Source organism: Mycobacterium sp. E787 (genome assembly GCF_001668725.1).
Lineage (GTDB): Bacteria > Actinomycetota > Actinomycetes > Mycobacteriales > Mycobacteriaceae > Mycobacterium.
This window is the reverse complement of the sequence record NZ_LZKL01000024.1, coordinates 1-47,576: the sequence shown is the minus strand read 5'-3', so window position 1 is coordinate 47,576 and position 47,576 is coordinate 1. Positions and strand designations below refer to the sequence as shown.

The 47,576-nt window shown below is 70.1% G+C and carries 45 protein-coding genes and 1 pseudogene; 27 read left to right on the top strand and 19 right to left on the bottom strand.

The genetic code is table 11. The annotated features are described in order from the left end of the window. Together A5705_RS04110 and A5705_RS04105 are read left to right on the top strand one after the other, a co-directional pair. Positions 1-400, top strand: a 400-nt coding sequence (locus tag A5705_RS04110) for a TIGR03089 family protein (RefSeq protein WP_255400184.1), incomplete at its 5' end; no start/stop codon positions are given. 139 nt (positions 401-539) lie between these two features. Further along, positions 540-2,177 carry a PPE family protein gene (locus A5705_RS04105; protein WP_068275603.1) on the top strand — a complete coding sequence of 546 codons (1,638 nt, stop codon included), beginning with the start codon at positions 540-542 and terminating at the stop codon, positions 2,175-2,177. Between the two features lie 8 nt (positions 2,178-2,185). Here A5705_RS04105 and A5705_RS04100 read toward each other — a convergent pair whose 3' ends face one another. Then, positions 2,186-3,622, bottom strand: a complete 1,437-nt coding sequence (locus tag A5705_RS04100) for a wax ester/triacylglycerol synthase family O-acyltransferase (RefSeq protein WP_067872438.1) — start codon at positions 3,620-3,622, stop codon at positions 2,186-2,188. A gap of 251 nt (positions 3,623-3,873) precedes the next feature. On the opposite strand from A5705_RS04100, the gene A5705_RS04095 reads away from it, so the two are divergent. After that, entirely contained in the window at positions 3,874-4,155 is a 282-nt protein-coding gene (locus tag A5705_RS04095; protein ID WP_067872435.1) for a DUF1490 family protein, read from the top strand. Positions 4,156-4,200: 45 nt separating this feature from the next. After that, on the top strand, positions 4,201-6,327 hold the full coding sequence (gene ctpC, locus A5705_RS04090; protein ID WP_156763026.1) for a manganese-exporting P-type ATPase CtpC: 2,127 nt from the start codon (positions 4,201-4,203) through the stop codon (positions 6,325-6,327). Here the strand turns inward: ctpC and A5705_RS04085 are convergent. After that, a complete protein-coding gene (locus A5705_RS04085; RefSeq protein ID WP_067872420.1) occupies positions 6,305-7,909 on the bottom strand; it encodes an AMP-binding protein in 1,605 nt (534 codons plus the stop codon). The two genes, ctpC and A5705_RS04085, sit on opposite strands and share 23 nt — an antisense overlap. 111 nt (positions 7,910-8,020) lie before the next feature. Here A5705_RS04085 and A5705_RS04080 point away from each other — a divergent pair, with 111 nt between their 5' ends. Together A5705_RS04080 and A5705_RS04075 are read left to right on the top strand one after the other, a co-directional pair. Further along, positions 8,021-8,938 (top strand): class I SAM-dependent methyltransferase, encoded by a 918-nt coding sequence (locus A5705_RS04080; RefSeq protein ID WP_068275599.1) that lies wholly within the window; start codon positions 8,021-8,023, stop codon positions 8,936-8,938. A gap of 14 nt (positions 8,939-8,952) precedes the next feature. After that, the gene (locus tag A5705_RS04075) at positions 8,953-10,149 is read left to right on the top strand and encodes a CoA transferase (protein WP_068275596.1); all 1,197 of its coding nucleotides are present in this window, start codon (positions 8,953-8,955) and stop codon (positions 10,147-10,149) included. Positions 10,150-10,246: 97 nt separating this feature from the next. Here the strand turns inward: A5705_RS04075 and A5705_RS04070 are convergent, their stop codons facing one another. The 3 genes from A5705_RS04070 to A5705_RS04060 all read right to left on the bottom strand — a co-directional run bounded on the left by A5705_RS04070 (position 10,247) and on the right by A5705_RS04060 (position 13,490). Beyond that, complete coding sequence (locus tag A5705_RS04070) at positions 10,247-10,696, bottom strand: response regulator (protein ID WP_068275593.1); 450 nt, start codon at positions 10,694-10,696, stop codon at positions 10,247-10,249. Continuing rightward, positions 10,693-12,228 carry a CHASE3 domain-containing protein gene (locus A5705_RS04065; RefSeq protein ID WP_082956291.1) on the bottom strand — a complete coding sequence of 512 codons (1,536 nt, stop codon included), beginning with the start codon at positions 12,226-12,228 and terminating at the stop codon, positions 10,693-10,695. Before A5705_RS04065 ends, A5705_RS04070 begins: the two co-directional genes overlap by 4 nt. Positions 12,229-12,299: 71 nt before the next feature. After that, positions 12,300-13,490, bottom strand: coding sequence for a PP2C family protein-serine/threonine phosphatase (locus tag A5705_RS04060; RefSeq protein ID WP_067872407.1), 1,191 nt, complete (start codon positions 13,488-13,490; stop codon positions 12,300-12,302). Between the two features lie 355 nt (positions 13,491-13,845). Here A5705_RS04060 and A5705_RS04055 point away from each other — a divergent pair, with 355 nt between their 5' ends. Continuing rightward, entirely contained in the window at positions 13,846-14,274 is a 429-nt protein-coding gene (locus A5705_RS04055) for a hypothetical protein (RefSeq protein ID WP_067872404.1), read from the top strand. Positions 14,275-14,297: 23 nt separating this feature from the next. Here the strand turns inward: A5705_RS04055 and A5705_RS04050 are convergent, their stop codons facing one another. Both A5705_RS04050 and A5705_RS29125 read right to left on the bottom strand, forming a co-directional pair. Then, positions 14,298-14,642: a hypothetical protein gene (locus A5705_RS04050; RefSeq protein ID WP_156738213.1), complete on the bottom strand. Its 345-nt coding sequence runs from the start codon at positions 14,640-14,642 to the stop codon at positions 14,298-14,300. Between the two features lie 30 nt (positions 14,643-14,672). Next, complete coding sequence (locus A5705_RS29125) at positions 14,673-15,536, bottom strand: Hsp20/alpha crystallin family protein (protein ID WP_369829591.1); 864 nt, start codon at positions 15,534-15,536, stop codon at positions 14,673-14,675. A 298-nt stretch (positions 15,537-15,834) separates the two neighbouring features. Here A5705_RS29125 and A5705_RS04040 point away from each other — a divergent pair, with 298 nt between their 5' ends. Continuing rightward, on the top strand, positions 15,835-16,470 hold the full coding sequence (locus A5705_RS04040; protein ID WP_067872451.1) for an HdeD family acid-resistance protein: 636 nt from the start codon (positions 15,835-15,837) through the stop codon (positions 16,468-16,470). Here the strand turns inward: A5705_RS04040 and A5705_RS04035 are convergent. From A5705_RS04035 to A5705_RS04025, 3 genes and pseudogenes are all read right to left on the bottom strand, one after another. Continuing rightward, positions 16,434-17,603, bottom strand: coding sequence for an acyl-CoA dehydrogenase (locus tag A5705_RS04035; protein ID WP_068275583.1), 1,170 nt, complete (start codon positions 17,601-17,603; stop codon positions 16,434-16,436). The genes A5705_RS04040 and A5705_RS04035 overlap by 37 nt on opposite strands. A 25-nt stretch (positions 17,604-17,628) precedes the next feature. Continuing rightward, positions 17,629-18,144: a 5-(carboxyamino)imidazole ribonucleotide mutase gene (gene purE, locus A5705_RS04030; RefSeq protein WP_067872396.1), complete on the bottom strand. Its 516-nt coding sequence runs from the start codon at positions 18,142-18,144 to the stop codon at positions 17,629-17,631. A 63-nt stretch (positions 18,145-18,207) separates the two neighbouring features. Next, a pseudogene (locus A5705_RS04025) lies at positions 18,208-19,482 on the bottom strand (5-(carboxyamino)imidazole ribonucleotide synthase); the annotation flags it as partial. Between the two features lie 98 nt (positions 19,483-19,580). Between A5705_RS04025 and A5705_RS04020 the strand changes: the two are divergent. Further along, positions 19,581-20,273, top strand: a complete 693-nt coding sequence (locus A5705_RS04020; protein ID WP_068275578.1) for a GtrA family protein — start codon at positions 19,581-19,583, stop codon at positions 20,271-20,273. Here the strand turns inward: A5705_RS04020 and A5705_RS04015 are convergent. Together A5705_RS04015 and A5705_RS04010 are read right to left on the bottom strand one after the other, a co-directional pair. Further along, positions 20,219-20,746, bottom strand: coding sequence for a PH domain-containing protein (locus A5705_RS04015; protein WP_068275576.1), 528 nt, complete (start codon positions 20,744-20,746; stop codon positions 20,219-20,221). The two genes, A5705_RS04020 and A5705_RS04015, sit on opposite strands and share 55 nt — an antisense overlap. A 16-nt stretch (positions 20,747-20,762) precedes the next feature. Beyond that, the gene (locus A5705_RS04010) at positions 20,763-21,593 is read right to left on the bottom strand and encodes a biotin--[acetyl-CoA-carboxylase] ligase (protein WP_068275573.1); all 831 of its coding nucleotides are present in this window, start codon (positions 21,591-21,593) and stop codon (positions 20,763-20,765) included. A 51-nt stretch (positions 21,594-21,644) separates the two neighbouring features. Between A5705_RS04010 and A5705_RS04005 the strand changes: the two genes are divergently transcribed. The 7 genes from A5705_RS04005 (at position 21,645) to A5705_RS03975 (ending at position 28,175) form a co-directional block, all read left to right on the top strand. Then, on the top strand, positions 21,645-23,294 hold the full coding sequence (locus A5705_RS04005; RefSeq protein ID WP_067872381.1) for an acyl-CoA carboxylase subunit beta: 1,650 nt from the start codon (positions 21,645-21,647) through the stop codon (positions 23,292-23,294). A gap of 56 nt (positions 23,295-23,350) precedes the next feature. Beyond that, positions 23,351-23,584 carry an acyl-CoA carboxylase subunit epsilon gene (locus tag A5705_RS04000; RefSeq protein WP_231964192.1) on the top strand — a complete coding sequence of 78 codons (234 nt, stop codon included), beginning with the start codon at positions 23,351-23,353 and terminating at the stop codon, positions 23,582-23,584. Then, on the top strand, positions 23,581-24,225 hold the full coding sequence (locus A5705_RS03995; protein WP_067872375.1) for a nucleoside triphosphate pyrophosphatase: 645 nt from the start codon (positions 23,581-23,583) through the stop codon (positions 24,223-24,225). Before A5705_RS04000 ends, A5705_RS03995 begins: the two co-directional genes overlap by 4 nt. A gap of 101 nt (positions 24,226-24,326) precedes the next feature. Next, a complete protein-coding gene (locus tag A5705_RS03990) occupies positions 24,327-25,220 on the top strand; it encodes a sulfurtransferase (protein ID WP_067872448.1) in 894 nt (297 codons plus the stop codon). After that, positions 25,217-25,636 carry a SufE family protein gene (locus A5705_RS03985; RefSeq protein ID WP_067872373.1) on the top strand — a complete coding sequence of 140 codons (420 nt, stop codon included), beginning with the start codon at positions 25,217-25,219 and terminating at the stop codon, positions 25,634-25,636. Before A5705_RS03990 ends, A5705_RS03985 begins: the two co-directional genes overlap by 4 nt. 120 nt (positions 25,637-25,756) lie before the next feature. Beyond that, complete coding sequence (locus A5705_RS03980) at positions 25,757-27,550, top strand: acetyl/propionyl/methylcrotonyl-CoA carboxylase subunit alpha (protein WP_067872370.1); 1,794 nt, start codon at positions 25,757-25,759, stop codon at positions 27,548-27,550. Between the two features lie 193 nt (positions 27,551-27,743). After that, the gene (locus tag A5705_RS03975) at positions 27,744-28,175 is read left to right on the top strand and encodes an STAS domain-containing protein (RefSeq protein ID WP_067872445.1); all 432 of its coding nucleotides are present in this window, start codon (positions 27,744-27,746) and stop codon (positions 28,173-28,175) included. Here A5705_RS03975 and A5705_RS03970 read toward each other — a convergent pair. Both A5705_RS03970 and A5705_RS03965 read right to left on the bottom strand, forming a co-directional pair. Continuing rightward, positions 28,146-28,934: an RNA polymerase sigma factor SigF gene (locus A5705_RS03970; protein ID WP_067872367.1), complete on the bottom strand. Its 789-nt coding sequence runs from the start codon at positions 28,932-28,934 to the stop codon at positions 28,146-28,148. The genes A5705_RS03975 and A5705_RS03970 overlap by 30 nt on opposite strands. Continuing rightward, a complete protein-coding gene (locus tag A5705_RS03965) occupies positions 28,931-29,368 on the bottom strand; it encodes an ATP-binding protein (RefSeq protein WP_067872364.1) in 438 nt (145 codons plus the stop codon). The genes A5705_RS03970 and A5705_RS03965 overlap by 4 nt, the downstream gene beginning before the upstream one ends. A 317-nt stretch (positions 29,369-29,685) precedes the next feature. Between A5705_RS03965 and A5705_RS03960 the strand changes: the two genes are divergently transcribed. Next, on the top strand, positions 29,686-30,066 hold the full coding sequence (locus tag A5705_RS03960) for a hypothetical protein (RefSeq protein WP_067872361.1): 381 nt from the start codon (positions 29,686-29,688) through the stop codon (positions 30,064-30,066). Positions 30,067-30,096: 30 nt separating this feature from the next. Then, complete coding sequence (gene usfY / locus A5705_RS03955; protein WP_067872358.1) at positions 30,097-30,426, top strand: protein UsfY; 330 nt, start codon at positions 30,097-30,099, stop codon at positions 30,424-30,426. Between the two features lies 1 nt (position 30,427). Here usfY and A5705_RS03950 read toward each other — a convergent pair whose 3' ends face one another. Next, complete coding sequence (locus A5705_RS03950; protein WP_067872356.1) at positions 30,428-30,811, bottom strand: hypothetical protein; 384 nt, start codon at positions 30,809-30,811, stop codon at positions 30,428-30,430. A 280-nt stretch (positions 30,812-31,091) separates the two neighbouring features. Here A5705_RS03950 and A5705_RS03945 point away from each other — a divergent pair, with 280 nt between their 5' ends. From A5705_RS03945 to A5705_RS03930, 4 genes are all read left to right on the top strand, one after another. Further along, a complete protein-coding gene (locus A5705_RS03945; protein ID WP_067872353.1) occupies positions 31,092-31,757 on the top strand; it encodes a TetR/AcrR family transcriptional regulator in 666 nt (221 codons plus the stop codon). A gap of 80 nt (positions 31,758-31,837) precedes the next feature. Beyond that, a complete protein-coding gene (locus A5705_RS03940; RefSeq protein ID WP_231982360.1) occupies positions 31,838-36,418 on the top strand; it encodes an ATP-dependent helicase in 4,581 nt (1,526 codons plus the stop codon). Positions 36,419-36,431: 13 nt separating this feature from the next. After that, positions 36,432-37,187, top strand: a complete 756-nt coding sequence (gene nei2, locus A5705_RS03935) for an endonuclease VIII Nei2 (RefSeq protein WP_067872346.1) — start codon at positions 36,432-36,434, stop codon at positions 37,185-37,187. A gap of 82 nt (positions 37,188-37,269) precedes the next feature. Continuing rightward, positions 37,270-37,590 (top strand): DUF732 domain-containing protein, encoded by a 321-nt coding sequence (locus A5705_RS03930; RefSeq protein WP_231964191.1) that lies wholly within the window; start codon positions 37,270-37,272, stop codon positions 37,588-37,590. On the opposite strand, the gene pstS is transcribed toward A5705_RS03930, so the two are convergent. Beyond that, on the bottom strand, positions 37,585-38,697 hold the full coding sequence (gene pstS, locus A5705_RS03925; protein WP_067872339.1) for a phosphate ABC transporter substrate-binding protein PstS: 1,113 nt from the start codon (positions 38,695-38,697) through the stop codon (positions 37,585-37,587). The two genes, A5705_RS03930 and pstS, sit on opposite strands and share 6 nt — an antisense overlap. Positions 38,698-38,756: 59 nt before the next feature. After that, the gene (locus tag A5705_RS03920; protein WP_068275569.1) at positions 38,757-39,683 is read right to left on the bottom strand and encodes a PHB depolymerase family esterase; all 927 of its coding nucleotides are present in this window, start codon (positions 39,681-39,683) and stop codon (positions 38,757-38,759) included. Between the two features lie 166 nt (positions 39,684-39,849). Between A5705_RS03920 and A5705_RS03915 the strand changes: the two genes are divergently transcribed. From A5705_RS03915 to A5705_RS27660, 3 genes are all read left to right on the top strand, one after another. Next, positions 39,850-40,203 (top strand): DUF732 domain-containing protein, encoded by a 354-nt coding sequence (locus A5705_RS03915; RefSeq protein WP_067872333.1) that lies wholly within the window; start codon positions 39,850-39,852, stop codon positions 40,201-40,203. Positions 40,204-40,324: 121 nt separating this feature from the next. Then, on the top strand, positions 40,325-40,633 hold the full coding sequence (locus tag A5705_RS03910) for a DUF732 domain-containing protein (protein WP_068275566.1): 309 nt from the start codon (positions 40,325-40,327) through the stop codon (positions 40,631-40,633). A gap of 81 nt (positions 40,634-40,714) precedes the next feature. Beyond that, positions 40,715-40,927 (top strand): hypothetical protein, encoded by a 213-nt coding sequence (locus A5705_RS27660; protein ID WP_068275563.1) that lies wholly within the window; start codon positions 40,715-40,717, stop codon positions 40,925-40,927. Between the two features lie 8 nt (positions 40,928-40,935). Here A5705_RS27660 and A5705_RS03900 read toward each other — a convergent pair whose 3' ends face one another. Next, the gene (locus A5705_RS03900; protein ID WP_068275560.1) at positions 40,936-43,839 is read right to left on the bottom strand and encodes an arylsulfatase; all 2,904 of its coding nucleotides are present in this window, start codon (positions 43,837-43,839) and stop codon (positions 40,936-40,938) included. Positions 43,840-43,960: 121 nt separating this feature from the next. Here A5705_RS03900 and A5705_RS03895 point away from each other — a divergent pair, with 121 nt between their 5' ends. Next, positions 43,961-45,709 (top strand): ABC transporter permease subunit, encoded by a 1,749-nt coding sequence (locus tag A5705_RS03895; protein ID WP_068275557.1) that lies wholly within the window; start codon positions 43,961-43,963, stop codon positions 45,707-45,709. A 26-nt stretch (positions 45,710-45,735) separates the two neighbouring features. Beyond that, a complete protein-coding gene (locus A5705_RS03890; RefSeq protein ID WP_068275554.1) occupies positions 45,736-47,028 on the top strand; it encodes a nitrate/sulfonate/bicarbonate ABC transporter ATP-binding protein in 1,293 nt (430 codons plus the stop codon). 47 nt (positions 47,029-47,075) lie between these two features. Here the strand turns inward: A5705_RS03890 and A5705_RS03885 are convergent. Next, positions 47,076-47,576, bottom strand: a 501-nt coding sequence (locus A5705_RS03885; RefSeq protein WP_197516870.1) for a cation transporting ATPase C-terminal domain-containing protein, incomplete at its 5' end; no start/stop codon positions are given.

Below are 47,576 nucleotides of genomic sequence, written 5' to 3'. Positions count from 1 at the left end.
GGACGAGGCGGACGGTACCGGCGCCGCCGAGGTGGCGGTGCTGTCGCTGGACCCGTTCGGCCGGCCGGCGCCGGACCTGCCGTTCGGCGTCACCGACTACGCCACCGCCGTGCGGGTCCACGGCGACCAGATCGTCGGCGAACGTCACCCGGGTCCGGCGCTGGCCGGGCGCTCGGTGGACGAGGTGCTGGCCGATTGCGAAAGATCAGCGGCCGCAAGGGGATTGACGGGCGCGGACCGGGTGCTGTCCAGCGCTTCCTGGACGCGACCCGACGATCTGGTGGACGGCCTGCTGGCCATCCTGGCCGCCGGGGCATCGCTGGTGCAGGTGGCCAATCCCGACCCGGCGGCGCGGCCGCGCAGGATCGAGACGGAAAAGGTCACCCGGGTGGATTCGTGACGGTGCGGCCCCCGTCGACAAGTTAGCTAAGCCGATGCTAACTTTGCGGGGTTAACCCAGCTCCTGGTGGGGGCGGAAGCTTGAGCAACGACGACGCCGGCCCGGTGCGGTCGCGGGCCTATCCCGGTGGCCGCCCCTCATGACGGCGCCCATCTGGATGTCGGCGCCCCCGGAGGTGCATTCCGCATTGCTCAGCAGCGGCCCGGGGCCGGCGCCGTTGCTGGCGGCGGCGGAGGCGTGGAACACGTTGAGCGCCGAATACGCGTCGGTGGCCGGGGAACTCACCGCGGTGTCGGCCGGCGTGCTGGCCGGGCCGTGGCAGGGACCGAGCGCGGAGTCGTATGTGGCCGCACATGTTCCGTATCTGGCGTGGTTGACGCAGGCCAGCGCCAACGGCATCGCGACCGCGGCCCAGCTCGAGACCGCGGCCGCGGCCTACACCGCCGCGCTGGCGGCCATGCCCACGCTGGCCGAGCTGGCCACCAACCACATCGTCCACGGCGTGTTGGTGGCGACCAATTTCTTCGGGCTCAACACCATCCCGATCGCGCTCAACGAGGCCGACTACGTGCGGATGTGGATCCAGGCCGCCACCACCATGAGCGTCTACCAGGCGATCTCCGGCACGGCCGTTGCGGCGGCGCCACAAACCACCCCGGCGCCGGCGATCGTCAATCCGCTGTCGACATGGGTCAACTCCGTGGGCAGCGCGATCGACACCGTCGAGCAGCTCGGCCACGACGCGTCCACGCTGAACCTCGTCGACCTGCAGTCGGCGTTGGTGAACTCGATTCAAAACTTCAGCGTCGCGGCCTTCATGGAGGATCCGGTCGGGTACTCGCAGCAGGTCGTCGAATCGTTCGTGGGGCAGTTTCCGCTGCTGTCGGACCTCTATTTCGGGTTCGGCGGCGACCACGTCTTCGAATTCCTGGCGAACCCGGTGGGGTACGTGGAGAACATCGTCAACAAGTTCCTGGCGGATCCGCTGCTGTATCTGAGTAATCCGTTCTTACTGGTCCTGAGCCCCGACGATTTCGCCTCCATCGGCTACAGCGTGATTTCCCCCTTCATCGCGCCCGCCGCGCTGGCGGTTGCCCCGGTCGGCGCGAGCGGGCTCGCGGGGCTGGCTCAGGCGATCGTGCCGGCCGGCCTGCCGGAACCCGCCGTTGCCCCGGCGCCGGCACCGGTGGCGGCAGCGCCCGCCGCGTTGCCCCTCGCCGCGATGGCGCCGATTTCGGTCGCGCCGGCCACGGCCCCGGCACCGCCCCCGGCGCCGACGGTGAGCACCGTCGCCGGCTCCGCGCCGCCGGCGCCGCCCGCGGCGGGGGCTTCTCCGGTGCTCCCGTACGCCGTGGGGCCGCCCGGCGTCGACGCCGGTTCGGGACACAGCGGCAGCGCCGGCTCCGGTGTGACCGTCAAAAGAGAGGCGCCGCAGCCGGATACGGCCGCCGCGCCGGCGGCCGCCCGGGATCAGGCGCGGTCACGGCGGCGACGGCGCGCGCAGCGGCGCGGGTATGGCGACGAGTTCGCAACGATGAATGTCGAGCTCGATCCGGAGTGGGCCGCGCCGCCGGACGACGGCCCGGTTGCCGACACGCTGGCCTCCGCCCGCGGCGCGGGGACCATGGGGTTCGCCGGGACGGCGGCGGACGGCATCGCCGAGGCGGCGGGCTTGACCACCATTTCCGGGGACGAGTTCGGCGGCGGACCGAGGATGCCGATGCTGCCGGCCACCTGGGATCCCGACGCGCCCGGGCCGGGCCGGGCAGACGGCTGAGCGCGGCGCTACACCGGGCGCCGTCGCGGGCCGCGGCGCCCACCGGGTCGCGCGCGCCGGATCCGGTGGAAGGCGTCGAGCAGATCCAGTTCGCGGCCCAGCGCGTCGGCGAGCGCGTCGATGCGGGGAACGGCACGGCGGCAACCCGTCAATCCGAACGAGACCTGGTGATTGATGCTCGTGCAGGTGATGTTGAGCGCCTGGCCGTCGGCCACCACCGACAGCGGGTACAGCGCATCGAAGCGGGCGCCGTTCCAGTACAGCGGGTCCTCGGGCCCGCGAACGTTGGAGATCATCACGTTCGGCGGGCGCAGCGGACCGGCCGCGCGGCCCAGCGCGACGGCGAGGGCGAGCGGGGCGGCGCCGAGCGCGCTCATCGCCAGCACCTGCACCCGGTTGCGGCCGGTTAACGCCGCCTTTCCCTCGCGCATGCTGGCCTGCACGGCCGCCAGGCGCTCGGCGGGGTCGGCCAGGTGCGTGCCCAGGCAGCAGGCCAGCGTGCCGATCTTGTTGCCCGGCACCGGGTCTGGCGGGCCGACGGGCTCGTCGCCGCGCAGCGACACGGGCACGGTCGCCATCAGCGAGGTGCCGGGCAGCGCGTGGCGGGCGAGAAGGTAGCGGCGCAGCGCCCCTCCGCACATGGCGAGCACGACGTCGTTGAGGGTCGCGTCGGTGTGCTTGGCCACCAGCCGCAGCCGATCGATCGGGAAGCTGCGTCCGGCGAAGCATCGCGCGCCCTCGATCGCCACGGTGAACGGGGTGCGCGGTGCGGCCACGGTCAGCGGACCGCCGCGCCGCCGCACCGCCCGCCACGCCGTGTCGGCGAGCGCCGGCGGGACGCTCGCGAGGTCACGAGCCGCGCCCAGTGCCCGCCGGGCGGCGGCCAGGGGCCCGATGCCGGCGCCCGGCGCGCCTCCGGTCACCTCCCACAGGGCGGGCATGCCGCGCCGATCCGGGTCGGGGCCCACGGTCTGCCGCAGCAGCCGCATCGTCGAGACGCCGTCGGCCAGCGCATGGTGGATCTTCAGATACAGCGCGTACTGCCCCTCGCCGAGGCCCTCGATCACGTGCATCTGCCACAGCGGGCGGGACCGGTCCAGCGGTTCGGCGTGCAACTCGGAAACCCTGTCCCACAGAAGGTTTCGGGCAGGGCTTCGGGCGCCCGGCCGCCGCAGCGCACCGACCTGCACGTGGTAATCCAGGTCGACCGCGGCATCGGTGTGCCAATACCACCGGCCGAGAGAGCCCGCCGAGCGGCGCGGCCTGCGCCGCCACAGCGGCGCCACCCGATCACGATCCAGCGCGGCGGCGAACTCGTCGCGCACAAAGCCGGGGCGGGCGCCGTCCGGCGGGCTCAGCAGCGCGAGCGCGCCCACGTGCATCGGCCGGTTGGGCGTCTCGGCGACCAGGAACACCGCGTCTGCGGGCGAGACGAGAACAGCCATGAGCGGCAACACCTTTCGGTAAACCGAAATGTCCCGCCGCGCAGTTGTTCCCTCCCACGGAACATGGGATATCGATTGCCGCCACCTGCTGGACAGCCCGACCCGCCGAGAACCGGCGAGCGCTCGTCAACCATATGCTCAATGGCCGGGGCGGGCAATGGTCGGCGAAGACGCATGTTGATATCGCAATATTTCGATGTTAGCGTCGTGCGAGCATGGGGTGACGCGGCGGCGACAGGAGGGTCGAGGCGATGGCGGTGTACGGGCTCTTGGCGAAGGCGGCGGGGACCGTGGTCACCGGCCTGGTCGGCGTGACGGCCTACGAGGTGGTGCGCAAGGCCCTGGCCAAGGCGCCGCTGCACGAGACCGCGGTGTCGGCGGCCGAGCTGGGGCTGCGCGGGACCCGCAAGGCGGAGGAGGCCGCGGAGTCGGCGCGCCTCAAGCTCGCCGACGTCATGGCCGAGGCCCGCGAACGCATCGGCGAGGAGGCGCCCACGCCTTCGGTCGCCGAGGCCCACGATCACGACCACTGACCCGAAGGCTCTGCCTTGCACGTGATTTCGGACGCGGCCGGGCGCATGCGGGTGTCCGTCGACTGGGTGCGCGGGGACGCCCGGCGCGCCGTGGCGGTCGAGGAGGCGGTCGCCAAACAGGCCGGGGTGCGCGTCGTGCACGCCTACCCGCGCACCGGCTCGGTGGTCGTCTGGTACTCGCCGCGGCGCTGCGACCGCCCCGCCGTGCTGGACGCGATCGGCGGCGCCGCGCGGGTCGCCGCCGAGCTGATCCCGGCGCGCGCGCCGCATTCGTCGGAGATCCGCAACGCCGATGTCCTGCGCATGGTGATCGGCGGCGCGGCGCTGGCCCTGCTCGGCGTGCGCCGCTACGTGTTCGCCCGGCCGCCGCTGCTTTCCCCGAGCGGCCGGGTGTTCGCCACCGGCGTCACCGTCTTCACCGGCTATCCCTTCCTGCGCGGCGCGCTGCGCTCGCTGCGCTCGGGCCGGGCCGGCACCGACGCGCTGGTGTCGGCGGCCACCGTGGCGAGCCTGGTGTTGCGGGAGAACGTCGTCGCCCTGACGGTGCTGTGGCTGCTCAACATCGGCGAGTACCTGCAGGACCTGACCCTGCGCCGGACCCGGCGGGCCATCTCCGAGCTGCTGCGCGGCAGCCAGGACACGGCGTGGGTCCGCCTGCCCGACGGCCAAGAGATCCAGGTGCCCATCGACAGCGTGCAGGTCGGCGACGAGGTGGTGGTCCACGACCACGTCGCGATACCGGTGGACGGCGAGGTCGTCGACGGCGAGGCGATCGTCGACCAGTCCGCGATCACCGGCGAGAACCTGCCGGTCAGCGTCGCGGTCGACTCGCGGGTGCACGCCGGCTCGGTCGTGGTGCGCGGGCGCCTCGTGGTGCGCGCCCGCGCCGTCGGCAACCAGACCACCATCGGCCGCATCATCGCCCGCGTCGAGGAGGCCCAGCACGACCGGGCGCCGATCCAGACGGTCGGCGAAAATTTCTCGCGCCGTTTCGTTCCCACCTCGTTCGTCGTGTCCGCCCTCACCCTGGCCGTCACCGGCGACGTCCGCCGGGCGATGACCATGCTGCTGATCGCGTGCCCGTGCGCGGTGGGCCTGGCCACCCCGACCGCGATCAGCGCCGCGATCGGCAACGGCGCGCGCCGCGGCATCCTGATCAAGGGCGGCTCACACCTCGAACAGGCCGGCCAGGTGAACGCGATCGTGTTCGACAAGACCGGCACCCTGACCGTTGGGCGCCCGGTGGTCACCAACATCATTGCGCTGCATAAGGATTGGCAGCCGGAGCAGGTGCTGGCCTACGCGGCCAGCTCGGAGATCCACTCGCGACACCCGCTGGCCGAGGCGGTGATCCGCTCCACCGAGGAACGCCACATCAGCATCCCGCCGCACGAGGAGTGCGAGGTGCTGGTGGGGCTGGGCATGCGGACCTGGGCCGACGGCCGGACCCTGCTGCTGGGCAGCCCGTCGCTGTTGCGCGCCGAGAAGGTGCGGGTGTCCAAGAAGGCCTCGCAGTGGGTGGACAGGCTGCGCCGCCAGGCCGAGACGCCGCTGCTGCTGGCCGTGGACGGCACGCTGGTGGGGCTGATCAGCCTGCGCGACGAGGTGCGCCCGGAGGCGGCCGACGTGCTAGGGCAGTTGCGGGCCAACGGGATTCGCCGGATCGTCATGCTGACCGGCGACCACCCCGACATCGCCGAGGTGGTCGCCGCCGAGCTCGGCATCGACGAGTGGCGCGCCGAGGTGATGCCGGAGGACAAGCTCGCCACGGTGCGCGAGCTGCAGGACGCGGGCTTCGTCGTCGGCATGGTCGGCGACGGCATCAACGACGCCCCGGCGCTGGCCGCCGCCGACATCGGGATCGCGATGGGCCTGGCCGGCACCGACGTGGCCGTCGAGACCGCCGACGTGGCGCTGGCCAACGACGACCTGCACCGCCTGCTCGACGTGCGCGACCTGGGCGCGCGGGCGGTGGACGTCATCCGCGAGAACTACGGCATGTCCATCGCGGTCAACGCGGCCGGTCTGATCATCGGCGCGGGCGGCGCCCTGTCCCCCGTGCTCGCCGCGGTCCTGCACAACGCGTCGTCGGTGGCGGTGGTGGCCAACAGCTCCCGGCTGATCCGGTATCGCCTGGACCGATCGGCCGTCACACACCCAGCAGGCGTTTGAGCACCTTCCCGCCGGCGTTGCGCGGCAGCGCGTCGACGAACTCCACATCGCGGGGAATCTTGAAGCGCGCCAACCGGTTCCGCACGTATTCCTTGACATCGTGCTCGGTCAGTGACGCGCCCGGTCGCGGCACGATGTAGGCGCGCAGCCGCTGCCCGAACTCCTCGTCGTCGACGCCGACGACCGCCGCGTCGAGGATGTCGGGATGGTGCGCGAGGGCCTCCTCGACCTCGCCAGGGTAGACGTTCTCGCCGCCGGAGACGATCATCTCGTCGTCGCGGCCGTCGATGAACAGCCTGCCCGCCGCGTCGAAATGGCCGACGTCGCCGGTGGACATCAGGCCCTGGATCGATTCCTTGGTGCCGCCGCCCGTGTAGCCCTCGAAGGCGAGCACGTTGCCGACGAAGATCCGCCCCGGCGTCCCGGGCGCAGCCTCCCGCCCCTCGCCGGTGAAGACCTTGACGACCGACCCGGGCACCACCGCGCCGACGCAGCCCGGCGCGACGGCCAGGTCGGCGGGCGTGGCGATGGTGGCGTAGGCGACCTCGGTCGAGCCGTACATGTTGTAGACCACGGGGCCGAGCGCTTCGAGCGCCCGGGTGGCGAGAGCGGCACCGAGCTGGGACCCGCCGACGAACACGATGCGCAGCGACGACAGGTCGTGCTCGGCGAGGGTCGACCAACCCAGGTCGAGGATGCGCCGCAGCATGACCGGCACGACGATCATCGCGGTGGCCCGGTGCGCGGCCACGCTCGCCACGGCCCGCTCGGCGTCGAAGTGGCGGCGCAGCACCAGCGTCGAGCCCAGCACCATCGCGTACATCGCGTGGCTGAAACCCATCGAATGAAACAGCGGCACACAGCATTCGGTGACCTCGCGCCCGCGGAACGGCACCTTGCCGAGCAGGCCGCCGACCGGGATCAGCGAGTAGGGTTCGGAGCGCTTGGCGCCCTTGGGGACCCCGGTCGTTCCGCTGGTCGAGATGACGATCTTGGGCCGGCCACCCGAGCGGGGCGGCGGGCCGGGATCGCCGCGCTCGATCAGCGCGTCCAACGTGTCGGCACCCGGCGTGTCCGCCCAGGCCCGGATCCGGCCGAGCCGCGGATGGGCATCCGCGACGGTGGCGGCGTAGTCGTCGTCGTACACCAGCAGGTCGGCGCCCTCGCGGGCCACCACCTCGGCGAGCTGCGTGGGGCCGAAGCCGGTGTTGAGCAGGAGTACACCGGCGCCGCACTTGGCGGCCGCGTAGACCGCCTCCAAGAAGCCCCGGTGGTTACCCGTCAGGATGGCCACGCTCGCGCCGGGGCCCAGCCCGCCCGCGCGCCACTCGTTGGCCAGCGCGTTGGTCCGCTCGTCCAGCTCGCCGAAGGTCAGCGGGCCGCGCTCGTCGATCAGCGCCAACCCGTCGCGGTCCCGGGCGGCAGCGATCACCGTCGCCGCGCCCAGCAGGCCGTAGGCCCCGAGCGCCCGCAGCACCGCCGCGAGCCGGTGGGGCGGGATCAGGCGCAGCCCCCCGGCCCGGGCGTACATCAGCAAGGACGAGGCTTCCAATCCGAGACGCCTGAGCATGTTCGCGGCCATTGCCCTGACCCTGCCGACCGATCGCGGCGTCGATAAGGGCGCAACGCCACCAACGGCGGGGTCTTTGGTCACCGTTATTGTGGCTAACGAGTGGACGGGAGAAGGGAAGACATGACACGCACCGACAACGACACCTGGGACCTCGCGACCAGCGTGGGGGCCACCGCGACGATGGTGGCCGCGGGCCGGGCCCGGGCGACCCGGGACGCGCTGATCGACGACCCGTTCGCGGAGCCGCTGGTGCGCGCCGTCGGCGTCGACTTCTTCACCCGCTGGGCCGCCGGCGAACTCGACTCCGCCGATGTCGATGTGCCCGGCGCCCCGTGGGGCATGCAGCGCATGACCGACATCCAGGCGGCGCGCACGCGCTACATCGACGCGTTCTTCGCCGCGGCTCAGCAAGACGGGGGCATCCGCCAGGTGGTCATCCTGGCCGCGGGGCTGGACGCGCGTGCCTACCGGCTGCCGTGGGCGTCGGGCACCACGGTGTTCGAGATCGACCAGCCGCAGGTCATCGAGTTCAAGGCCGCGACGATCGCCGACCTCGGCGCCACGCCCACGGCCGACGTGCGTGCCGTGCCGATCGACCTGCGCCAGGACTGGCCCGCCGCGTTGCGGCGGGCCGGGTTCGACACGCACCGCCCCGCCGCATGGGCCGCCGAGGGCCTGCTCGGTTTCCTGCCGGCCGACGCCCAGGATCGGCTGCTGGACAACGTCACCGAGCTCAGCGCCGACGGCAGCCGGCTGGTGGCCGAGGTGTTCCTCAACTCCGGGGCCAACCTGGAGGCGCTGAACGCCGCCACCCGGAAATGGCAGGAGAACGGCCTCGACGTCGAGTTGCAGAACCTGGGCTTCCCGGGCGACCGCAACGACGTCGCCGCCTACCTGGAGGGCCGCGGCTGGCGACCGGTTCGCACCTCGTTGAACCAGCTGTTGGGCGACAACGGGTTTCCGCTGCAATCCGCCGACGAGAACGACCCGTTCAACCGGAACTACTACTGCACCGCGGTGCTGCACAAGGCAGGCTGAAGGAAGGCCCCACGATGACCGACAGGCCGAACGCCAAGCCCGCCAAGCCACTTGACGGCTACCGCGTGCTCGACTTCACCCAGAACATCGCCGGCCCGCTGGCCGGGCAGGTGCTGGCCGACCTGGGCGCCGAGGTCATCAAGATCGAGGCGCCGGGCGGCGAGGCGGCCCGGCAGATCACCGTGGTGCTGCCCGGCCGCCCGCCGCTGCCCACGCTGTTCTGGCCCCACAACCGGGGCAAGAAGTCGGTGGCGGTCGATCTGACGTCCGAGGACAACAAGCAGCGGATACTGCGGCTGGCCGACACCGCCGACGTTGTCCTGGAAGGGTTTCGGCCCGGGGTCATGGAACGGATGGGCCTGGGCCCCGACGACCTGCGGGCGCGCAATCCGAGGCTGATCTACGCGCGCCTGTCGGCATACGGCGGCAACGGGCCGCACGGCAGCAGGCCGGGCGTCGACCTCATGGTGGCCGCCGAGTCGGGCATGACCACCGGGATGCCGACTCCCACCGGCAAACCGCAGATCATCCCGTTCCAGCTGGTCGACGCCGCCAGCGGTCACGTGCTGGCCCAGGCGGTGCTGGCCGCGCTGCTCAACCGCGAGCGCCACGGGGTGGCCGACGTCGTCCGCGTCGCGATGTACGACGTCGCCGTCGGGCTGCAGGCCAGCCAGCTCACCATCCACCTGAACAAGCCCGAGCCGAAACCGGAAGCCGAACCAAGACCCAAGAAGCGCAAGGGGGTTGGCTTCGCCACCCAGCCGTCGGACGCCTTCAGGGCCGCCGACGGCTACCTGGTGATCAGCGCGTACGTGCCCAAGCACTGGGCGAAGCTGTGCCGGATCATCGGCCGGCCGGACCTGCTGGAGGACGAGCGGTTCATCGACCAGCGTTCGCGCGCAATGAATTACCCCGAATTGACCGAGGAACTCGAGGCGGCGCTGGCCGCCAGGACCGCGGCCGAATGGGTGGAGCTGCTGCAGGAGGGCGGCCTGATGGCGTGCCTGGCCCACACCTGGAAGCAGGTGGTCGACACCCCGCTGTTCGCCGAGAACGAGCTGGCGCTGCGGGTCGGCGGCGACTCCGACCCCATCACGGTGGTGCGCATGCCGGCGCGCTACTCGAGCTTCGACGCCGCGGCGACCGATCCCCCGCCCGCCCCGGGGCAGCACAACGCGGAATTCCTCACCGCGCCGGAGCCCGCGTCCTAGGACCAGGCTCCGTCACGACACGTAAACCTCTGCGACGACACGCCGAAAAGGCTTGCAATGGTTTATATCTCGCGGGTCCGAGCCGCCGTGCCGCGGGCTACAGGCCCGGAAGCCGCACCACCTGGATGAAGAACTCGTCGATCTGCCGAACCGCGTTGATGAACTGGTCGAGGTCGACCGGCTTGGTGACGTAGGCGTTGGCATGCAGCTCGTAGCTGCGCAGGATGTCCTCCTCCGCCGACGAGGTGGTGAGCACGACGACCGGGACGCGGGACAGGTCGGGGTCCGACTTGACCTTCTCCAGCAGCTGGCGGCCGTCGTATTTCGGCAGGTTCAGGTCGAGCAGGATGAGGTCGGGCCGCGGCGCGCCCTCGTACGGGCCCCGCTGGTACAGGAAGTCCAGGCCCTCCTCGCCGTCGTGCGCGACGTGCAGGTTGTTCTTGAGTTTGTTGTGCTCGAACGCTTCCCGGGTGATGAGCTCGTCGCCCGGGTCATCCTCGACGAGCAGGATCTCGATTGCTCTGCCGGCGGAGGTCGCTGATGTCATTCGTGTGCTCCTTGTGACGTGGCCGGACTTGTCGGGCCCGCACCCACCTGCGCGGGAACGGGCAGGGTGAACCGTAAGCGGGTCCCGTCGGTGTAGGACGTGTCGACCCAGATGGTGCCGCCGTGGTGCTCGACGATCTTCTTGCACAGCGCGAGGCCGACGCCGGTTCCCGAGTACACCTCGCGGCCGTGCAGGCGCTGGAAGATGACGAACACCTTCTCGGTGAACTCTTCGGCGATGCCAATGCCGTTGTCCGACACGGACAACAGCCATTCATCGCCGTGCTCGCCGGTGCGCCGTTCGCAGTCGACGACCACTCGCGGCCGGCGATCCTGGTGCCGGAACTTGATCGCGTTCCCGATCAGGTTCTGCCACAACATCGTGAGCAGCGTCGGATCCCCGATGATCTGCGGGAGGGGCCCGGGCGGCCGCACGATCTCCGCGTCGGCCTCCTCGACGGCGGCGGCGAGGTTGGCCAGGCCGGCCTCCAGCGCCACATCGAGCTCGACCTCGGTCTGCATGGTGCCCAGCCGGCCGACGCGGGAGAAGGTGAGCAGGTCGTTGATCAGCACCTGCATGCGCTTGGCCCCGTCGACGGCGAATCCGATGTATTCGATTCCGCGGCCGTCGAGCTGGTCGCCGTATCGCTTTTCCAGCAACTGGCAGAACGAGGCGACCTTGCGCAGCGGTTCCTGCAGGTCGTGCGACGCGACGTAGGCGAACTGCTCGAGTTCGGCGTTCGAGCGCCGCAACTCCGCCGCCTGCTCGTCCAGCAGCGCTCGGGCCGAGCGTGACACCTCGAGTTCCTCGACGAGCCGTTCCCGCATGTTCTCCACATCGACGGCCATGTTGCGGATGTCTCGGGGCCGCCTCGGCCGGGAAATGGTCTCGCCGAAGTTGCCCTCGGTGATCCGCCGGCACGCGGCGGTCAGCGCCGCGATCGGGCGGGTGACGGCGTTACGCATCAAGATGCCGAGCGCCGCGGCCGTGCCGAAGAACAGCAATACCATCGCGCCCAGCACCCGGTCCCGCCAGACTTCGGTGTACTGGAAGTCGTCGATTGCGCTGGTGCGCGCGGCCGCGAGGTTCGCGTTCTGCGTGTCGAAAAGGGTTCGCAGATGGTCGAATTCGGCCTTGCCGCGCTCAGCCGCCGGCCGGTTCGTGACGTTCCGGCCGTTCGGGGCCACGCTCTCGATCGACGGCTCGGCATAGGTCGCCCGCCACTTGGCGGCCGCCTTCTCGATCGCGTCGAGATCGGCCGTCAGGTCGGGGCGCCGGTCCAGCCGGTGCCGCATCTCCGCGGCGGCCGCCTGTTCCTCGTGTTGCCCGTCGTAATACGGGGTGAGGAACTGGCGATCGTCGGTGATCACATAACCGCGAATTCCCGTTTCCTGGTCCCGCAGCGCCGCCTGCAGCTGGCCGGCGGCCACCCGCGCCGGCCCGATGCCGTCGATCACCGCGCGGGACATCTGGTCGGTGCGGTGCAGCAACGCCCACCCGACGAGCGCGCCGGCGAGCACCATCACGCCCATCGTGAACAGCACCAGGAACTGCCAGCCGCGCACGGTGAGCCGCTCCAGGCGCAGCGGGTGCACGACGGGGCTCACGCCGTCATCCGCCCGACGCGCAGCACGGCGATGTCGTCGGTGAGCCCGCCGCGCGGCTCGGCGAGTTGCTGGGCGCCGTCGATGAGCGCGTCGACGAACGCCGGGCCGGGCAGGTGCGCGTGCCTGCGCGCCAGCGCGAGCAGGCCGTCCTCCCCCAGACGTTGGTTGCCCTGCCCCGAATATCCCTCGAAGAGCCCGTCGGTCAGCAGCAGCAGCCCCTGGCCCGCCGGCAGTGCCAGCTCGTGCCGCGGCCAGTCGCCGGCGCGCAGGCCCAGCGCGGGCCCGGCCGGCGGCTCGATCCATTCGACCCCGGCGCCGTTCTGCAGCAACATCCCGGGATGACCGGCGCGCACCGCGGTGACGCGCGGGCTGTCGGGCTGGATCTCGAGGCTGAGCACCGTCGCGAAGATGCCCGTCCCGGTCCGTTCGGAGTGCAGCACCCGTTCGAGTTGGCGCATCAGTTCGACTCCGCGCACACCCGCGAAGGTGAGCGCGCGAAACGCGATGCGCAACGCCGCGCCCAGCGCCGCCTCGTGCGGTCCGTGGCCGGCGACGTCGCCGATCAGGACGTGCACCACCCGGTCGGGCGTCTGCACGACGTCGTAGAAGTCCCCGCACAACAACGCGTCCTCGCGGCTCGGCCGGTACCGGGCCACGATGTCGACGCCGGGCTCGTCGAGCAGCAGCGGCGAGGGCAGCAGGCCTCGTTCCAGCAGCGCGTTCTCGCGGGCCCGGAGCTGGCTGGCCCGCAGGTCGGCGGAGATGAGCTCGGCGCGTTTGCGCTCGATCGCGTAAAGCAGCGCCCGCCGCAGCATTTCGGGCTCGACGCGCCCCTTGACCAGGTAGTCCTGCGCCCCGGCCGCGACCGCGGAGGCGCCGAAGTATTCGTCGTTCAGCCCGGTGAGCACCACGATGGGAACGGTCGCGTCGCGCTTGGCGATGCGGTCCAGCGCGTCCATCCCGCTGGCGTCGGGCAGGTGCAGGTCCAGCAGCACGCAATCGGGGCGGGCCGATGCGAGCTCGCGTTCCGCGTGCGCCATCGACTGCGCCCAGATCACCCGGATGTCGGCGACCGCGTCCGCGATCAAATCTTCCACGAGCACCGCGTCGGCGCGGTCGTCCTCGACCAGCAACAACGACAGTGACTGCCAATGCGTCGCCGGGATGACCGGAGCTCCTACCGGCATCAATTCCCGATCATCCGCGAATGCACCGGGGAAGCCACGTTTCTCAATACACCTCCAGGCGGCAAGACCCTTTGCTCTTTGTCGACCTTCCGGCTCGCCGGCCGGCGCACCGACATCGACTTTACGTAGCGGCCTTACCACCCCGAATGGTTTGCCGCGGCGAATCCTATTCGGTGTAGCTGTGAGCGCCCAACCGGGTGTCCCTTCCGACCGCTTCGACCTGCGGGGACGTCGGCGCGCACGGTAAGGGCCGCCGCGCCGGCGACCTCGCGAGGACTTAGGACCCTACGCCGGCGCGCCGTCCGGCGCGACGATTACATGCGGACAAACCCTCCTGAGCACCAAGGAGCTTCTCATGGCCGACAACGGACTGAGCGAACAATTCCGGAAGATCTCCGCCGCCGCCCACGAGGCCGACGACAAGATCCGCGCCGCGGGCCAGCAGGCTCGCGATCAGGTCGAGGCGGACGCTTCCCGAGCGCAAGACCGGGCGAAGCAGGCCGCCGACCATCTCAAGGACCGCGCCGAGGCCGCCCACGACAAGGCCTCCGAGCACTGGCAGGACCTGGCGGACAAGTGGAACGACCACATCGCCAAGATCCGCAAGGACCTCAGGAAGAAGAAAGAGGAACACGACGCCAAAGAGATGCGGGCCTATGCCGAGATGGCGGAAGGCTACGCCTACGACGCGATCGACTTCGCGCAGGCCGCGATCTACGAGGCCGAATACGCCGTGCTCGACGCCATTTCGGCGCGCGCTGCCGCGACCGCGATGGCCAACTGACGGACGGCCCGGTCAGCCCGGCCTCAGCACTCGGCGCCCTCGAGGAGCGTGAGCTCCCAGTCCAGCCATGCCGTCGCATAACGGATTCGCTTTTTCACGTCGTCGACGTGCGGCTTGACGGCCAGCCCCTCGACGATCTCCTCGGCCACGTGGCGGGAATGGTCCGACACGCCTTCGGCGCCGCAGCTACACGGCGACGTTCCATCGGGGCCCGGATTGCCGGCACGGTGATCATCGATGATATGGCGGACCCGTTCCACCAGTCGTCGCTCGAAATGCTCCAACGGATCTGCCATGTGCCCTCCCGCCTGGTAGGTAGCCTCCATGCTGGCCCGCACCCGCACGCGGGTGATAGGGGCAAAAGCCATTTGAAGGGCCATTCGAAGACCCGTGCCGGATCACCCGCCCGAGCGGGCCTCCGTGCGCGCGTGCCCGGCCGCGGCCTGCGCGAGCCCCACCGAGACGGTCAGGATGCCGTCGCGGTAAGCGACCTTGATGTCGTCTTGGTTCGCGCCCGGCGGCAGGGTGACGGAACGAACGAACGAACCGTAGGAGAATTCCGATCGGCCGTTGGACTCGGCTCGTTGGCCACGCTGCGCCCTGATCGTCAGCACCCCGTCGCGCGTGGTGACATCGACGTCCTTGGCGGGATCGAGCCCGGGCAGTTCGGCCCTCACCTCGTAGCGGCCGTCGGCCATCCCGTCCTCGAGGCGGATCGGCTGCCCGCCGAACAGCGGCGGCAGCGTGGACCACGACGGGAATCCGCCCAGCCACTGCGATACGTCGGGCCAGTGCGGGCCCGATTGCGACGCAAGGTGATTCGGCGGGGCCTTCGCCTCCTTCGCGGCGCGTGCCGCCGGGCTCTCCCAGGTGGCGACCGCCCAGATGACGAAGATGTCCAGCGCGATCACCACGATCGCCCAGACCGGGTAGTGCGGAAGCCACAGGAACTGCGTCACGATCGACAACGAGGCGATGATGATGGCGGCCACGCGCGCCCACGTCGTGCTCCAGAACAGTCCGACGGCGACCACCCCGACGAGCACCCCCACGATGATGTGGATCCAGCCCCAGGTGTTGGCGCTCAACTCGTAGACGTATCCCGGTCTCACGACGATCACCCCGTCGGGGCCCAACGCGGAAATCCCCTCGAAAATCGTCACCACCGCGGCGACCACCAGCACGGCGGCCGCCCCATAGGTTCCGATGCCGGCCACCACTTCTCGCGCCGAATAGTCCTTGTTTCTCGACTGCTGTGCCACGACTGCCTCCTAAGCCTGCCGTGCTGTGATGGTCGCGCAGATCGCCCCGCGGTATTAGGGCAGAAAGTCATTGATTCAGGGGGTTGGCACTGACTTCAGATCCGTGCGCCACCAGGCCTCGGCTATGCCCGATGGCCGGCGCGACCTTGCGCGGCAAGCGATTTCGAACGCTGACGACTGGAGTCGCCGGGGGATTCCCGTGCCGCGGCCGGCCGGTGCCGTCGGGCCCACAGTTGTTCGGGACCTTCGGCCCTTGGTGCGATCGTCGGCCGTCTCGCAGTCTGGAGGGGTGACGGCGATGACCGTGCGTGCCAGACGCTCGGTGCGCGACCTGTGGAAGCTCATGCTCGGGTGGGGCGTGTTGATACTCGTTTTGGGCATCCTGATGCTGGTCCGGCCGCACGCGTCCATCGTTTTCGCGGCGACGCTCCTGGCGTCCTTCCTGGTGCTGTCGGGCATCGCCGAGATGGTGCTGGCGGCCGTCGTCGATGCCTCGGCGGCCGGCCGCGCCCCGTTGTTCTTCACCGGAGCGCTGTCAATGGCCTTGGGTGTGCTGGCATTTCGGCATTTCGGTTATGCCTCCGCGGTGCTGTTGCTGGCCCTTGCGATCGGGGCGGTCTTCGTCTTCGAGGGCATTTCCGACATCGCGTTGGCCCTCGAGGACCCGTCGCTCCCCGACCGGGGGTGGTACATCGTCCTGGGCATCATCGAGGTGACTGCGGGCATCGTGATGCTCGCCTGGCCGTTCAGGTCCCTGGCCGCGGCGACGGTCGTCGCCGGGGTCTGCCTGGTGGCCATCGGGCTGGACAGGATCTGCTGGGCCCTGCTGGCCCGTCGAGCGCTGAGCCGCGTGCAGACCCACGCCGGACGGCTGGCCGCCAGCTCAGCCCCGAGCGCTCAGCGCAGCAGCGCCCGCGACATCACCACGCGCTGAATCTGATTGGTGCCCTCGTAGATCTGGGTGATCTTCGCGTCGCGCATCATCCGCTCGACCGGGAAATCGGTCGTGTAGCCCGCGCCACCGAACAGCTGCACCGCGTCCGTGGTCACCTCCATCGCCACGTCGGAGGCGAAGCACTTCGAGGCCGCGGAGATGAAGCCGAGATTGGATTCGCCGCGCTCGGCGCGCGCGGCCGCCTGGTACACCATCATCCGCGCGGCCTCGACCTTCATCGCCATGTCGGCCAGCATGAACTGCACGGCCTGGAAGCTGCTGATCGACTCCCCGAACTGCTTGCGGTCCTTGGTGTAGGCGACCGCGGCGTCGACCGCGCCCTGGGCGATGCCGACGGCCTGGGCGCCGATGGTGGGACGGGTGTGGTCCAGCGTCGCCAGCGCGGTCTTGAAGCCGGTGCCCGGCTCGCCGATGATCCGGTCGCCGGGGATGCGGCAGTTCTCGAAATACAGCTCGGTGGTCGGCGAGCCCTTGATGCCGAGCTTCTTTTCCTTCGGGCCGACGGTGAACCCCTCGTCGTCGATGTGCACCATGAACGACGAGATGCCGTTGGCGCCCTTGTCCGGGTCGGTCACCGCCATCACGGTGTACCAGCTCGACTTGCCGCCGTTGGTGATCCAGGCCTTGGCGCCGTTGAGGATCCAGTCATCCCCGTCGGCCTTGGCCCGGGTCCGCATCGACGCCGCGTCGCTGCCGGCCTCGCGCTCGGACAGCGCGTAGGACGCCAGCGCGCTGCCGTCGGCGATCGAGGGCAGCACCTGCTTCTTGAGCTCCTCGGAGCCCCGCAGGATCAGGCCCATCGTGCCGAGCTTGTTCACCGCCGGGATCAACGACGCCGAGGCGTCCACGCGCGCGACCTCCTCGATCACGATGCAGGCCGCCACCGAATCCGCGCCCTGCCCGCCGTACTCCTCCGGCACGTGCACGGCGTTGAACCCCGAGGCGTTCAGCGCGTCGAGCGCCTCCTGCGGGAACCGGGAGTTCTCGTCGACGTCCGCGGCGTGCGGGGCGATCTCCTTCTCCGCCAGCGCCCGGATCGCCGCCCGCAGCTCCCGGTGCTCCTCGGGCAGTTGGAACAAATCGAACGACGGGTTTCCGGCCCATCCAGCCATCTCGGCCTCCTCGTACTCTTCCCGGTTACTGGCCGGTAACTTTACCCTGACGCTCTTGCAGCGCCGCATCCTTGGCGCGCACCGTCTCGGCCAGCCGCTCCTGGAACGCCACGATCCGCGCCCGCAGCGCCGCGTCCGACGCCGCCAGGATGCGGACGGCCAGCAGCCCCGCGTTGCGGGCGCCGCCGATGGAGACCGTGGCCACCGGAACGCCGGCCGGCATCTGCACGATCGACAGCAGCGAGTCCAGGCCGTCGAGGCGGGCCAGCGGTACCGGCACCCCGATCACCGGCAGCGGCGTCGCGGAAGCGACCATTCCGGGCAGGTGGGCGGCTCCGCCGGCGCCCGCGATGATCACCTGAAGTCCCCGTTCGGCCGCGCCGCGGGCGTAGTCGAACATCGCCTGGGGCGTGCGATGCGCCGAGACCACCCGGACCTCGGCCGGGATGTCGAACTCGGCGAGCGCCTCGGCCGCGTCGGACATCACCGACCAGTCGCTGTCGCTGCCCATGATCACCCCGACGCGAGGCGGCTCGGTCATATTGCGACGCTCCTCTCCCCCGCAAGCGGGTGGGGTCCCCGCAGGGCTGGGGAGTGCCCCCACATCGCTTCGTCCCCCTCGGCGCTCCGCGCCTGGGGGTGCCCCCACTGCATCGCGCCGGCGCTAGTCATGCGGATCCCATCCGTCCGTCCACTGCCCGTGTGACAACCAGTGTGCCGCCCGCGCGGCGCGTTCGCGCAGCTCGGCCACCTGGGTACCGGACCCGACGAAGTTGATGTGCCCCACCTTGCGCCCCGGCCTTTCGGCCTTGCCGTAGAGGTGCACCCTGGCGTCGGGCATCCGGGCGAACAGGTGGTGCAGCCGCTCGTCGATCGCCATCGCGGGCCGCTGCGGGGCGCCGAGCACGTTGGCCATCACCGTCAGCGGCGCGATGGCGTCGGTGTCGCCGAGCGGGTAGTCCAGCACCGCGCGCAGGTGCTGTTCGAACTGGCTGGTGCGCGCCCCGTCCATGGTCCAGTGGCCGGAGTTGTGCGGACGCATTGCCAGCTCGTTGACCAGCAGGGCGCCGTCGGTCGTCTCGAACAGCTCGACCGCCAGCACACCGACGACGCCGAGCTCGGCGGCCAGCCGCAACGCCAGCCGCTGGGCCGCCGCGGCCGTGTCGTCGCTCAGCTCGGGCGCCGGCGCGATCACCTGCACGCAGATCCCGTCCCGCTGCACGGTCTCCACCACCGGCCAGGCGGCGCCCTGCCCGAACGGCGAGCGGGCCACCAGCGCCGACAGTTCGCGCCGCAGGTCCACCTGCTCCTCGGCCATCACCGGCACGCGCGAGGCCAGGAAGTCGGTCGCGATCTCGCGGGCGTGCGAAGGGTCGCGGGCCATCCGCACGCCGCGCCCGTCGTAGCCCCCGCGGACCGCCTTCACGACCACGGGGCCGGCGATGCGCCGGGTGAAGTCGTCGAGTTCGTCGAGGCTGCGAATCTCCGCATAACGGGGCACCGCCGCACCGAGGGCCTCCAGCCGCCGGCGCATCACGAGCTTGTCCTGGGCGTGCACCAGGGCGTGCGGCGGCGGTGCGACGTTGATGCCCTCGGCGACCAGCTTCTCCAGCAGCTCGGTGGGGACGTGCTCGTGGTCGAACGTCAGCACCTCGGCCCCGGCCGCGACCCTGCGCAGGTCTTCCAGGTCGGTGTGCGAACCGATCACCACGTCGGGCGTGACCTGCGCGGCCGATTCGTCGGGCGCGGTGGCCAGCACCCGCAGCGTCTGCCCCAGCGCGATCGCGGCCTGGTGGGTCATGCGGGCGAGTTGTCCGCCGCCGACCATCGCGACTGTGGGGGTTCCTCGGGCCGTGCGTCTATTCGGCACGGCCATCATGGTGTCACGGCGCCCGGCCGCGTGGTGACCGGCCGAGACGCCCGATCGTTATGTAGCATTTTGCGTCGTTTTCGCGTCGATCCGTACACTGACGTGTTGTGTCCTTCGCCGATGCCGCAATCTCGCGCCTGCCCGAGGCGATTCAGCCGTATTTGCTGCGCCATCACGAGCTGATCAAATTCGCCATCGTCGGCGGCACCACGTTCATCATCGACTCGGCGATTTTCTACACCCTGAAGCTGACGATCCTCGAACCGAAGCCGGTCACCGCCAAGGTTATCTCGGGCATCGTCGCGGTGATCGCGTCCTACGTCTTGAACCGGGAGTGGAGCTTCCGCCATCGCGGCGGCCGCGAGCGCCACCACGAGGCGCTGCTGTTCTTCGCCTTCAGCGGCGTGGGGGTGCTGCTGTCCATGGCGCCGCTGTGGTTCTCCCACTACGTGCTGCAGCTGCGCGTGCCCATGGTCTCGCTGACCGTGGAGAACATCACCGACTTCATCTCGGCCTACATCATCGGCAACCTGCTGCAGATGGCGTTCCGCTTCTGGGCGTTCCGGCGCTGGGTGTTTCCCGACGAGTTCGCCCGCACCCCCGACAAGGCGCTCGAATCCGCGCTCACCGCAGGCGGTTTCGCCGAAGTGCTGGAGGACGCCATCGAGGGCGGCCTGGACGACGGCTCGCCGACCGGGAACGTCACCCTGCTGCGGTCCTGGCGCAGGAGGGCGAGCCGGTCCGGTCAGCTCGGCGACGCGTCGGGCCCGGCGGAACCCAGGGTGTCGAAAACCTCGTGATATAGCAGCGAGTGCACCTCGCGCAGGCGCGGGATGTCGTAGAACTCCAACGGATCCTGTGACGCCGATTCGATGATCAGCGTCCCGGTGCGAAACATTCGCTCGAAAAGCTTGTCGCGGAACTCCACGCTGTTGATCCGCGCCAGCGGGATGTCGATACCGCTGCGGGTCAGCACCCCGTGCCGGAACATCACCCGCCGGCTGGTGACGACGAAATGCGTTGTCAGCCAATCCAAGAACGGCCACAGCGTCAGCCAGCCGACGACCAACAGCCAGATCCCCCAGATCACCCCGTAGATGATGTTCTTGGCGAGCTGCTCCCAGTGCGTCGAGTTGAGGTAGCCGGAGCCGAACGCGGCCAGCGCGGTCGCGAGCAAGAGCGCGAGCACGGGCCCGATCAGGCGCTTCCAGTGCGGGTGACGGTGCAGCACCACCTGTTCGCCGGCGGCCAGCGCGTTGTCCGGGTAGCCCACGTGCCCGAAGCTACCGCTACTGGCGCAGATGCACCACGTCACCGGCCGAAACCACGACGGTCCGGCCCCCCGCCGCCCCTTCCGTTTCCAGGCACAGCCGGCCCTGGTCGTCGACGGCGGTCGCGGTGCCGACCACCTCCTTGCCGCCGGGCAGCTGCGCCCGCACGGCGCGGCCGATGGTCAGGCTGCGCGACCGGTAGTCGGCCGCGAGCGCCCAGTCGGCGCCGCGCGCCGCCCGCCAGCCCACGATCCGCCTGCCGAGCTCGGCCAGCACCGCGCAGACCAGCCGGTGGCGGTCCGGCGCCGCCACGCCGAGGTCGAACAGCGAGGTGGCGCCGGGGCCGTCGGTCTCCTCGGGGGCCTGAGTCACGTTGAGCCCCAGGCCGATCACCACGACCGGCCGCGACACCTCGGCGAGGATGCCGGCCAGTTTGCCCGGGGACTCCGGCGGGCCGGCCAGCACGTCGTTGGGCCACTTGAGGCCCGCCCGCACCCCGGTCTCCGCCCGGACGGCGTCGACCACCGCCACACCCGTGGCCAGCGGCAGCCAGCCCCACCCCTCGGTCGGCACGTCGACGACGCTGACGCCCACCGACATCGTGACCTGGGCTCGCGGCGCCGCCGACCACCCGCGGCCGTGCCGGCCCCGGCCGGCCGTCTGGTGCTCGGCGATCAGCACCGCCCCGGCGACGTCGGCCCCGGATGCCGCGCGGGCCAGCAGGTCGGCGTTGGTGGACCCGGTCCGCTCCACGACGTCGAGTTGGCGCCAGCCCAGTCCCGTCCCGATCAGCTCGGCGCGCAGCGCGGCCTGATCCAACGGTTGCCGAAGCGAATCGCGATCCGTCACTGGACCCAGCCTAAAACTCCGGCCCGCCGGCGGCCGATACCATCGGGTCCCATGACAAGCGTTACCGACCACTCTGCTCATACCGCAGAGCCCGCCGCCGAGCACACCATCGACATCCACACCACCGCGGGCAAGCTGGCCGAGCTGCACAAGCGGCGGGAAGAGTCGCTGCACCCGGTGGGCGAAGAGGCCGTCGAAAAGGTGCACGCCAAGGGCAAGCTGACCGCCCGCGAGCGCATCTACGCCCTGCTGGACGAGGACTCCTTCGTCGAGCTCGACGCGCTGGCCCGGCACCGCAGCAAGAACTTCGGCCTGGAGAACAACCGCCCGCTCGGTGACGGCGTGGTGACCGGCTACGGCACCATCGACGGCCGGGACGTGTGCATCTTCAGCCAGGACGCCACGGTGTTCGGGGGCAGCCTCGGCGAGGTGTACGGCGAGAAGATCGTCAAGGTCCAGGAGCTGGCCATCAAGACCGGCCGGCCGCTCATCGGCATCAACGACGGCGCCGGCGCGCGGATCCAGGAGGGCGTCGTCTCGCTGGGCCTGTACAGCAAGATCTTCCGCAACAACATCCTGGCCTCCGGCGTCATCCCGCAGATCTCGCTGATCATGGGCGCCGCCGCCGGCGGGCACGTCTACTCCCCCGCCCTGACCGACTTCGTCGTTATGGTCGACCAGACCAGCCAGATGTTCATCACCGGTCCCGACGTCATCAAGACCGTCACCGGCGAGGACGTCACCATGGAGGAGCTGGGCGGCGCCCACACCCACATGGCCAAGTCGGGCACCCTGCACTACGTCGCCTCCGGCGAGCAGGACGCCTTCGACTGGGTCCGCGACCTGCTCAGCTACCTGCCCCCGAACAACGCCACCGACGCGCCGCGCTACGCCGAGGCCGTCCCCGAGGGCGCGATCGAGGAGAACCTCACCGCCGAGGACCTCGAGCTGGACACGCTGATCCCCGACTCGCCCAACCAGCCCTACGACATGCACGAGGTGATCACCCGCATCCTCGACGACGACGAGTTCCTGGAGATCCAGGCCGGCTACGCGCAGAACATCGTCGTCGGGTTCGGCCGCATCGAGGGCAGGCCGGTCGGGATCGTGGCGAACCAGCCCACCCAGTTCGCCGGCTGCCTGGACATCAACGCCTCGGAGAAGGCGGCCCGGTTCGTGCGAACCTGCGACTGCTTCAACATCCCGATCATCATGCTGGTCGACGTCCCCGGGTTCCTGCCGGGCACCGGCCAGGAATACAACGGCATCATCCGGCGCGGCGCCAAGCTGCTGTACGCCTACGGCGAGGCCACCGTCCCCAAGATCACCGTGATCACCCGCAAGGCCTACGGCGGCGCGTACTGCGTCATGGGCTCCAAGGACATGGGCTGCGACGTCAACCTGGCCTGGCCGACCGCCCAGATCGCGGTGATGGGCGCGTCCGGCGCGGTGGGCTTCGTCTACCGCAAGCAGCTGAGCGAGGCGGCCAAGGCGGGCGAGGACGTCGACGCGCTGCGCCTGCAACTGCAGCAGGAGTACGAGGACACGCTGGTCAACCCCTACGTCGCGGCCGAGCGGGGATACGTCGACGCGGTGATCCCGCCGTCGTACACCCGCGGCTACATCGGCACGGCGCTGCGCCTGCTGGAACGCAAGATCTCCCACCTGCCGCCCAAGAAGCACGGGAACATTCCGCTGTGAGTCGAGCGAGCGGAGCGAACGCAGTGAGCGACGGGAGAGACGAACAATTGAACGCTGTGACAGACGAAACGCCCCACGCGCACGAGCCGCACATTCACGTGCTCAAAGGCAAACCGAGCGACGAGGAGCTGGCCGCGCTGATCGCCGTGCTGGGCGGCGTCGGCGGCGGCGCCCCCGAGCCCACCGAGCCCGAGCGCACCCGCTGGGGCCTCCCGGTCGACCGCCTGCGCTACTCGATGTCCAACTACCAGCGGCTCACCCTGCAGCAGATGACGCACATGAAGCAGTGACCCGGCTGGTGCTGGGGTCGGCCTCTTCGGGTCGCCTGAAGGTGCTGCGCCAGGCCGGCGTCGATCCGCTGGTCGTGGTGTCCGGGGTCGACGAGGATGCGATCACCGCGAGTCTGGGATCGGGCGCTTCGCCCGCCGAGGTGGTGTGCGCGCTGGCGGCCGCCAAGGGCGACCGGGTGGCCGGTGACCTCGATTCCGCCGTCGCGGCGGATTGCGTTGTGCTGGGCTGCGATTCGATGCTCTGCATCGACGGCACGCTGTGCGGCAAGCCCGGCTCGGCCGAAGCCGCCGCGAGCCAGTGGCGGCTGATGGGCGGCCGGTCCGGCCTGCTGCACACCGGGCACTGCCTGCTGCGGCTGAGCGGCGGGGCGATCACCCACCGCGAGGTCGAATCCGCTTGCACCACAGTGCGTTTCGCGCGACCGGCGGAAGCCGATCTGCGAGCGTACGTCGCGGCCGGCGAGCCGCTGGGCGTGGCCGGCGGATTCACGCTCGACGGCCTGGGCGGCTGGTTCGTCGACGGAGTCGACGGCGACCCGTCGAACGTGATCGGCGTGAGCCTGCCGCTGCTGCGGTCGCTGCTCGGGCGGGTGGGGCTGTCGGTGGCCACGCTGTGGGCCGGCAATTTCCCCGAAACATAATTTGTTGCGACCCGCCTCGGCGTGTCGTCGCAAACGTTTACGTGTCGCGGATGGGCTACGGCGGCCGCGGCGCTTTCGGTCCCGGCGGTAGGCTCGACTTCGTGTCATTACCCCCCGATCCAGACCCCTCCCTGACGGAATACGCCCACCCCGAACGACTGGTCACCGCCGACTGGCTGTCCGCCAACATGGGCGCCCCCGGACTGGTGATCGTCGAATCCGACGAGGACGTGTTGCTCTACGACGTCGGCCACATCCCCGGCGCGGTCAAGATCGATTGGCACACCGACCTCAACGACCCGAGGGTCCGCGACTACATCAACGGTCAGCAGTTCGCCGAGTTGATGGACCGCAAGGGCATCGCCCGCGACGACACCGTGGTGATCTACGGCGACAAGAGCAACTGGTGGGCGGCGTACGCGCTGTGGGTCTTCACGCTGTTCGGCCACCCCGACGTCCGCCTGCTCAACGGGGGGCGCGACCTCTGGCTGGCCGAGCGCCGCGAGACCACCCTGGACGTCCCGACCAGGACGACGACGGGATACCCCGTCGTGCAGCGCAACGACGAGCCCATCCGCGCGTACAAGGACGACGTGCTGGGCATCCTCGGCAGCCAGCCGCTGATCGACGTGCGTTCGCCCGACGAATACACCGGCAAGCGCACCCACATGCCCGAGTACCCCGAGGAGGGCGTGCTGCGCGGCGGGCACATCCCCACCGCCCGGTCGATCCCCTGGGCCAGGGCCGTCGACGAGAGCGGCCGCTTCCGCAGCCGCGCCGAGCTCGAAGAGATCTACGGCTTCCTGCGGCCGGACGACAAGACCGTCGTCTACTGCCGCATCGGCGAGCGTTCCAGCCACACCTGGTTCGTGCTCACCTATCTGCTGGGCAAGCCCGGGGTGCGCAACTACGACGGATCCTGGACCGAGTGGGGCAACACCGTGCGCGTGCCCATCGTCGGGGGCCCCGAACCGGGAGCCGTGCCGGTCCCATGAGCCTGCCCGCGCCGCTGGCCGAGGTGGTGTCCGACTTCGCCGAGGTCGAGGGCCAGGACAAGCTGGCGTTGCTGCTGGAGTTCGCCAACGACCTTCCGGCGCTGCCGCCCGAGCTGGAAGAGGCGGCGATGGAGCCGGTGCCCGAATGCCAGTCGCCGCTTTTCCTGCACGTCGACGCCAGCGACCCGGACCGGGTGCGGCTGCACTTCAGCGCGCCCGCCGAGGCGCCCACCACGCGGGGCTTCGCGTCGATCCTGGCCGCCGGGCTCGACGAACAACCCGCCGCCGACATCCTGGCGGTGCCGGAGGATTTCTACACCGATCTCGGGCTGGCCGCTCTGATCAGCCCACTGCGGCTGCGCGGCATGTCGGCGATGCTGGCCCGGATCAAGCGGCGGCTGCGCGAGACGGCCTGATCAGAAACGGATTTGGAGACCGGGTATCAGCGCGTTCGGCGCGGCGCATAAACTTCCCCGGACAAGACTTGTAAGAAATTCTCTTAGAGACGAATAGACGTCCAGCCGACAGGAGGCGCAGTGGCTAGTCACGCCAGCTCGAGGATCTCCAAGGTGCTCGTCGCCAACCGCGGTGAGATCGCTGTCCGGGTGATCCGCGCGGCCCGCGACGCGGGCCTGCCCAGCGTGGCGGTGTATGCCGAACCCGATGCCGACGCGCCGCACGTGCGGCTGGCCGACGAGGCGTTCGCCCTGGGCGGCCAAACCTCCGCGGAGTCCTACCTGGACTTCGGCAAGCTGCTGGACGCGGCGGAGAAATCCGGCGCCAACGCGGTCCACCCCGGCTACGGCTTCCTGTCGGAGAACGCCGACTTCGCCCAGGCGGTGATCGACGCCGGCCTGATCTGGATCGGCCCCAGCCCGCAGTCGATCCGCGACCTGGGTGACAAGGTCACCGCCCGGCACATCGCGGCCCGCGCGCAGGCCCCCCTGGTGCCCGGCACCCCGGACCCGGTGAAGGACGCCGCCGAGGTGGTGGCGTTCGCCGAGGAGTATGGCGTGCCGGTCGCGATCAAGGCCGCCTTCGGCGGCGGCGGCAAGGGCATGAAGGTGGCCCGCACCATCGAGGAGATCCCCGAGCTGTACGAGTCGGCCGTCCGCGAGGCGACGGCCGCGTTCGGCCGCGGCGAATGCTTCGTCGAGCGCTACCTCGACAAGCCGCGCCACGTCGAGGCGCAGGTGATCGCCGACCAGCACGGCAACGTCGTCGTCGCCGGCACCCGCGACTGCTCGCTGCAGCGCCGCTTCCAGAAGCTGGTGGAGGAGGCGCCCGCGCCGTTCCTGACGGACGCGCAGCGCAAGGAGATCCACGAGTCGGCCAAGCGGATCTGCAGGGAGGCCCACTACTACGGCGCCGGCACCGTCGAGTACCTGGTCGGGCAGGACGGCCTCATCTCCTTCCTGGAGGTCAACACCCGGCTGCAGGTCGAGCACCCGGTCACCGAGGAGACCGCGGGCATCGACCTGGTGCTGCAGCAGTTCAAGATCGCCAACGGCGAGAAGCTCGACATCACCGAGGACCCGACCCCGCGCGGGCACGCGATCGAGTTCCGGATCAACGGCGAGGACGCCGGCCGCGGCTTCCTGCCGGCGCCCGGCCCGGTCAGCAAGTTCCACCCGCCCGCCGGGCCCGGCGTGCGGCTGGACTCCGGCGTGGAGACCGGCTCGGTGATCGGCGGCCAGTTCGACTCGATGCTGGCCAAGCTGATCGTGTACGGCGCCAACCGGCAGGAGGCGCTGGCGCGCGCCCGGCGGGCCCTGGACGAGTTCGAGGTCGAGGGCCTGGCGACGGTGATCCCCTTCCACCGCGCCGTGGTGAGTGACCCGGCGTTCATCGGCGACGACAACGGCTTCTCGGTGCACACCCGCTGGATCGAGACCGAGTGGAACAACACCGTCGAACCGTTCACCGGCGGCGAACCGCTCGACGAAGAGGACACCCGGCCCCGCCAGAAGGTGGTCGTCGAGGTCGGCGGCCGCCGGCTCGAGGTGTCGCTGCCGGGCGACCTGGCGCTGGCCAACGGTTCGGCCGACCCGGCCGGCGTCATCCGGAAGAAGCCCAAGCCGCGCAAGCGCGGGTCGCACGCCGGCGCCGCGGCCTCGGGCGACGCCGTCACCGCGCCCATGCAGGGCACCGTGGTCAAGGTCGCCGTCGAGGAGGGACAGGAGGTCGCCGCCGGCGACCTGGTCGTGGTCCTCGAGGCGATGAAGATGGAAAACCCCGTCACGGCCCACAAGGACGGCACCATCACCGGGCTTGCGGTCGAGGCGGGCGCGGCCATCACCCAGGGCACGGTGCTCGCCGAGATCAAATGACTGCGGTCGCCTGACCTGGGTTCCTGGGAACCAGTTAGGTAAACGTTGTCGCCCCCCTGAACCGGGGGTAGGGTTCAGGTCAGGTTGAGTTCACAGCCGCCCGGATAACGTCGAGGGCACGGGGAATTGCGAACTCCCGGGTTTCGAACCATCACGCACCGCCTGACGTCATCCACAGCAGATCCTCCCGATGATGGAGACAAGCATGTCTGTGGCCCAATCTTGGCAACAGAGCCGCACGGCTCAATTCACCGCCCGCTCGAGCGCGCTGGGCACCCTGATCACCGTCGACGGTGAGCTCGATGCGGCCAACGCCGATCAGCTCGCGGCCTACGCGCAACGCAGCATCAGGCGATCCCGGCGAGTGATCCTCGACCTGCGCGGCCTGGAATTCATCGGCACAGCCGGCTTTTCGGCGCTGCACCGGATCAACGTCGCGTGCTCGGCCGCCCAGGTCCGCTGGGCCATGGTGCCCAGCGCGGTGGTGGAGCGCCTGTTGCGCATCTGCGACCCCGACGGCACGCTCCCGGTGACGACGCCGGGCGCGGAGCAGCTGCTGAGGCCTGCCGGGGCCGACCGCGGGCCGGCGCGGCCGCTACTGCAACTGGTCCCGCAGCCGCGCTAGCGACTTGGCCAACAGCCGGGACACGTGCATCTGCGAGATGCCGACCCGCTCGGCGATCTGTGTCTGCGTCATCGACTCGAAGAACCTGAGCACCAACACCATTCGTTCCCGCTCGGGTAGCGCCTCGAGCAGGGGCCGCAACGCCTCCCGATCCTCGATGCGGTCGAGGCCGACATCGACGTCACCCAGGGTGTCCGCGATGGCACGGGCGTCGTCGTCGTCGCTGCCACCACCGGTGTCGATGGACAGCGTGTTGTAGGAGCTGCCCGCCACCAGGCCCTCGACCACCTCGTCGCGCTCCATCCCCAATTCGGAGGCGAGTTCGGTCGCTGTCGGCGCCCGGCCGAGCCGTTGCGACAGGTCGGCGGTGGCGGTGCCCAGTCGCAGGTGCAGTTCCTTCAGCCGCCGCGGAACCTTGACCGACCAGCTGTTGTCGCGGAAGTGCCGACGGACCTCCCCCATGATCGTGGGCACCGCGAAGGAGACGAAGTCCGAGCCGGTTTCGACGTCGAAGCGGACGACCGCGTTGACCAGCCCCACCCGCGCCACCTGAACCAGGTCGTCGCGGGGTTCGCCCCGGCCCTCGAAGCGCCGGGCGATGTGATCGGCCAGCGGCAGGCACCGCTCCACGATCTTGTCGCGCTGGCGCTGGAATTCCATCGAGTCGGGGGCTACGCCGGCCAGTTCGCGGAACATGTCCGGAACGTCGGCATACTCGTTCGGCCGCGAGACCGAACCGCCTGCAGCTCGCGCTGTCACCTGCTAGAGGCCGCCCTTCGCGCGGTCAGCGTGATACCGAAGACACTGCCGGCTTCAGCGGGTTCCCGACCGTCGTGGAAGGTCTGCACCTCGTCGGCCAGCGACGTCAGGACATGCCAGCTGAAGCTGCCCGGCGCCACCACGTCGTGGGTGTCGCAGGCCGCGGACGCCTCCACCACCAGTTCGTCGTCGTGCGGGTCGACCACGACCACCAGCGTCGCGTCCGGCGTGGCCGAGCGGATCAGGCGGGTGCACACCTCGTCCACCGCGAGCCGCAGGTCGGCGACCGCATCGAAATCCAGGTCCTCGAAGGTGCCGATGGCACCCACGAGCGTGCGCAGCATCGCCAGGTTCTCCAGGCGTGCCGCCACGTGCAATTCGACGGCGCGATGGCCGCGCTGCCGCTTGTTCGCGCGCGATCCCGCATCGGTCATATGGTCTCCCGGCAATGTCGGCTCGACATTACTACTGCCGCGCAGCCCGCCGTCGACCGTAGGTTCCAACCGGTTGGTCATGCGGCACGACCGGGAACGCGCTGATCATGGCGATCGTCGGGGCAGTGAACGACGTTGGGGCAATAAACGAAGTTGTCGGTGTCTTCGCGATTCCGCCCCCGGCGGGGCGAGCACGCTGACGCAACGCTTCCGGCACTCATCATGGTGTAGAGCTGATACCCATTTACGGCTGCGAATAACCTGGCAGGCCGAGTCGGCTCCTTAACACCGGCAACCTGTCGACCTACACTTATCGCATGAAGCAGGCTCTGCTTCGCGCGGTTGTTCTTCTGGCATCGTGGTCGATCGGACTGCTGGTGGCGGCCCGGGTCGTGCCCGATGTCTCGGTGTCGGTGTCCGGGTTCGTCGTCGCCGTGCTGTTGTTCACCGTCGCGCAGGCGGCGCTGTCTTTGCCGATCGTGCGATTGCCCCGCGCGTATGCGTCGCTGCTGCTGGGGGGCACCGGCCTGGTACTGACCCTGGTCGCGCTGGCGCTGGCTTCGGCGTTGACGCACGGGCTGACCATTCGCGGCGTCGCCTCCTGGGCCGCCACCACCGTCGTCGTATGGCTGATCACGACGGTCGGGGCGATATCGCTGCCCGAGGTGCTCGCGCGCGATCGGGCCGTCCCGACCTGAGGCGAAAATCCGACAACGGAAGGGGAAGCGATGGGCGACAGGCATCGCGATCCGACGGATCATTTCCGGACCACTCAGCCGCATGCCGGTTTCACGATGAAGAACAACCTCTACTGGCCCGGCTTCATCCTGCTGGCCGTCGCGGTGGGCGGGATGATCAGCACCACGGCCGCCGCAGCCTACGGCCACTACGAGTGGCTGGCCACGACGAGCCTGGTCGCGGTGCTCGGAACGATCGCGGGGGCGTTGTGGTTCGTCGTGGAGCATCGGCGGGTGGCCCACATCGACGAGCAGTGGCAGCTGACCGCGGAGGCCGCGCCGCAGCGGCGCGCCGTCACCCAGGGACCCCCCGGGTCCTGAGCTACAGGGCCAGCACCGGGCCTGCGATGGGCGACACGGCCAGGCCGAGCGTCGCCACCATCAACGTCCACAAGAACCAGCCGGCGCCGTGCCAACCCCACCACGTGCCGTGCGCCCGCCAGACCCGATAGGTGCGCAGGAACGCCCAGAGCCCACCGGCCATCAGGATCAGCGGACCGCCGAACGCGAGCATCGTCCGCTGCGGCGCGCCACAGGCCACCGTGTCCACCCCGGTTCCCGGGCAGGTGCTGACCCACAGCGCCGCGAGCACGACGAAGCCGACGCCGGCGGTCGCGGCGAGCGCGGCAAAGCGGATGGCGGCGTGCACCTCGCCGTCCTCCTGCCCCAAGCGGTCGCCGGGTGACCGCTCCCCCGCTCGCTGCATCAATGCCCCTCACGCTCGCTGCACTTGAGTTCCATCGCTGGTGGTTCCATCGCTCGCCGCGTCGCATTTATTACCGCGCCACGAATGCTTTTTTGTGTTTTGCGCTTCGTGCGCGGAGTGTGCGATCCGCGCGGGCCGGTGCCCCTCGCGAGATGCCGCATGGGGACATATACCCGGCGGCGTCCCCGGGCAAACTCCGCCGGCCCGTCCGCGCGTTACCGCTGGCCAGCATCATCGCTGCGCGGGAGGCGTCTCATTTCATATGAGTACTATCTGACACATGGTGACAGCCAGGAGGAGGCTATCCCCTGAGGACCGGCGGGCTGAGCTGCTCGCTTTGGGGGCAGAAGTCTTTGGGAAGCGACCCTACGACGAGGTCCGCATCGACGAGATAGCCGAGCGCGCGGGGGTGTCGCGCGCGCTGATGTATCACTACTTCCCCGACAAGCGGGCGTTCTTCGCCGCGGTCGTCAAGGACGAGGCCGACCGGCTGTACGAGGCCACCAACAACCCGCCGCCCGCGGGCCTGACGATGTTCGAGGAGATCCGGACCGGCGTGCTGGCCTACATGGCCTACCACCAGCAGCATCCGGAAGCCGCGTGGGCCGCCTACGTGGGTCTCGGCCGGTCCGACCCGGTCCTGCTCGGCATCGACGACGAAGCCAAGAACCGCCAGATGGAACACATCATGTCCCGCATCGGTGAGGTCGTCAGCGGGATGCCGGACACCAGCGCGCTGCGACCGGAGGTCGAGCGCGACCTGCGGGTGATCATCCAGGGCTGGCTGGCGTTCACCTTCGAGATCTGTCGTCAGCGCATCATGGACCCCACCACCGACGCCGAGCGGCTGGCCGACGCCTGCGCGCACGCGCTGCTCGACGCCATCGCCCGGGTCCCGGAGATTCCGAAGGAACTGTCCGAGGCGATGGCGACCGCGCGGCTGTAGAAACCCGCCGGTCCGGTGTCGGTGGGTGTTGGCACCATGGTGAGGTGAGCACTCGCGCCGATTCCCCGCCGGGGCCCCCACTGGAGCCGCTGCGCCGGTTCAGCGCGACCACGCGCGAGTGGTTTGCCAGCACCTTCGCGGCGCCGACCACCGCGCAGGCGCAGGCCTGGGACGCCATCGCCGAGGGCGCCAACACCCTGGTGATCGCGCCGACCGGATCCGGCAAGACGCTCGCGGCGTTCCTGTGGGCGCTGGACAGTCTTGCCGGTGCCGCCGAACGCCCGCGCGGCACGCGCGTGCTGTACGTGTCCCCGCTCAAGGCGCTGGCGGTCGACGTCGAGCGCAACCTGCGCACCCCGCTGGCGGGGCTCACCCGGATCGCCGAGCGCCATGGGCGGCCCGCCCCCGACATCAGCGTCGGCGTCCGCTCCGGCGACACCCCGCCCGCCGCGCGCCGTCAACTCATCGCGCACCCCCCCGACGTGCTGATCACCACCCCGGAGTCGCTGTTCTTGATGCTGACCTCCGCGGCCCGCGAGACCCTGGCGGGGGTGGACACGGTGATCGTGGACGAGATCCACGCCATCGCGGGCGGCAAGCGCGGCGCGCACCTCGCGCTGTCGCTGGAGCGGCTGGACGACCTGCGGGCGGGGCGTCCGGCGCAGCGCATCGGGTTGTCGGCCACCGTGCGCCCGCCCGAGGAGCTGGCGCGGTTCCTGTCCGGCGGGGCCCCCACCACGATCGTGGCCCCGCCGTCGGCCAAGACGATCGAGCTCACCGTGCAGGTGCCGGTGCCCGACATGGCCAACCTGGCGAACAACACCATCTGGCCCGACGTCGAGGCGCGCCTGGTCGACCTGATCGAATCGCACGGCTCGACGATCGTGTTCGCCAACTCGCGGCGGCTGGCCGAGCGACTCACCGCCCGGCTCAACGAGATCCACGCCGAGCGCGCCGGCCTGAACGTCGGCGCGGCGCCGTCCGGGTCGAACCCCGGCGTGCCCGGCGGGGCGCCGGCCCACATCATGGGCAGCGGCCAGACCCTGGGCGCCGACGCGGTGCTCGCGCGCGCCCACCACGGCTCGGTCAGCAAGGAGCAGCGCGCCCTGGTCGAAGAGGACCTCAAGCGCGGGCTGCTCAAGGCGGTGGTGGCGACGTCGAGCCTGGAACTGGGCATCGACATGGGCGCCGTCGACCTGGTGATCCAGGTGGAGGCGCCGCCGTCGGTGGCCAGCGGCCTGCAGCGCATCGGGCGGGCCGGCCACCAGGTCGGCGAGGTGTCCCGGGGGGTCGTCTTCCCCAAGCACCGCACCGACCTGATCGGGTGCGCGGTGACCGTGCAGCGCATGCTCGCCGGCCAGATCGAGACGATGCGGGTCCCCGCCAACCCGCTGGACATCCTGGCGCAACAGACCGTGGCGGCCGCCGCGCTGGAGCCACTCGACGCCGACCGGTGGTTCGACACCGTGCGGCGGGCTGCCCCGTTCGCGACGCTGCCGCGCAGCGTTTACGAGGCCACCCTGGACCTGCTGAGCGGCAAGTACCCCTCCACCGAGTTCGCCGAGCTGCGGCCGCGCCTGGTCTACGACCGCGATGCGGGCACGCTGACCGCGCGGCCCGGCGCGCAGCGGCTCGCGGTGACGTCCGGCGGCGCCATCCCCGACCGGGGGCTGTTCACGGTCTATCTCGCCACCGACTCGGAAAAGCCGTCGCGGGTGGGCGAACTCGACGAGGAGATGGTCTACGAGTCGCGCCCCGGCGACGTCATCTCGCTGGGCGCCACCAGCTGGCGGATCACCGAGATCACCCATGACCGGGTGCTGGTGATTCCCGCGCCGGGACAGCCCGCCCGGTTGCCGTTCTGGCGCGGCGACGACGCCGGCCGCCCGGCCGAGCTCGGCGCCGCGCTCGGCGCGTTCACCGGGGAGCTGGCGGCACTGAAGCGGGCCGACTTCGACAAGCGTTGCGGCGCTTTGGGTTTCGACGCCTACGCGACCGACAACCTGTGGGGTCTGCTGAACGAGCAGCGCACCGCGGCCGGGGTGGTGCCCACCGACACCACCCTGCTGGTCGAGCGGTTCCGCGACGAGCTGGGCGACTGGCGGGTGATCCTGCACTCGCCGTACGGGCTGCGGGTGCACGGGCCGCTCGCCCTGGCGGTGGGCCGGCGGCTGCGCGAACGCTACGGCATCGACGAGAAGCCGACCGCCTCCGACGACGGCATCGTGGTGCGGCTGCCCGACACGGAGTTGTCCGGCGACGACGGTGCGCCGCCCGGCGCCGAACTGTTCGTCTTCGACCCCGACGAGATCGACCCGGTCGTCACCGCCGAGGTGGGCGGCTCGGCGCTGTTCGCGTCGCGGTTCCGGGAGTGCGCGGCCCGCGCGCTGCTGCTGCCCCGCCGGCACCCGGGCCGCCGCTCGCCGCTGTGGCACCAGCGCCAGCGCGCGGCCCAGCTGCTGGACGTGGCGCGCAAGTACCCCGACTTCCCGGTGGTGCTGGAGACCGTCCGCGAATGCCTGCAGGACGTCTACGACGTGCCCGCGCTGACCGGGCTGATGACCCGCATCGCCCAGCGCCGGGTGCGGGTGCTGGAAGCCGAGACGGCGCGGCCGTCCCCGTTCGCGGCGTCCCTGTTGTTCGGCTACGTGGGCGCGTTCATGTACGAGGGCGACACCCCGCTCGCCGAGCGCCGGGCCGCGGCGCTGTCGCTGGACAGCACGCTGCTGGCCGAGCTGCTCGGCCGGGTGGAGCTGCGCGAACTGCTCGATCCCGACGTCATCGCCGCGACCGGCCGGCAGCTGCAGCACCTGTCGGCCGACCGGGCCGCGCGCGACGCCGAAGGCGCCGCCGACCTGCTGCGGCTGCTGGGCCCGCTGACCGAGGAGGAGCTGTCCGCGCGGGCCGGCGGCGCCGACGTCGGCGGCTGGCTGGAGGGGTTGCGGGCCGCCAGGCGGGCGCTGACGGTGTCGTTCGCCGGCCGCAGCTGGTGGGTCGCCGTCGAGGACATCGGCCGGTTGCGCGACGGCGTCGGCGCCGCCGTTCCGCTGGGCGTGCCGACGGCCTTCACCGAGGCGGTGGCCGACCCGCTGGGCGAGCTGCTGGGCCGCTATGCGCGCACCCACACCCCGTTCACCACGGCCGAGGCCGCCGCCCGGTTCGGCCTGGGACTGCGGGTCACCGCCGACGTGCTGGGCCGGCTCGCCGACCCCTCCAGTTCCAAAGGCAAGCTGGTGCGCGGCGACTTCGTCGTCGCGCCCGACATCCCCGGGGTGCCCGGCGGCGGCGAGCAGTGGTGCGACGCCGACGTGCTGCGCATCCTGCGACGGCGCTCGCTGGCGGCGATGCACGCGCAGGTCGAGCCCGTGAGCACCGCCGCCTACGGGCGGTTCCTGCCGGCCTGGCACCACGTGTCGGCACCCCAGGCGGGCCTCGACGGGCTGGTCTCGGTGATCGACCAGCTGGCCGGGGTCCGGGTGCCGGCCTCGGCGCTCGAGCCGCTGATCCTGGCGCCGCGTGTCCGCGACTACTCCCCCGCGCTGCTCGACGAGCTGCTGGCCGGCGGCGAGGTCACCTGGTCGGGCGCCGGGTCGATCTCGGGCAGCGACGGCTGGGTCGCGCTGCACGCCGGCGAGTCCGCCCCGTTCACACTGGCCGGCCCCGCCCCGCTCGAGCTGACCGACGTCCATCGCGCGATCCTGGACACGCTGGCCGGGGGCGGCGCGTACTTCTTCCGCCAGCTCGCCGGCGGCGGGCCGCCCGGCGAGGGATCGGCGGCGCTCAAAGACGCGCTGTGGGAGCTCATCTGGGCCGGCTGGGTCACCGGCGACACGTTCGCGCCGGTCCGCGCCGTGCTGGGTGGCGCGGGGGCCCGGAAGCGCTCGCGACCGTCCCAGCCGGCGCACCGGGTGCAGCGGCCGCCGCGGCTGAGCCGCTACAGCGTCGCGCATGCCCAGCACCGCAGCACCGACCCGACCGTGGCCGGGCGGTGGTCGGTGCTGCCGGCCCCCGAGCCGGATTCCACGGTGCGGGCCCACTATCAGGCCGAGCTGCTGCTGAACCGGCACGGCGTGCTGACCCGGGGCGCGGTGGCCGCCGAGGGGGTGCCCGGCGGTTTCGCCACGGTCTACAAGGTGCTGAGCACGTTCGAGGAGGCCGGCAGGTGCCAGCGCGGTTACTTCGTCGAGTCGCTGGGCGGCGCCCAGTTCGCCGTCGCCTCCACCGTCGACCGGCTGCGCAGCTACACCGACGGGATCGACCCCGAGCGCCCGGAGTACCGGGCGGTCGCGCTGGCCGCCGCCGACCCGGCCAACCCGTACGGCGCCGCGCTGCCCTGGCCGGCCTCGGGCGCCGACGCTGCCGGCGGCCAGGGCACAGCGGCGCGGCCGGGCCGCAAGGCGGGGGCGCTGGTCGTGCTCGTCGACGGCGAGCTGGCCTGGTTCCTCGAGCGCGGCGGGCGGTCACTGCTGACGTTCACCGAGGATCCCGCGGCCGCCCATGCCGCGGCCGCGGCGCTGGCCGACCTGGTCGCGGCCCGGCGCGTCGCGTCGATCCTGGTCGAACGCATCGACGGGGCGCCGGCGTTGCAGGGCGGCCGGGTCGGCGAGGCGCTCTCGGACGCCGGATTCGCCCGGACCCCGCGCGGAATGCGGTTGCGATGACCCCCGGGAAATAATGCCCGAGGGCGACACCGTCTGGCACACCGCGGCCGCGCTGCGCGAGCACTTGGCCGGGCGCACCCTGACCCGTTGCGACGTCCGGGTTCCGCGGTTCGCCACCGTCGACCTGACCGGGCAGGTCGTCGACGAGGTGCTCAGCCGCGGCAAGCACCTGTTCATCCGCGTCGGACGGGCCAGCATCCACTCGCATCTGAAGATGGACGGCAGCTGGCGCGTCGGCACCCGGCCGGGCCGGATCGACCATCGGGCGCGAATCATCTTGGAAGCCAACGATGTTCGCGCCGTGGGCGTCGACCTTGGCGTGCTGGAGATCCTGGAGCGTGACCGCGACACCGACGCGGTCGCGCACCTGGGGCCCGACCTGTTGGGCCCGGACTGGGATCCGGAGCGCGCCGCCGCCAACCTGGCGGCGCGCCCGGACCGGCCGCTGGCCGAGGCGCTGCTGGACCAGCGGGTGCTGGCCGGGATCGGCAACGTCTATTGCAACGAACTGTGTTTCGTCAGCGGGCACCTGCCCACCGCGCGGGTGGGCGCGGTCGCCGACCCGCACCGGTTGGTGTCGCGGGCCCGGGACATGCTGTGGATCAACCGCTTCCGATGGAACCGCTGCACCACGGGCGACACCCGGGCCGGCCGGCAGCTGTGGGTGTACGGGCGGGCGGCACAACCCTGCCGCCGCTGCCGCACCCCCATCAGCTACGACGACGGCGGTGAGCGGGTGACGTACTGGTGCCCGTCCTGCCAGCGCTGAACTTCCGGTCGCGGCGTGCAATGATCTTGGGTGTCAGCGGCCCGGAGTGCCGGCAGCGATGGTCCACGGGGAGGTCTCAGCGGTGCCGACCAGCCGGATGTTGCGCGGCCTCGGCGCGCTGGTCACGCTGCTCGGCCTTGCGGCGCCGGCCGCCCCGGCCGCCCGCGCGGACGCGGTCGACAACGCGTTCGTGGCGGCGGTGAAGCTCAAGGGCATCCAGTTCGCGTCGCCGCAAGCCGCCATCGTCGCCGGCCACGAGGTCTGCGACGAACTGGATCTCGGTAAGCAGAAGTCCGACATCGCCTCCGAGGTGATGTCCAACAGCAACCTGGACGGCTACCGCGCCGGGTACTTCATCGGCGCCAGCGTGGCTGCGTACTGCCCGAGGTATCGCGGGTCATGAGATGGCGTCGATCGCGGTCGACAGCCGGGACTTGAACTCCTGCGGAATCGGGATGTACCCGTTGTCCGCCAGCCCGTCCTGCCCGGCGCCGATCGTGCTGCGCAGGAACGCCTTCACGGCGGTGCCGACCTGGGAGTCGGGATACTTCGAGCAGACGATCTCGTAGGTCGCCAGCACGATCGGGTAGGAGTCGGGCTGGTTGGGCCGGTAGAACGAGATCGTGTCGAGGGCCAGGTCGTTGCCCTGCTTGATGAACCAGGCGGCCGAGATCGTCTTGCCCACCGAGTCCGCGCCGATCGCCACCGGGTCCGGGCCGGCCGACGTGATGACCTTGGCCATGCCCAGGTGTTGCGCCTGGGCGAACGACCATTCGTTGTAGGTGATCGACCCCTCGGTGCCCTTGACGGCCGCGGCGGCGCCGTCGTTGCCCTTGGCGCCCTCGCCGACACCGCCGTTGAATGTCTTGCCGGCGCCCTTGCCCCACGCGCCGTTGGACGCGCTGTCGAGGTAGCGCTGGAAGTTGTCCGTGGTGCCGGACTGGTCGCTGCGGAACACCACATGGATCGGCTCGGCCGGCAGGGCGGCACCGGGGTTCAGCGCCTGGATCGCCGGATCGCTCCAGGTGGTGATGCCGCCGTTGAAGATTCGGGCCAGGGTGGGGCCGTCGAGGCTCAGCGCCGTCACGCCGTTGACGTTGAAGGCGATCGCGATGGGGCCGAACACCACGGGCAGGTTCCACGCGGGCGAGCCGCACCGCTGTTGCGCGCGGGTGTACTCGTCGGCGCTCAGCGGCGAGTCCGAGCCGGCGAAATCGGTCTGGTTGCCCAGGAATTCGCCGATCCCCGCGCCCGAACCGTTGGGTGTGTAGTTCAGCGACTGCCCGGGGCAGGCCTGCTCGAAGGCCTTGACGAAACGGGTCATCGCGTTCTGCTGGGCGGTCGAGCCGCTCGCCCGCAGCGTCGGCTTCCCGCCGCAGGACACCTTGGCCGGCGGCGCGCTCGTCGTCGCGGTGCCCCCGGCGGTGTGGTGTTCGCCGCCGCACGCCGACAACACCGTCGCGCCCGCGGCCAGGATGCTCAGGGCGGCGCCAAATCGTTTGAGCTTCAAGTGAATTCCTGCGGAGTGCCTAGAGGGGACGATCGCCGCCATGAGGCATAGTAACAGGGCTAATCGCGGGCGTGCGCGACGAAAAACCGGGCGATGACCTCCGACGCGTCCAGCGCCCGCGAGGTGCGCCCGATGACCGCCTGGGGCAGATATTGTTTGCCGCCCGGCCAGGTGTGCCCGCCGTTGTCGATCTGGTAGAAGACCACCTCGGTCGACGCCGCGCACGCCGTCGAGTCGAAGCGGTGCACGACGGTGCCGTCGCCGACGTTGGGCAGCACCTGCGTCGCCGGGTCGCCCCGGCAGCCGTCGACCGACCGCCACATGCCCACCATGGCGGTCGCGGCGACGGAGTGGCTGACCCCGCCGCGTCCCCGCACGTCCCCGCCGTTGAACGGCACCAGCGGGTCGGCGGTGCCGTGCGCCGCCAGGACGGCCACCGGCCGCGACGGATGGCAGGCCACGCCCGCGCCCAGCGTCCCCGCGACCGGCGCGATGGCGGCGAAGACGTCGGCGCGCTCGCAGGCCAGCTTGTTGGTCATGAAGCCCCCGTTGGACATGCCGGTGGCGAACACATGCCCGGGCGGGATGTGGTAATCGCTTTGCAGCTTGCCGGCCAGCGCGACCAGGAACCCGACGTCGTCGACGTGGTGGCGATCCGCCGGTGACGCCCCCCGCCCGTCGGCCCAGCTCTTGTCGAAGCCGTCGGGATAGGCCACCAGCAGGTCGGTGGCGTCGGCGACGGCGTCGAAGTCGGTCAGGCCCTGCTGCCCGGTTCCGCGGCCGCCGCCGCCGTGCAGGCTGAGCACCAGGCCGACCGGTTCGCGGGGCGGCACGTGCAGCGTGTACGTGCGGTCCATGCCGCCGGACCGCAGCGTGCCGGACACCTCCCTGGCGCTGGCCGTCGAGACCAGCCGCACGCCGCAGCCCGCCGCGCTCACCGCGCATGCCGCCACGACGGCGAGCGTCAGCCAGCGCGCGTACGGCATGCCGTCAAGCTACCGATCGCGCTCGGACGACATAACCAATGTTGCGATGTTCGCAATATCCACGATGATTGAACGATGCCAAGCTGTAACCTGCCTGCAACGTTCTAGGTCGAACCTTCAGTCGTCGAACTCGGATCTTTTTGGAAGACCCTTGGGGGTATTAGAAATGACGAGCACCCGCAGCCGCAAGCCCCGCCTGCTGCTCCCGCTGTTGGCGGCCGGGTTCATCCCGGCCGTCGCGCTGCTGGGCCCGCTGTTGCCCGCGCCGAATGCCCAGGCCGACGGCAACGACGACGCGTTCATCGCGGCCCTGCACGCCCACGGCATCGAGCACGACAACGCCAAATCGGCGATCGCGGCCGGTCACCTGGTCTGCCACCAGCTCGACATGGGCAAGACGCAGGAGCAGATCGCGACCGACGTGATGAACAGCAGCAAGCTCGACGGCGACAACGCCGGCTACTTCGTCGCGATCGCCGAGCGCGCGTACTGCCCGCAGTACGCCGACATCCCGTCGTAGCGGCAACACGACGGCACCTCGCGCAACGCCGTTACTTTCCCTCGCCGTGATCGCAAATTTGCGGTCGGTACCGTGTGCGAAGCTGTAACGTCCAGCATTCGCGGCTGAGGAAGGATGGGTGATGTCACGGGTCTGGGCCCCCGTCCTGGCCGTGCTGGCCGCGCTCGGACCCCTCGCGGCCGCCCCGATCGCCCGCGGCGACGCGAACGACGACGCCTTCCTGGCGGCGCTGACCGCCAAGGGCATCCGCTTCGGATCACCCGACAAAGCCATCATCGCCGGTCACGAGGTCTGCGACGAGCTCGACAACGGCAAGACGCCCGCCCAGGTCGCGTCCACGGTGCAGGCCAACAGCGGCCTGGACGGCTACCACGCCGGTTTCTTCGTCGGCGCGAGCATCCGCGCTTACTGCCCGACGCATTCGTCTTAACGCAATCGAAACGCCGCGCTAGCAGATCAGCGATTTTCGGCGCCTACCATTTCGCATACCAACTAGTGCGGAGAACAACGAGTGGTATCGAAAATCCTTGCCGGCGCTGCCCTTGCCGTCGGTGCAGCGGTGGCGATGGCGGTGCCCGCCGGCGCCGACCCCAGCGTATTCAGCGAACTCAGCTGCAGCTGCCCGGAGACCGTCTCCAACGGCGGGTCGCCCGTCGCCGACCAGATCGACCGCGGCATCCAGTCCGGCCTCGCCGGGGCGAACGTCGTCCTGGCCCAGCAGTAGTCAGCGCCTCAGCCCGCGGCGCCCCGGCCGACGGCCTGCACCGCCGCGTGCTCGTGCAGCGCCTTCTCCGCTTCGGGCGCAACGGGTTTGAGGTCGAAGACGACCTCCTTGACGGTGCCGGTGAACGCGTAGGGCGCCTTGTCCTCGTAGTCGCGGTCCACCACCAGGCCGTTGTCGCGGCCGATGTCCATCCCGGCGTACGAGGTGAACGCCAGCGGCACCGTCTTGGCCATCTCGCCCGCGCCGATCTGCCGATCGCCCGCCCACAGCGTCACCCGGCCGCCCGAGCCGGGGACCGGCTGCTCGGACTCGAACAGCATCCGGACCGTGACGTCGCCGGGGGGAATCGGCTCGTCCGAGACCTGCTTGTAGGTATCGACACCCAGATACGAGTACGTGTGGCGCAGGCGCCGCCCCTCGTCGACCCATAACGCGAACCCGCCGATGAAGTCGGCGTCGGCGACGATCACGCCCTGCGCGCCGTCCTCGGGGACCGTCAGGCGGGCCTCGATCGCATAGGAGCGGCCGAAGATGCGGGGCACCATGCCGCGCTGGATGTTCTGCACGCCGCCCTTGAAGGTGAACCGCGTGGTGGTGGGCAGCGGCGGCAGGCTGCCGAACATCACCGCGAGCCCGCCCAGCAACGGCAGCACCCGGTTGCGTTCGGCCTCGGCCCACCACAGCTGTGTGAGTTCGGCGAGCTTGTCGGGATGTTCGGCCGCCAGGTTGCGCGCCTGGGAGAAGTCGTCGGGCAGGTGATACAGCTCCCAGACGTCCTCGTCGGGATCGTAGCTTCCGGGCGCGAACCGTTGCAGCGTCTCCGGCGAGAAGTCCCACGGCGCCTTGTCCAGCCGGGCGCACGCCCACCACCCGTCTTTGTAGATAGCGCGGCTGGCGAACATCTCGAAGTACTGGACGGTGTGGCGTTCCTCGGCCGCCGCGTCGTCGAAGGTGTGCACGAAACTGGTGCCGTCCAAGGGCTCCTGATCGATGCCGTCGACGCTGACCGGCTGCGGTAAACCGATGGCCTCCAATACCGTTGGGGCGATGTCGATGCAGTGGGTGAACTGGTCACGAACCACCGCGTCGGGCCGGATCCGGGCCGGCCAGGCGACCGCCATCGGGTCGCGCGCCCCGCCCAGGTGGCTGGCCATCTGCTTGCCCCACTGGAACGGGGTGTTGTTGGCGTGGGCCCACGCGCTGGCGAAATGCGGTGCGGTGAACTCGTTGCCGAGCGCCTCGATCCCGCCGTACTGCTCGATGAGCTCCAGCTGATGGTCGGCGTCGAGCAGTACCCCGTTCAGAAACGTCATCTCGTTGAACGAGCCGGTGACCGTGCCCTCCATGCTGGCGCCGTTGTCGCCCCAGATGTAGAAGACCAGCGTGTTGTCCGACTCGCCGAGATCATCGATCGCGTCCAGGAGCCGGCCGACGTTCCAGTCGGCGTTTTCCGAGAAGCCGGCGAACACCTCCATCTGGCGGGCGAACAGCTTCTTCTGGTTGTCCGACAGGCCGTCCCACGCCGGGAACAGGTCGGGCCGCTCGGTGAGCTCGGCGTCCGGCGGAATGACGCCGAGCTGCTTTTGCCGTTCGAATGTCTTGCGCCGGTAGACGTCCCAGCCCTCGTCGAACTGGCCGCGGTACCTGTCGGCCCACTCTTTGAACACGTGGTGCGGCGCGTGGGTGGCGCCGGTCGAGTAGTACATCATCCACGGCTTCTCGGCGTCCTGGGCCCGCACGGCGTGCAGCCATTCGACGGCCTTGTCGGTGAGGTCGTCGGGGAAGTAATAGGGCTTGCCGTCCTTGCCCTGCGGCACGCCGATCACGGCGTTGTCCTGGGTGATGATCGGGTCGTACTGGCCGGCGGCGCCGGACAGGAATCCCCAGAAGTGGTCGAATCCCCAACCCAGCGGCCAGTTGTCAAACGGCCCCGCCGCCCCCTGGACGTTGTCCGGGGTCAGATGCCACTTGCCGAAACCGCCTGTCACATAGCCGTTGTCGCGCAGGATGCGGGGCAGCGCGGCGCAGCTTTGCGGCTTCACCGACGAATAGCCCGGGAAGGGGCCGGGAAACTCGGTGACCGATCCGAAGCCCACCCGGTGGTGGTTGCGCCCGGTCAGCAGCGCCGCGCGGGTGGGTGAGCAGACCGCGGTGACGTGAAAGCGGTTGTAGGTCAACCCGTTTTGCGCCACCCGGGTCAGCGTGGGCGTCCGGATGCCGCCGCCGAAGGTGTCCGGACCGCCGAACCCGGCGTCGTCGATGAGCACGATCAACACGTTGGGCGCGCCGTCGGGCGCCTTCGGCCCGGGCACGATGGTCCAGTCACCGACCGAGTCCGCCATGGTGCGGCCGATGGTGCCGCCGAACGCGCGTTGCGGCAACGGCAGCCGGGTGCGGTCCGGATTGAACTTGCCCATCGCCTCTTCCAGCGCCGCGCTAAGGCTCCTCAGCGTCGAATGGCTGAGCTCCGCAACCGATTTCATCGGCGAGCCGCCCAGCGCCTGCTCGACGGCGAGCCGGCCGCCCGCCGGCGTCACCGCGATGACCAGGCCGCTGCCCGCGGCCAGCGCCTGCCCGATCTTGTCGGCCAGTCCGCTTTTGATCCGGTGGTCGGCGAAGGTGCCCGCCAACGCGCCCGCGGCCGCGCCGACCACCGCGGTGGCCAGCAGCGCCGGCGAGAACAGGCCGACGGCCAGGCCCGCCCCGGCGCCCCACGCGGCGCCGCGGCGGCCGAGCCGGTTGCCCGTGTCCACCAGCACGGGGGTGCCGTCGGCGTCCTTGCCGACCAGCACCGCGCCCCGCAGCGGCACGTCCTTGGCCTTCGTCCGCTCGGCCAGGGATTCGAAGTCGCGGCGGGCCGACTCGAGGTCCTGGTACCCGGCGACGATGACCAACGCGTGCTCTTCGCTCATGACGCGGAAATATAGCCCGCAATGGGCTTGGCGGGCGGCTGTTTACCACCGATTCACTCAGCGGACGGCCGGATCGGCTCACGGGTGGTGCAATGGTGTCGCTTGCGACACCATTGGCGAAATGACCGTGCTGCGCCCATTTCCCGGCCGTGGTGCCGCAGTCGTGGCCCGGCCGGCGCGCAGCTGGGCAGCCGATGTCGCCGTGTTCGTCGGGGCTGCGGTGCTGCTCTGGTTGGTCGTCCGCGTCGGCCGCGGGGCGACAGTGCCGTGGACGGTGCCCAACGCGCCGTCGTCGGTGTCCACCGACCCCGCCAACCTGCCCTATTACGCCGCACGCTCATTGTTGCGAATGTTCGCCGCACTGGGCCTATCCCTGGTGTTCACGTTCTCCTACGCCACCGCGGCGGCGCGTTCCCGCCGTGCCGAAAAAGTGCTCATCCCGCTGTTGGACTTCCTGCAATCCGTGCCGGTTCTGGGATTCCTCGCGATCACGATCACCGGTTTCATCGCGCTGTTTCCGGGCTCGCTGTTAGGTCTGGAATGCGCTTCCATCTTCGCGATCTTCACCTCACAGGCGTGGAACATGACCTTCGCGTTCTACCAGTCGTTGATCACTCAGCCCCACGATCTGGACGAGGCGTCCCGGTTGTTGCGGCTGTCGCGCTGGCAGCGGTTCTGGCGGGTCGATCTGCCCAGCGGTGTCATCCCATTGGTCTGGAACGGCATGATGAGTTTCGGCGGGGGCTGGTTCTTCCTCACCGCGTCGGAAGCCCTCAGCGTCAACAACCACAGGTTCGCCCTGCCCGGGATCGGCGCCTATGTCGCATCGGCCAGCGACCAGGGAAGCCTCACCAGGGTCCTGCTGGCCGTCGCGACCATGGTCGTGGTGATCATCGGGGTGAACGCGCTGTTCTGGCGCCCGCTGACGGCGTGGGCCGAACGATTTCGCATCGAGGAATCCGAGTCGCTGGAAGCGCCGCGCAGCGTGACACTGGACGTCCTGCGGCGCTCACGCGTACCCGGCATCGTCGCCCGTCCCCTCGGGCGGCTGGTGTACCCGGTCGACCGGGTGATGGCGGTGTTCGGCACAACCGGACGTCCGCTCAAGACGTCAGCCGCGCGACGCAGTTTTGGCGACGCAGTATTCATTCTCGCGTTGTGTGGTGCGCTCGGCTACGGCGCGTTCCGAATGATCGAGTACATCGCCCACAGCGTGGGCTTCGCGGAGGTCGGCCACGCGGCGCTGCTCGGCTTGGCCACTTTCGCCCGCGTTGTGGTGGTGGTCGTGGTCTCGACGTTGATCTGGGTACCCATTGGGGTGTGGATTGGCTTGAATCCCAAGGTAACTCGCTTTGCCCAGCCGGTGGTCCAGGTGCTGGCGTCCTTCCCGGCGAACTTTTTGTTTCCGTTGTTCACCGCCCTGCTGCTGATGACCGGAATCAGCATCAACTGGGGCGGCATCCTGCTGATGGCGCTCGGCACGCAGTGGTACATCCTGTTCAACGTCATCGCCGGCGCGAGTGCGATCCCCAATGACCTTCGCGACGCCGCTGCCAACCTTCGACTGCCGACGGTACTGAGGTGGCGCAACCTGATACTGCCCGGGATCTTCGGGAGCTACGTCACCGGCGGCATCACCGCGGCCGGCGGCGCGTGGAACGCCTCGATCGTCGCCGAGGTGGTCCAGTACCACGGCACCACGTTGTCCGCCGTCGGGCTCGGTTCCTACATCACGCACGCCACCGCGGTGGGCGATGCCCCGCGCCTGCTGATCGGCGTGATCGCGATGAGCATGTACGTCGTGACCATGAACATCGTGCTGTGGCAGCCGCTCTACCGCCTGTCCGAGCGTCGCTTCTCCCTATCCTGATCCCGGAAGGCTTGACGGAGGTTCCCATGACCGGAAATGACGTGATCATTCACTTGGAACACGTCAGCAAGAGCTTCCCCAAGCCCGACGGTGGCACGTTGCCGGTCCTCGATGACATCAATCTCGACATCCGGGCGGGCGAGGTGGTCGCGCTGCTCGGGCGTTCCGGATGCGGCAAGTCGACGCTGCTGCGCGTGATCGCCGGATTGATCCCTGCCACCAGCGGGGTGGCGAGCTACGACGGTGCCGAACTGACCGGCGCCAACCCCGGTACTGCGATGGTCTTCCAGAACTTTGCTCTGATGCCCTGGCTGACCGTGCAGAAGAACGTCGAACTCGGTTTGGCGGCACGCAAGATCGCGCCCGCCGAACGGAGCAGGCGCGCGGTGGAGGCCATCGACCTGATCGGCCTCGACGGTTTCGAATCCGCTTACCCCAAAGAACTGTCCGGCGGCATGCGCCAACGCGTCGGGTTCGCCCGGGCGCTGGTGCTGCAACCCGATCTGCTGCTGATGGACGAACCCTTTTCCGCGCTCGATGTCCTCACCGCCGAGAATCTGCGCAACGAGTTGATGACACTGTGGACCGGCCAAGAGTTCCCGACAAAAGCGATCTGCCTGGTCACCCACAACATCGAAGAAGCGATCATCTTGGCCGACCGTGTCATCGTGCTCAGCAGCAACCCCGGCCACATCCTGGCCGAGCTCCCCATCGAGCTCGAGCGTCCCCGCGACCGCCGATCCCCCTCGTTCGAAGCGCTCGTCGACAAGCTCTACGGACTGCTGACCGGCACCGGAGCGGGCACATCGCCCGTCGAGCCCACCACGGCCACCCCCACCAGCCTTCCGCTACCGAGAGCAACCGTTGGCGGGCTGGCGGGGCTGGTCGAAATCGTCTACGGGAAGGGCGGGCGAGTCAACATCCCGGACATCGCCGCCGACCTCACCATCGTCCCGCAAGACCTGCTGCCACTGGTGGATGCCGCAGTGCTGCTCGATTTCTTGCGCGTCAACGGCGCAGACCTCGAACTCACCTCCGTTGGAAAGGATTTCACCATCGCCGACATCCAAGCCAGCAAACGGATCTTCGCTCGGCAAGTACGGACCCGGGCACCCTTGGTGCGCACCATTTGTCATGCCCTGCATGACTGTCCCGACGGCAACCTGCGCGCCGGATTCTTCCTCGACATCCTGCAACGAGAATTCGCCCCGCAGGACGCCCAACAACAACTGGATATCGCCATCGGCTGGGGGCGCTACGCCGAACTCTTCGACTACAACGCCGACACCGACGAGATCACAGCCGATCCCGACCTCTGATACCTAAACATGCGTGAGACGACACGCCATCACGGTGCGCCCGTCGATCATCCGCGAGCGGCGGTCGAAACGCCGTTGATGTAGTGGAAACGTGCCGCGCGCCGCCGGATGCGATGGGCGTCCCCGCGGGTGCGATGCGGTAGGTGGTTTGTCGGCTCGGCGTAGAACATCAGCTTGGCCAGCTCCACCAGAACGAGATAGATGGCGACGAACCCGGCCAGCGCCGCAAAGAACTGCCAGGGCAGCGGCGTGAATCCGAGGGTGGCGGCGAGCGGCGAGATGGTGAGCGCGACGCCGACCGCGACCACGGTGAGGCTGGTGATGGTCAGCGGAACGCTGGCGCGGCTGCGGAAGAACGGCACCTTGCGCGTGCGGATGGCGAAGATGATGAGCGTCTGCGTCGCAAGCGATTCGACGAACCAGCCGGTCCGGAACTCGATCGCGCCGGCGTGCAGCACGCCCAGCATCAGGCCGAAGGTCAAGAAGTCGAACAGCGAGCTGATCGGGCCGAAGATCAGCATGAACCGGCGAATGAAGGCGACGTTCCA

Coding starts and splice junctions, on each gene's coding strand:
- A5705_RS03910 (WP_068275566.1), top strand. CDS start 40,325: ATGTCACGGGTCTGGGCCCCCGTCCTGGCCGTGCTGGCCGCGCTCGGA.
- usfY (WP_067872358.1), top strand. CDS start 30,097: ATGGGCGACAGGCATCGCGATCCGACGGATCATTTCCGGACCACTCAG.
- nei2 (WP_067872346.1), top strand. CDS start 36,432: ATGCCCGAGGGCGACACCGTCTGGCACACCGCGGCCGCGCTGCGCGAG.
- A5705_RS04100 (WP_067872438.1), bottom strand. CDS start 3,622: ATGGCTGTTCTCGTCTCGCCCGCAGACGCGGTGTTCCTGGTCGCCGAG.
- A5705_RS03960 (WP_067872361.1), top strand. CDS start 29,686: ATGAAGCAGGCTCTGCTTCGCGCGGTTGTTCTTCTGGCATCGTGGTCG.
- A5705_RS04105 (WP_068275603.1), top strand. CDS start 540: ATGACGGCGCCCATCTGGATGTCGGCGCCCCCGGAGGTGCATTCCGCA.
- A5705_RS03915 (WP_067872333.1), top strand. CDS start 39,850: ATGACGAGCACCCGCAGCCGCAAGCCCCGCCTGCTGCTCCCGCTGTTG.
- A5705_RS03945 (WP_067872353.1), top strand. CDS start 31,092: ATGGTGACAGCCAGGAGGAGGCTATCCCCTGAGGACCGGCGGGCTGAG.
- A5705_RS04035 (WP_068275583.1), bottom strand. CDS start 17,603: ATGGCTGGATGGGCCGGAAACCCGTCGTTCGATTTGTTCCAACTGCCC.
- A5705_RS04060 (WP_067872407.1), bottom strand. CDS start 13,490: ATGCCGGTAGGAGCTCCGGTCATCCCGGCGACGCATTGGCAGTCACTG.
- A5705_RS04080 (WP_068275599.1), top strand. CDS start 8,021: ATGACACGCACCGACAACGACACCTGGGACCTCGCGACCAGCGTGGGG.
- A5705_RS03890 (WP_068275554.1), top strand. CDS start 45,736: ATGACCGGAAATGACGTGATCATTCACTTGGAACACGTCAGCAAGAGC.
- A5705_RS04065 (WP_082956291.1), bottom strand. CDS start 12,228: ATGGGCGTGATGGTGCTCGCCGGCGCGCTCGTCGGGTGGGCGTTGCTG.
- A5705_RS03920 (WP_068275569.1), bottom strand. CDS start 39,683: ATGCCGTACGCGCGCTGGCTGACGCTCGCCGTCGTGGCGGCATGCGCG.
- A5705_RS04005 (WP_067872381.1), top strand. CDS start 21,645: ATGACAAGCGTTACCGACCACTCTGCTCATACCGCAGAGCCCGCCGCC.
- A5705_RS04040 (WP_067872451.1), top strand. CDS start 15,835: ATGACCGTGCGTGCCAGACGCTCGGTGCGCGACCTGTGGAAGCTCATG.
- A5705_RS03900 (WP_068275560.1), bottom strand. CDS start 43,839: ATGAGCGAAGAGCACGCGTTGGTCATCGTCGCCGGGTACCAGGACCTC.
- A5705_RS03965 (WP_067872364.1), bottom strand. CDS start 29,368: ATGACCGATGCGGGATCGCGCGCGAACAAGCGGCAGCGCGGCCATCGC.
- ctpC (WP_156763026.1), top strand. CDS start 4,201: ATGCGGGTGTCCGTCGACTGGGTGCGCGGGGACGCCCGGCGCGCCGTG.
- A5705_RS03950 (WP_067872356.1), bottom strand. CDS start 30,811: ATGCAGCGAGCGGGGGAGCGGTCACCCGGCGACCGCTTGGGGCAGGAG.
- A5705_RS03985 (WP_067872373.1), top strand. CDS start 25,217: ATGAGCCTGCCCGCGCCGCTGGCCGAGGTGGTGTCCGACTTCGCCGAG.
- purE (WP_067872396.1), bottom strand. CDS start 18,144: ATGACCGAGCCGCCTCGCGTCGGGGTGATCATGGGCAGCGACAGCGAC.
- A5705_RS04095 (WP_067872435.1), top strand. CDS start 3,874: ATGGCGGTGTACGGGCTCTTGGCGAAGGCGGCGGGGACCGTGGTCACC.
- A5705_RS04075 (WP_068275596.1), top strand. CDS start 8,953: ATGACCGACAGGCCGAACGCCAAGCCCGCCAAGCCACTTGACGGCTAC.
- A5705_RS04070 (WP_068275593.1), bottom strand. CDS start 10,696: ATGACATCAGCGACCTCCGCCGGCAGAGCAATCGAGATCCTGCTCGTC.
- A5705_RS03975 (WP_067872445.1), top strand. CDS start 27,744: ATGGAGACAAGCATGTCTGTGGCCCAATCTTGGCAACAGAGCCGCACG.
- A5705_RS03895 (WP_068275557.1), top strand. CDS start 43,961: ATGACCGTGCTGCGCCCATTTCCCGGCCGTGGTGCCGCAGTCGTGGCC.
- A5705_RS04085 (WP_067872420.1), bottom strand. CDS start 7,909: ATGGCCGCGAACATGCTCAGGCGTCTCGGATTGGAAGCCTCGTCCTTG.
- A5705_RS04055 (WP_067872404.1), top strand. CDS start 13,846: ATGGCCGACAACGGACTGAGCGAACAATTCCGGAAGATCTCCGCCGCC.
- A5705_RS04050 (WP_156738213.1), bottom strand. CDS start 14,642: ATGGCTTTTGCCCCTATCACCCGCGTGCGGGTGCGGGCCAGCATGGAG.